Here is a 55,262-nt window from a genome sequence, read left to right as displayed (position 1 = left end):
GGTGTAAACTATATAAAAAGACCAGATATGCGTTGTAATAAAAAAGTGATATAAAGAGAAAGGAATTAGAATATGTCTATAATTGACCTTTTATTGAGAAAAAAAGAAATTTTAAGAACTTTTGACCTCATGCAATTCGCTAAACCCAAACACTTCTTGGTAAAAATAGGATTACTTTCAAATTGAAAAGTACGTATACTGGAAGTGGAAATAGGCGAACAGGAAATTTTATATCATATGGGGAACGAGTTGACAGCGAAACACAATATCAAATATTTGTCTCAAAATCACAATTTGAATTAGCAACGCATGTTCTTGCTAAAATGTATAGCAATAATTGGTCTTTATCAAATATTTTGGTATGCTGCTGCTGAAGAAATTGAGCAATATCTTGCATCGGTTAGGGTAAATAATAGTAATTATAGAGAAGGGGATTATTTAGGTTCATCAGTTTCTATGTACTCTACGGTTTATTTTTCAACTCGCACCATTTCTGGGAAAGATTTTCCAGCCATGAAAATTACTTCTGTAAATGCTGGTTTAACGGTTTCTAATGGCACTCAGTCAAAAGGTTGGACTATGAGAATCGTGCAAAACGGTAGCTCCGTAGATGGCACATTTATAAGCAAACAAATACAAAACTATAACCTTTATGGCGGTTCTAATCCTCGAACAATAACTCCCCCATCCGGTTGGAAAGAGATTATTATGGAACCAACAGGATCATCAAGTGCAGGTGCAAATACATATTGCCAGGTAAGCAGACCTGGTGGAAGTTCTCAATCATACATTCTTGAGAATCCTATATTATAAAGAATTTTGTTGTTGTGAGGTAAAGTTTATCCCATTTTAGGAGGACAAACATGAAAAAGAATACACTTCTCTTCTTTTTGTTTACATTAGCATGCCTGATTATATTGATTGGTGGTATTGAATTAATAAAATATTATACTCAACTTAATCGACAATATTATACTTATCTATACCCAATTATGGTAATGAAACTGCTCTTTCCTTGTAGTTTAGGACTTTTACTTTTTTTCGCCAACATATTAGGCTGGAAGTTTACTCGATTCATAGAGTAGTTGTAGATGGGGTGGCAACCCTAGTAGTTGTAGTATATTTACTGATTATATCCAGAAAGCTTATTACCTATATTTTTGCTCAACCCGAAACACTTATATGTTTCACCTTATTTCTTAGCTCATTTTTGAATAGTTTGTTGGAATGGAAAAGATATAAGAGTTCTAACTGAAACAGTATATGCAGGTATGGTATTAACAGCCGTAAGATTTAAGCGATAAAAAATTAATAATTATTACCTTAAGGTCTCCTATTTTTCTTGTAGGAGACCTTAGACTATAGACAAAGTCCCGGGAGGATGCCCGGGACTTATTTTTCAAAAAAGTCCAATATCTATAAGGATTCCTGGTAAGTGCTTCAAAAAATAGCGTACTATTTAGTTTACATTATTTATGCTAAGCTGAAGGCATCATTTTTGAAGCATTTTTTATGTTTTAATGTAAGCCGGCATCTGTCAGGCAGTTCCTTTGACCATGGAAGATATTGATTCAGAAGTTCTGGGTGTTAGAGATGATTGTTGTTTGGCATCTCTTCAAGAAGATATTTCAAATATTCATACACATCCAGATGATTGGCTCTGGCACTTTCCACCAGCGTTTACAAGACAGCGTTAGCCCTGACCCCCTTTGGAGTATCTGCAAACAGCCAGGCACGTCTTGCAGTTGCAAATGGCTTAATATTTGCTTCACAAAGATTGATAGAAAGTGGAATTCTCCCATCTTCAAGGTAGATTTATCTACAAATTCCGATTTAGCTTTCAGCTACAAGACCTAAATACTTATTTGACAGAATCAAAACCTTTTGTCAAAACGTTCATTTTCCATCCCCCACCACGGTAACCGGAAACATATTTCAATCACCAAAACATAAAAACACAGCTACATAACACCCTCGAAATGCCGGAATCCTTTGATTTACTGGGCTTTCTTCTCCAGCAGACAAACTGTCTCAACGTTTGCAGTTGAAGGAAACATATCCACACAACAAGCCTTAACCACCTCATACCCCCTCAACTGCAGCACTTCCAAATCTCTCACCAGACTCGTCGGCTTACAAGACACATAAACCAGTCTGTCCACCCCAAAGTCAATAATCTTACCCAGCGCCTTCGGATGAATCCCATCTCTCGGCGGATCCAGAATAATAAGATCCGGCTTATCTTCCAGTTCATCAATCACCTTCAAAACATCCCCCGCGATAAATTCGCAGTTATCCAGACCGTTTCTCGCAGCATTCTCTCTGGCCGCTTCCACCGCCTCCTCTACAATCTCCACACCCACCACTTTTTTTGCAACAGGCGCAATAATCTGGGCGATGGTGCCAGTGCCGCTGTATAAGTCAAAAACCACCTTATCCTTTGTCTCACCTACATAGCCTCTTGTGGTTTCATACAACACTTCCGCACCAAGCGAATTGGTCTGAAAGAAAGAAAACGGTGAAATCTTAAACTTCAGTCCCAGCAATTCCTCATAAAAATAATCCTGTCCGTATAAAATATCTGTCCGGTCACTTTTTACCACATCAGCCAGGCTGTCATTTAATGTATGAAGAATTCCAACAATTCTTCCATTCAGCTTCAGCCTGAGCAGTGTATCAGCAAATGGCTTTAAATCCAGCTCCTCCTGAGTCGTAGTAACAAGATCAACCAGAATCTCCCCTGTTTTCACAGCTCTGCGCACCAGAAGATGACGCAGATAGCCGGTATGCTGCATCTTTTTATAAAATCCGGTTCCCAATACTTCAAAGTATTCCTTAGCCGCCTTTAATATATCGCAGAAATCAGAGTCCACAATCTTGCATTCCGTTGTCGTCACTACATCGTAAAAGCTTCCCCTTTTATGCATTCCCAGAGAAAGAGGACCATCCTTATATTCATCTCCAAAGGAGAACTCCATCTTATTGCGATATCCATCCGCAATCGGGCTGGGTTTAATTCCTTCAAATACAAAATCTCCTGTCACCACACCGTCTAACAGGGATTTCACCTGCTGTTCCTTAATCTTTAACTGTTCTTCGTAAGGGATGGTCTGATAGGTACAGCCTCCGCAGATTCCAAAATGTGGGCATGGATCTTGTGCATATTCCAGAGGAGAGTTCTCTAATACTTCAAGAATCCTTCCCTCACATTTCCCCCCTCTTTTTTTGTTTATCATAACTCTCACTTTTTGTCCGGGCAGTGCGTGCTTTACAGCAATCCTTCCTTCTAAAAGCTCTATCAATCCTTTGTCAGGAAAATCAAACCGTCCGATTGTTCCTTCGTATATCTCACCCTTTTTCACGTTTGCTGACTCCTTTTATCTTCTTAATTTTTCTATTCCGTTACGTAAAAGAGCGTGTCTCACTTTCTGAGGCACGCTCTCCTTTTAATGCCAGATTTTAGTCTTCGGAACTAGCTTCCGACTTTTCATCCTCAAAGAAATCGTCGTCGAAATCATCATCAAAATCGTCTTCAAAATCTTCCAGATAATCTGGAGTAAAGAAACGATATACGGTATAAGCAATTCCAGCTACTGCAGCCACTGCGCCTATGATCGCGAGTATCCAGAGGATACAGTTTTTCTTTTTCTCTTCCTGTTCTCTTTTATGAAGCATATCATTCACTCTGCTTGAGTTCATAAGATCTTCCAGTTTGCTCATAGCTTCTTTGCTCATTGCATCAAATCTGTTCATGTCTCCACGTCCTTTCTGAGAGCCCTGCTTTCATTCATATCCTGTACGGCACAGATTTTTCTCTTTGCCTGTAGCAGTTATTATACCATTATATTGGCTTTTTTACTATCATTTTTAGATTTTTTTAAAATTTTATGCATATTCAATTATTCTCTCACAAGCTTCAATTTAGCAAAGGAGGCAAACATTTTTTTCACACCTGCCTGGTCAAAGTGAACGGTTACCTCGAAATCTCTTCCGCCATCCTTGATTTCCTTAACCTCACCAATTCCGAATTTGATGTGGCTGACTCTGTCTCCTTCTTTATAGCCAAGAGAAAGCGGCTTTTCCACGGTAAACGCTTTTCCAAAGCCAGGAGTTGATACCGGTTTTGATGTCTTTGACGCATATGCGTTGCTGCCTGGTCCAAAGCTGCTGACACCTGATGTCCCCCCTGCTGCCCCGCTCTTTCCCCATGGCAGACCGCTGTCATCAAAATCAGATTGCGCTCTGGATGAAAGCCTCTGCTCCAGCCTGCTGGAGTCTAACAGTTCACCTGGTATTTCTTCCACAAAACGGCTGACCTTTGAATATCTGGTTTCACCGTTTACCATACGCTGTCTGGCCGCAGTCATCATAAGGAACTTCTGGGCCCTTGTAATACCAACGTAGCAAAGTCTCCGTTCTTCTTCCACATCCTCTTTATTATCCGAAGAAATAGACATCATGCTGGGAAATAAGCCATCCTCCATACCGCTTAAATAAACTCGCGGAAACTCAAGCCCCTTGGCACTGTGAAGTGTCATCAGCGTTACACGGTTTTCTGATTCATCCATTCGGTCTACATCGGCAACAAGGGCAACTTCCTCCAGGAACTCACTTAATTCCGGATGTTCATGCTCCCCCTCAAAACTGATTGCTTTATTAATCAACTCTTCTATATTTTCCAGACGTGTCTGATATTCGATCTCTCCCTCTGCTTCCAGTTCCTTCTGGTAGCCGGTTTCGTCAAGAATATCTTCGATCAGTTCATGAATGCTGTAAGTCTCTTCTGTCAGCCGGCTTCTGAAATCTTCAATTTTTCCCGTAAATCCCATAACTTTATCCGCTGTTTTACCCAGTCCCGGAACGGCTTTCGCCCTGCAGAATGCATCGTATATGCCCATCTCACGTTCCGAAGCAAATGCCTGGACCTTTCCGATACTGGTCGCCCCGATACCCCTTTTGGGAACATTGATGACTCTTAAGACAGATAAATCATCTCTTCCGTTTGCGATTGTTTTTAAATAGGCCAAAATGTCCTTGATTTCTTTTCTCTGGTAGAAGTTTACGCCGCCGACCATGCGGTAGGGGACATTATGCTGAAGACATTTTTCCTCGATCAGACGGGACTGGGCATTGGTCCGGTAAAGAACTGCACAGTCCTGATAGTCAGATGCGCTGTTTAATATGTCACGGACAATGGCATCTGCCTCTTCTGCTGCATTTTCAAACTGCTTAAACTGAACCAGCGGTCCTTCTTCATTGGACGTCCATAAGGTTTTGTCCTTTCGTCCTCTGTTATGGCGGATTACCTCATTGGCAGCGTGCAGAATATTTTGGCTGGAGCGGTAATTCTCTTCCAGCTTAATGACCCTCGCACCCGGATAAGATTTTTCAAAATTTAATATGTTCTCTATATTTGCACCGCGAAACTTATAGATGGACTGATCGTCATCGCCTACAACACAAAGATTCTTATATTTCCCTGCAAGCAGACTGATTAAACGAAACTGAGCGGTATTGGTATCCTGATACTCGTCCACCATGATATAGCGGAAACGTTCCTGATAGTAGTTTAAGACCTCAGAATTATTCTGAAATAATTCCACCGTCTTCATAATCAGATCATCGAAATCCAGCGCATTGTTCTTCTTTAACTGACTCTGGTACTCTTTATAAACAGAAGCTGCTTTCTTCTGCCGGAAATCCCCGGAAGCATTGAGTTCAAACTCTGCCGCACTTACCAGTTCATTCTTGGCTGTGGATATAAGACCCAGCATTGCCCGGTCTTTATAAACCTTCGGATCCAAATCCAGTTTTTTTAAGACATGGCGCATCAAAGTCTTCTGGTCATCCGTATCGTATATGGTAAAATTAGTAGTAAATCCAAGGCTTTCAATATGCCTTCTTAATATGCGCACACAGGATGAATGAAATGTGGAAACCCAGATGCTGTCTGCCCCAAATCCAACCAGACGATCCACACGCTCTCTCATTTCTCCAGCCGCTTTATTGGTAAATGTTATGGCCATTATGTTCCAGGGGTTGACACCCTTTTCTTCTATTAAATAGGCAATCCGGTGCGTAAGAACCCTGGTTTTTCCAGACCCCGCTCCTGCCAGCACAAGAAGCGGTCCCTCCGTTTGAAGTACCGCCTCTTTCTGCATAGAATTTAATGTATCATAAATACTCATAAATTGTACGCTTTTTCCTTTCCTTGTTTCTGCCCGTTTTTCAGGGCATAGAGGGATGCCGCAGGCTCCTGTCCATTTTTAAATAGGCTTTCAGAGAATCCATATGTACCAGTGCCAGCCGTCTTCCCTCCTGATACAGCGCCTCCAGCTTTCTTTTATCCTGTTCCGTTCTTTGAACCGTCACATGGTGATCCGGGCGGATCACATAGATTCTTCCCTCTTTTTCCAGACGGTCAATCTCTTCCTGCATTCGGTTGTATCTCTCCGGAACGTCCTCAAGCGCCTTTAAAAATCTGGGAAGCGGTGCGAAATAACGCTCATACCCCTTTTTCGTCCATCTATCAAGGGGAGGTTTCCGGTATCCCGGCTCTCTGGTAAGAACCAGCACAATCTTTTCATACCCCAGATCAATCGCTCTCTGATAAGCCACCGGCATGGAACAGCCCCCATCTAAATATTTCTTTCCTCCAACTGAAATCATTCTGGAAAGTATGGGAATACTGCTGGAAGCTTTTACTGCATCAATAAAATTATCACATGTACTTTTCTCAAAATATTCCGGCTTTCCCGTCTTACAACGGGTAGCTACTACCTCAAAAATCTGTTCAGACTGATAAAATGTGTCATAATCAAAGGGGACTAATGTATTGCTTAATTCCCCGAACAGGAAGTCAAAGTTAAAGATCGAACGTTTTTCTACCAGATTGCGGAAACTTAAAAAACGTTTGTCATTGACATAATCCAGATCCACTTTTATGGTTCTGCCTATCTGCTTGCTGACATAACTCATACCTGACATGGAGCCGGCTGAAACTCCGTTAACATAGGACATTTCAAGTCCCTGTTCCATGAACACATCCAAAACTCCTGCAGTAAATACTCCCCGCAGGGATCCCCCCTCTAAAACTAACGCTCCTTCTGTCATCTTAAATCACCTCGACTTCTATTCTATTTCATTTATCCGGTCCGGTCAATCCTTTTTGATGCCGTCAGGCGAACTGGCTCTGGTACAATTGATAATAGGCACCTTTCAGTTTCATTAAGTCATCGTGATTTCCCGCTTCCCGGATCGTTCCCTGATCGATGACAAAGATACGGTCTGCCTTACGGATGGTGGAAAGCCTGTGAGCAATAATAAAGGAAGTTCTTTCCTTTAGCAGGGCCTCAATTCCCTTTTGAACAAGCAGTTCCGTATGAGTATCAATGCTTGAGGTTGCCTCATCAAGAATCAGAATACCGGGTTTTGATACCATGGTTCTTGCAAATGCCAGCAGCTGTCTCTGACCGATGGAAAGACCGGCTCCCCGCTCACTGATTTCCGTATCATAACCCTTCTCTAGCTTCATGATAAACTCATGGGCATTCACTGCCTTGGCGGCCTCTTCAATTTCCTCATCCGTTGCATTTAAACGCCCGTAACGAATGTTATCCCGTATGGTTCCGGAAAAAAGGAAATTATCCTGGGTCATAATGCCCATCTGGCTTCTTAAGCTCTTTAACGTCACACTTCTGATCTCCTGATCATCAATATAAATCCTGCCTCCGGTGACTTCATAAAAACGGCTGATCAGGTTTACTATTGTTGTTTTTCCTGCCCCTGTCGGCCCCACTAAAGCGATGGTCTCCCCAGGTTTTACCGAAAAGCTTACGTGATCCAGAATCAGGCGGTCCGGTTCATCCCCATATGCAAAGGAAACTTCCTCAAACGTAACCTCTCCCTTTAATGCCTTTAATTCTTCTGCACCCTCTTCATCTTTAATCTCAACCTCCGTATCTATAATATCAAAGATTCGTTCTGCAGCTGAGATATTGGTGGTCAGTTTATTATAAAAATTGGCAAGATTACGTATAGGGCTCCAGAACATGGCAATGTATGTGGAAAATGCAAGAAACGTACCAATACCGATCTGTTCCACTCCCACCACCTTAATTCCGATAAAATAAAGCAAAAATCCCCCCATTCCCCAGGTTATTTCTACAAGAGGACCGAATGCATCCGCAACCACTACCGCATCAATGAAGGAACGGTAATGCTGGTCTACCAGATCGTGAAAAACCTCTTTCGTCTCATTCTCGGCAGCATAGCTTTGAATAATCCTGATTCCTGATAAGTCTTCATGTACATAGGCATTTAAATTAGAAGTTTTCTTTCTGTATACCCTCCATCTTTTATGTACGTTCGTCTCGATAAAAAACATACCAACTGCCAGAATCGGCAGCGTCAGCAAAGCTGCCATTGCCAATTGATAGTTTTTGATCAGCATGATGCTGAGCACACAGATGACAGTGATAAAATCCGGAATCAGCTGTGTGACGCTATCTGATAATACATCTTTTAATGAATTCACATCACCAATAATTCTTGCAAGTACCTTTCCCGTAGGACGGCTGTCAAAAAAGCCAAAACCCAGGGACTGGATATGCTGATACAGTTCCTCTCTGATGTTTAAAAGCACCCGGTTTGAAACTTCTGCCATGATGCGCATTCGGAACTTTGTTCCTGCTAAAAATAGCAAAAATAATACCATAGCACCAAGTCCCACATAAAGAAGGCCTTTTATATCTTTTTGTGCCACGCAGACATTTACCGCATACTCCATCAAAAGGGGCGCAAGCATGCTGATGGTAATAGTGCCGGCCATGATAAACAATACAAGCACAATTTTCTTTTTAAAAGCAATTAGATAACGAAACAGACGGATTATGGTATCTTTTTTCAATACCTCTTTCTGTTCCTCATCCATTCTGCTGGAATTTACTGACATAATGCAGCCTCCTCTCCATACTGAACCTGATAGGTTTTATAATACTGCCCCCGCTTTTCCATAAGCTCCTCGTGAGTTCCCCGCTCAATGATTTTTCCGTCTTCCAGAATGAGAATCTCATCGGCTCTGCGCACGGCTGAAACCCTGTGGGCAATGACAATTTTCGAACTGTTTTTCAGCTCTGACAAATGGGATTCAATCTCTCTTTCCGTCTCCATGTCAAGAGCGGAAGTGGAGTCGTCAAGAATCAGGAGCGGTGTTTCCTTTGCAATGGCTCTGGCTATGCTGATTCTCTGCTTCTGGCCTCCCGATAAACCAACTCCCCGTTCACCGATTACCGTATCATACTGTTCTGACAGCTTTTGAATGAAACTGTGTGCTTCCGCAGAAATCGCGGCCTGCTGAACACTTTCCCACTCGGTGGCATCCTTGTTTCCGGTTTTAATATTTTCGGAAATGCTGTCGGAGAAGAGAAATACATCCTGCATAACGACTGAGATCTGGCCTCTCAGCAAAGGCAGCGGCAGATCTTTAATATTAATTCCGTCAAGCAGAATTTCCCCGGCTGTTGCATCATAGAACCGCTCAATTAAATTGACAATGGAGGTCTTTCCCGAACCGGTGACTCCCATAATCCCCAGTGTCTTTCCCTTCTTCAAGGTGAAATTGATATCGTTTAAAATATCCTTTCCATCCAGTTCAAAATCTACATGCTGAAAGGTGAGTTCCCCTTCCACAAATTCCGGAAGGACCGGTTTGTCAGGATCTGCAATAACCGGCTTCTCTTCCATGATCTTTTTTATCTTCTTGTTGGAAGCAAATGCGGCCGCCAGATCATTGCTTAACCAGCCCACCATTTCCATAGGCCAGATAATATTGTTTGCATATTCGGAAAATGCTCCTAAATCTCCTATGGACATCTTTCCCCTGATTACCAGAATTCCTCCGATGACAATGACTGCCATCATAAGGAATTTTGACAGGAATGAGATATTTGGCTGGAACCGGATCAGCAGTTTTGCCTGGCTCATATTTAAGTCATAATACTGCTTGTTGTGCTTCTTAAATTTGCTGATCTCATATTCTTCTCTGGCAAATGCCTTAACAGTCCGGACTCCTGCCAGATTTTCCTGAGCAACTGTATTGAGCTCTGCAGTCTGCTCACTGATCTTGTCATAAACCTCTCCCAGTCCTTTTTCCATCTTTAAGGCATACCAGGCGATAAGCGGCAGAATGACCAGTGGAATCAGTGTCAGAACGGGACTTAACCGCAACATGCAGACAATGACAATTATTGTGTGAATAGAGCATTCCAAAACAAGCATTCCCACAAATCCAAAGGCATTCCAGATCCGCTCTGCGTCATCTTTAATCCGGGCCATCAGCTCTCCCGTATTATGACTGTCAAAATATCCCACGGATAACGTCTGGATATGATCAAACAAATCCTTTCTCAAACCACATGCGATCCGGGCAGCAGCAAAGTCAAAGATAAATTCCTTCGTATACTGAAATACCGCTCTTCCAAATCCAATTCCCAAAAGCCCAAGAAGCAGCCTCATGAGAATCTGTGTCTGACCACCCACAATTACATCATCAATAATGTGTTTTGTAATCTGGGGTGCTGATGCATCAAGCAAAATGCTGATAATCATCGCTGCAAGTGCGAGGACGTAAAGAAATTTATATTTCCTCACGTACTTCCACAAATTTTTCATACCATTTCCTCCTCTTTTCTTAACAAACATCATAATTTTTCTCCATATATGTAAAAAAACCGAAAAAAACTGCACAATGCGGTTTTTTTCGGTAAATAAGCAAAAAAATAACCGCAGTCATTCAGACTGCGGATTAACTCATAAAAAGAAGCTCCGGTCAAGAAGCTGCATATGTCCTGACATCCTTAGATGCAAAGACAGTTTTCCATGAGGCAGACTGAATTCACCAATATAGTTCTGACAATTTGATTGATTCTGTTAATTCCACGATTACGCATCATAGTTCCTGCCTCCTTTTCTTAGATTTTGTTGTATTTAATATACAATTATAAGAATACTGCCTATTCTCTATCCTGTCAAGCAATTTTTGAAATTTTATGAAATTCTGGTAATTGCTTCCAATTATACGAGAAAAAGTTTTGTCCTGGTCCGGATTTTTTCCTTCCATTTACAGCAGTCATTGAGATGGAGCATAACATGCCGGGTTGGCGGCATTAACAGCAGTCCGGCCACATCCTTTGTACCCCAAAACTCCAGCAGCCACTCTGAGTCCTTTTGTAAGGTCACGCCGCCTTCCCTTTGAATTTTCATAAGGTCAGCCTGGTTCACCTCCCGTTTCATATCTTCAAAAGTAAACCTGCTTACGATTTCCCTGGTTCTTTCCCCCACTGCACTTCGGTAATCCAGCAGTTCCTGACAGTTTACCTGTTTGCTGAAAGCCATAATCTCCTCATCAGATAATGCATTACCTGTATCCTTAATGGGAGAATTAATTTTCCTGCACCAGTCTTCATTAAAAAGCTGATCCCCTCTGGCAGCCAGAATCCCCATGGTCAGGTCTTCAATTCTGGCAATGTGCCATACCACCCAGGCAATTGTCTCATCTTCTCTTCCAGGCATCACTGCGTATTCCCAGGGTTTTAGGTCGCCAAATAACCGGTCGGTTTCATTTTCTTCTCTATCTTTTATATTCGACCGGTGCAGCTGTTTATGAATGTCCAGAAAAATTTTTATTGCTTCTTCGGTTCTTTGCTTTTTCCGGATAATCTGATTGAGTGCCTTATGCTCTTCACTTAATCCCTCGCCAAAATATTTCATAATTGCACTCCTCGCCCAGCAATTGCTTCTGTCTCTTTTTAGGCAGCTTTGCAAAAATCAGAGCATAGGACTTTTCCAGCATATCCTTTAACAGTTCATCAGGTACGTCCCCATCTGCCATAACGGAATTCCAATGAATCTTATTCATATAATATCCCGGTATGATGTCCTTGTACTGCTGCCTTAAAAAATCCCCTTCCAAAGGTTCCAGCTTCATGGATATCAGCTTTTCCTTCCCCTGGTCATCTCTGCAGACAGCTGCAAACATCTTACCGTCAATCATATACCTGTCCCAGTTCCATTCCTCTTTAAAGTCACTGGTAACTCCGTTCATTCCCTTTAAAAAGTCATCAATCCACGGATATTTCATAGTACCTCCCAAAATCCTCTATTTTCTGTTAGGGCGCCTTTTCATCATCAGAAGGTTTAAAAACTCATCAATCAGAGAACCATCGTAAACAGGAAACATCATCCATTTTCCATCATGATATACCGTCGAACTGTCATATTCTTCCTGTATCCGGGGTGAAAAGTTCTGCCTGTTCTGCTCAAATTTCTCCTGTTCTGCTTTGCCGAATATGACCATAAACCCGGAACAGCCCTCTCTGGCATAGAGCGCGCAGAGGGTTTTCCCCCCTCTGCGGTATTTGTATTCATACTTCCATGCTTTGCCGCCGCTGTTCCAAAGGCAGTCCATATCATATGCTTCTTCAATTTTTTTGCAGAGAGCTTCCCATGCAGAAAAAGCCTCCTCTCCAATTAAGCTTATCATCTCTTCCCGAGACGGAATCTTTTCAAGCATGAAAAACTCCTTTCTTTCTACTGCTCTGGCACCTGTTTTTAAGGATTATACCACCTATAACAGGACAGCTGTATGTCATATTTTACGAAAAATGATACTCATCGTATTCTTCCATATTCATTCTTTCTATAATAAATTCCGTCACCAGATCACCTTCAGCGCTTACGCAGTATTCCGGATGAACCGGTGCTCCCCAGCTGTCGTCTCCGCCTACGCCTCTCATAGCCCCAAATATACTGATTACCGTATATCTTGGAGCAGGAAGTTCTTCATTATGAGTAGCCATCTCCAGTTCCTCCGCTGTATAAGGAAGAACCGATGCCTCAAACGGCGCACTTACAGCCCGGAAACCGATGGAATTTCCCGTTCTGTCAGAAACCTTCAGCCAGCGTACTCCGGTCCTGTTTCCGCATTCCTGGGGAACCAGATAAGGAGATACATTTCCCTCAGGGGTGTCTTTATAGATCCCAAGTCTGGCTCCTTCCTTCCTGTCACAGTAATTCTCTTCCGGTCCTCTGCCATACCAGGTAAACTGCTTGGCAGCAGACGGAGTGATAATCCTCATTCCAAAAGCAGGAAGCTGGGGCAGCCCCTCTTTTCCATGAAATACGGCTCTCACGTAGATGGTCCCAGTTGAATTCACTTCATAGGTGACCTCTGTTTCAGCCTCCGGTATAACAGACAGCTGATAGGTATAAGTAACTGTAATGCAGCCTTCTTTTTCTTCCACTTTGCAGTTTTCATTTCTGTAAGAGGGGAATCTGCCCGCGCCTAACCATATCGAGCTTTTAACCGGGAATTTATTTCCCTTGTCATTGTCGGTAGCCGCTCTCCAGTACACAGGCATAACAGGTCTTCCAACCCATTCTTTTCCATCATAAACAATGGAAACAATGCTTCCTTCCTGTCTGGAAAAGAGAATCCTAAACCCTTCTCCCGATACGCCAATATTTACGTCTCCGTAAATTACATTCATTGACTTTTTACTTCCAGGTAACGTCTCTCCCCTGATCACACGGACACTCTCTCCAAAGGCAGTTTCAAAACCCGAATCAGCCCATAAATTATCTTCTTTTAAGACTGCAGAAACCTGATGGACATACTCCCCTGCATCGTTCCATTCCGGGATTTTAACCGTAATATATGCGGTCATTAATGGTTCAACAATAGCTTCAAAACGCTCCTGGAATATGGGTTCCCCGTTCTTTAATACGGTATAAACAAATTCGCAGTCAGAGGTATTTTCAAACAGCCTGCGGTTTTCAATGCTTACTCCGTTTTCATCCGGTGTGAGACGAAGATCCTGATAGAGATATTTCACCTCCTGGGCTTTGGGAGAAGCCGTACGGTCTGCGTAAACAATCCCGTCGCCGCAGAAACTGTAATCCGTGGGGCGGTCTTCAAAATCACCCCCGTATGTCATATGCTCTTCTCCGTATGCGTCCTTTTTCATCAGAGACTGATCAATGTAGTCCCAGATAAAACCACCCTGATACAGCTCATAGCGGTCTTCCAGTTCCGTATATTTATGCATACCTCCAAGGGAGTTTCCCATGGCATGCATATATTCGCACAATATAAACGGCTTCCTGGGATCATCGTTAAGATAAGCCTCCACCTCATCGGGTTTTGCATACATGCGGCTTTCCATGTCACTGGTCCGGTCAAATTCCCTGTTCCAGAAAACGCCTTCGTAGTGAACCAGTCTGCCTGGATCTCTTTTACGGAAAAATTCCGACATGGCCAGGATATCTTCTCCTGCATAGGATTCATTGCCGCAGGACCAGATGAGTACACTGGGATGGTTTTTATCCCGTTCCAGCATGGATTTTGCACGGTCCACCACGCATTCTTTCCACTCAGGCAGACTTCCCGGCACATTCCATGAGGGCTCACAGTCTCCCATCTTCTGCCAGGAACCATGGCTTTCTAAATTCGCCTCATCAATTAAATAAATGCCGTATTCATCACACAGTTTATACCACAGGCTCTGATCGGGATAATGACAGGTACGGACTGCATTGATGTTATGCTGTTTTAAAAAACGGATGTCCCACAGCATATCTTCTTTTGTAATGGCCCGTCCCCTTCTGACATTGAACTCATGACGGTTAATTCCCCGAAATACAATCCGTTTTCCATTAAGGTGCATGACACGATTTACCATTTCAAACCGGCGAAAGCCCACTTTTTGAGGAATTATCTCTATTAACTGCCCATTTTCATCAAATAAGGAAATCCATAACTCGTAAAGATAAGGATCCTCCCCGTTCCATAAACGGGCTCCCGGCACACAGCCCGTAAGCACAGTATCAGCCTTAGCCGGCTGGGCCTCAAAGGATAAGACGCCGTTTCCATCTCTGTCCTTTAAAACAGCACTGACACTTCCTTTTACTTCTCCCATAAGATTTAACTCTGCCTTTAATCGTCCATCCTTGTAGTCATCAGAAACGTCTGCATGTACAAACAAGTCTCTTACATGGCAGGAAGGAACTGCATATAAATAAACATCACGGAATATACCAGAGAAGCGGAAAAAATCCTGGTCCTCAATCCAGCTTGCACTGCTTCTTTTATATACCTCTACTGCAAGGCGGTTGATCCCGTCACAGACTGCATGAGTAATCTCAAACTCGGATGGGGTAAAGGAATCCTCTGAATAACCAATAAAAACTCCGTTCAGCCATACATAAAAAGCTGTTTCAACTCCCTGAAACGAGAGAAAAAGACGTTTTCCCTTTAATCCGGTTTCCAATTCAAATTCTCTCAGATAGCTTCCTGTAGGATTGTTATCCGGATCAGTAAAAGGAGGTCTTAAATCAGAAACTCCATCCCAGGGATACATGGTGTTAATATACTGGCATCTGCCAAATCCCTGCAGTTGTATATGTCCGGGAACCATGATTGTATCAAACTTATCTGCGATAAAATCTTTTTTATAAAACTCCTTTACTCTCTCTTCCGGTTTTTCTGCATAGGAAAACTGCCATGTTCCGTTAAGCGGCTGGCAAAGTCTCATATACCCTTCTGATGCATCATTTTCTGTCTCATAATATTGATGATCGGAATGAGCGGCGATCCTGTTTACAGAAAATACTTCAGGGTCATTCAGCCATTCCAGTTTTGCAGTTTTTTCTTCCATAAAAAAACCTCCTTTTAAAAAACATTACTTTTATTATAATCCACGTCAGCAAAAGAATCTATTGTATTTTTTTATTCTTTCACTGCGTCATAATCAGATCCTGAAAATGGTAATAAGAGCGAAGAAGCTGTTCTCGGTCAACATCTTCTTCGCCCTTATCAAAATCTCAATGATAAAACTGATTCTGTTAGCGGACAGAACTTTTCACCTGCGTTTCAAGCCGGATCGTTTCTCCTTTTTTTATCCGATAGGATACTGCAGGAATCGCAGCATTGGGATAAAGCACGTTGGTGTTGGGGTCAGATTCAATAACAAAGCCAGCCGCACCAGGTCCAGCCCCTGTTACCTGGCAGCTCTGCTCCTCATTTGATACGGCAGCCGCTGTCCCTTCTGCCCTCTGTTCATATTCTTTTGTAAACTTTTTAACGGAGAAGCCGCAGTCGTAAGCAGTACAGTCATATTGGCTTTCGATCTCATGTATTCTCAAATGACCGTATTCCTTCGGTATAATAGTTGTGGTAACGGATATTCCCGGAAATGGGTGCCAGCTGCTGATTACCCGGTCTTCCAAAACTTCATACCGGTCACTGTACTTTCTCACAAAAACATAATCATCACCGTCTATCACAAATGCAAGGGAAGAATCAGGTGCATTTTCATGAAGTATAATCTGACTCCTGGCTACAGAGAAACCGAAACGGGTGGAGTAGGCAAACTTGGAATATTTCTCCGGTACATGTCCATGGCCGTATTTTTCACAAACGCCTGCAGGATATGCGATCACCTCCCCGCCGATCCGCTGCATCAGCATGTCAGCCTGCTTTAACGCTTTTTTGCTGTCAAGCGTGGGCAGAGGTTCTGCTTTTGCAGTCCAGAAGGGATGATTATCTGGAAGTCCCAGACACAAAAGAGTCTTCATTCCCCAATATGGTGAACCGGGTGCATTATATCGCTCTGCCATAATGAGATTGGGATAAGAATATCCGATGGTCAGAACTCCATCCCGGTCAAAGATTTTCTGATCCAGCCACCAGTTTAAATGACGGGATAAAATACCTTTTATTACTCCTGCCGGGATATCATCAAGTCCTGCAAATAAATAGGCGGACCAGAATGCAGCTTCTCCGAAACGGTAGGCAAGACTTCTTCCGAAAGGAAGTGCAGCGCCATTTTCATCAAACCAGTAAATAAAATCTCCGGCAAAAATCTTTGCCCGCTCTTTAAATTGAATGCACCGCTTCGGATCTTCCTCTTCCATTGCTGCAGAATACAAAAGCCCATAATAATGCATGGCAAAGGAAATGTAGTAATCCTTCTGGCTGGATCCTCCATCCCGGTACCATCCATCTCCAATATAGTAGCTTTCGATTTTATCCAGACCTGATATCAGCTTTTCTTTGCTGTATGGACAGCCCAGCTTCTGAAGGGCAACGTTTACAAGTATCATGAAAAACTGCCAGTTACAGTCCGGTATGATATGCTCATTGATTCCATACAGCCATTTTGCAAGATTGTCTTTTTCTCTTTTTTCTAATGGCTCCCAAAGTTTTTCCGGAGTGAAGATCAGACCGCTTGCAATAGCAGCCATCTCTACAAACCTCTGGTCGTAGTCATTAAAACCGCCCCAGTATTCGCAGTGTAATGGATCAGTACCATTTCTTAAACCAGTTACATAAATTTCTTCAAAGCCTTTTCCTCCCCCAAGCCACAGCGGAACCAGGGCCCATAATGGCCGGGAAAAGGCCTCCATCTCCATACTGACTTCAGGATAAGTAACACCGCTGTCCCCTAAATGCAGTCTGGCACAGCCCTTGCTGTATAATGGTTTTAGCGGATCTAACAGCTGAAGCATCAGCTGCCGGTAATCCTCTTTTGTTTCAAGCTTCATGAACATTCGCCTCGTTTCATCAATTGATTGCTTACCAGTATGGATTCCAGTCTGTGGACAGACGGATAAGCGCTTCTAAATAGAAATAATCTCCCCAGATGTTGCATTCATCCACGCCCTCCGGAGTGCAGGTATTATATGGAGATTTCTTGGAATATGTGCTGTGAAGTACCAGACCGTTGGATTCTGTCCGGTCTTTTACTGCATAACCAGCTACTACAGATTCCATGATTTTCTTTGCTATGGAACTGTAATAAGCCGCTTCCGGCTCCGGTAAGTAGTTTGCCATTTCAAGCATTCCGCAGGCTGCAATGGAAGCAGAAGAAGAATCTTTTGGTTCTCCTGATCCATCTGTAAATTCCAGATCCCAGTAAGGCACCAGATCATCAGGAAGATGGTCAAGGAAGTATCCTGTCACATGTTTGAAATCTTCCACATATTCTTTTCTTTTCGTATAGCGGTATGCCAAAGCGCAGCCGTATACGCCCCACGCCTGCCCTCTTGCCCAGGCAGACCCATCCCGGTACCCCTGGCACGTTGCACCGTGATCAGGCTCGCCTGTTACCATATTCATAAAGAAGGTATGCCAGGTGGAATAATCTTCTCTGATGACATTGGCAATAGCTGTATGAATATGCTTTTCTGCAATTTCTCTGTACCGTGAATCATTAGTTTCCTCTGATGCCCAGTAAAGAAGAGGCAGGTTTAACAGGCAGTCAATGATAAAACGGTAATTTTCCGGCTGGTTCATGGGACCCCAGGCCTGGATAAACTCTCCCACCGGCTGAAAACGGCTGATGAGCTGATCTGCCGCCTTAATTGCTGCTTTCCTTCCAGTTTCATCTCCCACCAGCTTCCAGGCTGCCACACAGGATGGGGAATAAAGAAATCCCATATCATGATGGTCTACTTCCACCTTATCTTCAATCCTCTTTAAAAAGCTCTCTGCCTGAATGCTTCCGGCTTTGGAAAACGCCTCATCCCTGCTCCACTCATAAGCAAGCCACAGCTGACCGGTCCAGAAACCGGTAGTCCAGTTTACATTGGGGGTAGGCTTATAAAAGCCGTCTTCGCTGTATGCCTTTTTAAAGGAGTGGGTAAATTCATTTAAATTATCCTTCAGCTGTCCAACAGCAAAATCCAGGGCTTTGCGGCACTCGTCTGCTGTCAGCTCCGGTTTACTCTCAAACAGTTTCTTTGTTGTTTCCTTCATTTTTCCTAACCTCCTCATAGAAATTTTTCATAACTGTAAAGGCAGGTTTTTCTCTCTTCCTGTCCGCAGTCACCAGGCCTTTGATGTTATAGCCTTTCTGATATGCACCAAGCCGCTTGGGAGTCCGGTAATCATAAAGAATCCAGGGTGCCGTGCCCTGAATATATTCCGTTTTTCCAAACAGTTCCACCTGTCTTTTATATATTTCTTCCTGCTCTTCTTCAGATCCCCGGACATATTTCCCGGATTTGTTTTCAGTCTGATACCCGTCCGCTCCGAATTCACTGATTATAACCGGTTTTTCCGGCTGGGAGCCGTTAAGAATTTCTGTCAGTTTTCCATAATCGGGATCATACCAGCCGTAATACTCATTAAATCCAATGATATCAAGATGACTCTCCAGCCGGTCAGCGATTCTTAAATTCACGCTGTCCACCAGACAGGCAGCTGAAATCAAACGGGACGGGTCCTTCTTTTTAGCTGTCTTAGCCAGGTTCTTCATAAAATGGTATCTGGCATCTGTATCCGGGTTCTCATTTCCTACAGACCAGATTATAACACTGGCTCTGTTAAAGTCCCGTAAGATTAATTCTGAAAGCTGGTTTCTGGCATCATTAAGAGTCTGTGGGTTTGAAAAATCAATCCACCAGTAAACAGGGATTTCCTCCCAGAGAAGAATTCCTTCCTCATCCGCGATTTCAGAAGCCCACTCCGTATGGGGGTAATGAGCAAGACGAAGAAAATTGCAGTTCATCTTTTTTGCTCTCTGAAACGCTTCCCTGATTTCCTCCTTTGTCACCGCCTTTCCATGATCCTCAGTTTCCTCATGAAGGCAGACTCCTCTTAAAAATATCTGTTTTCCGTTTAACAGTATCTTTCTGCCCCTTGTCTCTATGGTCCGAAAGCCGATGACATCGGTTACCTCATCCTTAACTTCTCCCTTTTCTTTCAATGTCAGAGATACTTGATAGCGTTTTGGATTCTCAGGACTCCAAAGGGATAATCCATCTGTATTTACAATCTTATTACAGGTACCATCCGCATTTACAGGAAACGTTTCTTCTAAGCCAAGCTCTGGTATGGAAAAAGTCACCGTTTTATCAGTAAGATCTTTGTTTCCATCAATAAGAGCCGATACTTCAATCGCCCCGGTCTCTCTGTCGGTGAGAGTTACCCTCATATTTTTAATATGGACATCGGGAACAAAAAGGAGGGAAACTCCCCGGTAAATTCCGCCATATAAGAACCAGTCGGTATTCTCACTTGGAATCTGGTCTTTTCTTCTCGTATTATCTGCTACTGCAATCAATCTGTTTTCAGCCTTTAAATGAGCCGTTATCTCTATAGAAAACGGAGTGGAACCTCCTTTGTGGATTCCCAGAAATGTTCCATTTAAAAATATTCTGGCTTCATAAGAAACTGCACCGAACTGTAAAAACACACGCCCTTTGTTCTCTTCTTCCAACGAAAACCGGCGGCTGTATACCGCCGGTCCCTCGTAATAAAAATATTCCGGTTTTGCAAGATTCCATACTCCCGGCACTTCGATTTTATCCCAGTCATCAAAGGCATAATCAAGAGGAACGCTGCGCCCTTCGTCATTTGTATCCTGTTCCAAAAACCATTTGGCTCTTAAACAGTTATCGTACTGGTCTGCAGAAAAGTTCCACTCTCCGTTTAGGGACCGGCTTTTTCTTCCTCCGGGAAAGACCATGGATTCCCCTTGTATAACGGGGAACTCATAGTTGCTTTTATAATCATCGTTATGGATATTGTCCACGAAATTTTTTATTATTTCCATTGTTTATCCTTTCACACCAGTAGCTGCAATTCCTTCTACAAAATATTTCTGCAGGGAAAGAAATACGATTAATACCGGAATTAAGGAAAGCACCGAAGCTGCCATAATCAGCCCGAATTCGGAACTGTACTGGCTGATAAACATTTTTAATCCCAGCTGGAGTGTCTTCTTGGATTCTGTTTTCAGATAAATAAGAGGCCCTAAAAAGTCGTTCCAGGTATTTACAAATGTAAAGATAGTCAGGGTTGAAAGCGCCGGTTTTGACAGAGGAAGCATGATTTTTGAATAAATCTGATACTCTGACATACCGTCAATTCTCGCTGCTTCACACAATTCATCAGGAATTCCCTGATAGAACTGTCTCATCATGAATACTCCGAAAGCGGAAAACGCCTGAAGGAAAATAATTGCCAGATGGGAATCATTGAGCCCGAAACTTCTCATCATCATAAACTGGGGAACCATGTAAACCTGCCACGGAACAGCGATGGTGGCAATATAGGCCATAAACAGGGTATCCTTGTACTTAAATTTCAGCTTCGCAAAAGCATAGGCAGCAAAGCTGCTGGTTAAAAGCTGTAGAAATGTCACAATCAGTGTAATCTTAACCGTGTTTCCCACAAAAGTCATAAGAGGGATTTTGGTCCAGATATCAATATAATTCATCCACCGGGGATTTTCCGGAATCCACTGGATCGGAAAGATAAATACGTCCTTATCAAGCTTTAATGAAGCCGAGAGCATCCATGCAAATGGTACCAGCATGACCGCTGTAAGAATGAGCAAAACCACATACAGGAGGGATCTGCTGATTTTATAATTTGTGCTTTTTACTTTCATGTTATATCCTCCTTCTTCTAGTTTGCATATTTTTTCTCACCGCGGAACTGAACCAGGGTGATGGCAAGAACCATTAAGAACAGCACGATTGCAACTGCACTGGAATAACCTAAATTCCAGTTACGGAATGCTTCCTCATAAATATGGTAAACTAAAACCATTGCCTGTGAGCTTACCACTCCGTTGGAACCGCCTGCAAGCATATATACAATATCGTAAACCTTAAAGCAGTTAATGGTCAGAATAATGGTAACAAAGAATGTGGTGGGCTGAAGCTGGGGCCATGTGATATAGCGGAATCTCTGCCAGGAATTGCAGCCGTCAAGTCCGGCAGCTTCATAAAGCTCTGCATTTATTCCCTGAAGTCCAGCAAGATAAATTACCATATAGTAACCCATATTCTTCCATACACTAAAGAGCACAATGGTAAACATGACCCAGTGTGGATCTGCCGACCATTTGGGCAGGTTTTTTGCATGTACGCCCAGATAGTATAAAATCATATTGACCGGTCCGCTTTTCTGGGGACTAAAGAGCATATTCCACACGGCTGCCACTGCAACCAGAGAGGCTACATAGGGGAAGAATCCCACAGTCCGGAAAAAATTTCTTCCCTTTATTTTCTGGTTTAAAATCACTGCCAGACCCAGTGCACTGGCCAGAGTCAGAGGTACCGTGGCGATACAGTATACAATGGTATTTACAAAGGATGATTGAAACCTTTTATTTCCAAACATTTCAATAAAATTATTCAGCCCTGCAAACTTCATGGGGCTGTTTCCATCCCAGTTCATAAATGCCAGCACAAATGCAAAGATAATCGGTCCCAGTGTAAAGATGGCAAATCCGATAAAGTTGGGGGCGATAAAAGAATAGGCAACTAAATTTCTTTTTTCCTGTCTGGTAAGGATCTCTCCTGTCCGCACCTTCTTAATTTTCTCATCTATTGTTTCGATTTTCGCAATCAGCCTGTCGCGCTCATGGGTACGTTTTGCGTCTTTTAACAAAAGACTGAGTGCATCCCGTTTCTCATGCAAAGCCGCGATTTTTTCCTGTTTTTGCGCTTCTGTTATTGTCTTAGCCATAGTCTGTCTTAAAAGCCAAATAAAACGGCTTATCCTCCTTTTCCAGTTGTGATCCGTCAATATCAAATCAGAAGTTTTTAAATAAGGCGGGCCGTTATATGCTGCCCGCCTGTTTTTGTTACCACGCTGCTTTACTTGCCAAGAATTGCGCCGATCTTTTCATTCATCTGGGCAATGCCGTCATCTGCAGTTATGCTTCCTGTCATGATTGCATCATGTGCTTCATTTAATACAGTCTCGATTTCAGAACTCTTTGGATTAACAGGCATCTCTAAGTACAGCTTGGAAGTGTTAAGAGCCTCAACGCTGGTTCCGTCAGCCTTGGGGAATCCGTCTGCACTGGATACAAGGTCTGCCACTGTGCTGTTCATTACAGCCGGAATGGTTCCGGTAGAAGCAAGAATCTCTGCTCCGTCTTTCCCGCTTACAAAGTTAATGAATTCCCATGCAAGATCCTTATGAGGTGCATTTGCAGGAATTGCAAGAGAGGTAATGGTAGCAAGTGTGGATCCTGGCTCTACGCCTTCTGCATGAGGATATTTCACAATTCCCCAGTTTTTGCAGTCTGTGTATTCACCGGTACGGATCTTATCCATTAAGGTAGAAATAAACCAGGTACCCATGTTCATCATAGCGATGTTACCCTGTGCAAAAGCGCCGGAGTAGTGAAGTCCGCTGGTCTTTAAAGTGGCATAATCCTGGCATACGCCGTCTTCCTGCTCTTTTAATACCATATCATAGTAAGGCTTTAAGAAATCATATTTTCCGTCAATAATGGTATTTTTTCCGTCAAGTACACCAAACAACTGTACTGCAGATCTCCATGTATGATAATGTGCTCCGTATACTTCCTGTCCTGGTGTGTCTACCGTTAAGCTTCTTGCCAGCTTATCATACTGTTCAAATGTCATATCGTTGGTTGGATAAGCAACGCCTGCCTTATCAAAGATATCCTTATTATAGAACAGCACCCAGAAATCGTTGCGGAATGGAAGCTCATATAATTTATTTTCAACCTTAATCTGATCGGTAAGGCCTTTATACTGTGCTAAATCCACTTTGGAAGACTCGATATAGCTGTCTAAGGGCTCTAATACTCCTTTGTTTACCAAAGTCATGTATCCTGGAACATCCTTTACCGTTACCACGTCAAAGTCAGATCCGCTTCCTGTAAGTTCGGTTGCCAGAACTGTCTGATAATCAGTAGATCCAAGATCCACCATCTCGATCTTAACATCCGGATGTGCCTTTTCAAATGCATCAATCAGCGGCTGATAATAAGTGGTGGAACTGATATCCCATACGGACCATTTCAGTGTTGTCTGTCCGCCTGCTGACGCTGTTGTCTCTGCTGCCTTTGTCTCCGCTTTGGTACCTTCCGTTGCAGCTGTGGTTTCTTTGGAACCGCCGCTGCATCCTGCAAGTGCAGTAACTGCCATGGTGCAGGCAAGCGCAAGGCTAAGTGCTCTTTTTTTCATTGTATTCCCTCCTGATTTGAAATTGTTTTCAGTAAACCCCTTGTGATTTACTATGTGTCTATTATAGCGCTCTGACCATCTTTTTAAGAATGGAAATTATCTAAGAAAATATTCACTATTTATTCACAAATTAATTCTATATTTCTAAAACATGTATTATTTTAAGATAAACAGTAAAATTTATCTTTTGTATACATATTGACCTGTTTTTATAAAAATATCACGGTTCTTTTCATTGACATTTGACAGGAAATACGCTAACTTAAAAAATGGCAACGTTGCGATTGAATGCATCTTATTATAGAAAGGACTGGTTTTTATCATGTTGAAAACGCTGATTCCAAAAACAATACGGGGTAAAATCATGATTCTGACGGCGGCTGTTACGCTGCTTATCACAGTCCTTACAACAACGGTCTGTTTCTCAGTGTTCCAGTCGTTTCTCAGAAAAAACCAGGTCCAGTCCGCAGAATTCAGTCTTCAGGTTGTAAGCAATAACATTGCAGCTGATATGAAGGACATCATTTACTTCAGCAAATGGTGCTGTTCGAATGGAATTATACTGGACTATTTAGAGGCATTTAAAGATCTGCCAAAGCTTCCCACCGCTTCAAAGGATTCCAGCAATATGCGTCCCATGGCTCTTTCCACCCACAACCGCTTTAAAGAAGAATATTACAATACCAGGCCTAATGAATATATGTCAAGGGTTATTGTCTCTTCTACAAACGAAAACAACTTTTTGCTGATGGCTTCCTCAGTCAGTACCTCCTCCCCTTACGCTGCTAAAATTATCAGCCAGGAGGATTTTTTTCGTCCTCTTTTTGATGCAGAGGATTTTCTATGGATCGGCCTGGTACATGATCCGTTTTCCAGTATTAGCAGAGATCAGTTTATCCCCATTGTCCGGCCTGTTTATAATGAATTTAATTCAGAAATTATTGGCTGGACCTATGTTGAAATATCAACCAGGCTATTTACCGATTATCTGTCTTCCTATCCCCTTCCGGAGGACAGCCTGCTTTTCATTAATATAGGAAACAAAACATATCGTTTTCAGTCAAACACTTTGGTGGAAACGGAAAAACCATATGAGATTTTAAGAGAACCTGCAAAAAAAGATTCTCTATCGACAGAAACCCTGATTCAATCCGCTGCCATGAATAACGGGGATACACGGATCCTGGTGGAGCGGCCCATAGAGGGGATCAATGGCTGGAGCATCACACAGGTTTTATCAGAACAGCAGTTTAAGCAGCAGAAATATTTATATACACTGTTAATCATCGGAATCTGTGTTTTTATCGTCTCATTGGGAATTCTGCTTGCAATACTTTTAAACCGTTTCATTATGGACCCCATCCATAAGCTTAGCAATAAGATAAACAGCATTTCAACCGGTGATTTTTCAAAAGACAATACCATTGAATGGAATCATGAGCTGGGTCAGATTGGAAGAGGGATCAACACAATGTCCGGCAATATTCTCATGCTCATGGAAAAGCGGGTTTCGGATGAGAAGCAGAAAAAAGATTTGGAATACCAGATTCTCCAAAGCCAGATCAATCCTCATTTTCTTTATAATACACTGAATTCCATAAAGTGGATGGCAACCATACAAAATGCAGGAGGTATTGCAGATATGACAACTGCTCTCGCCCGGCTTCTAAAGAATGTCTCAAAGGGGACCGCTTCCATGATTTCGTTAAGGGAAGAGCTGGATCTTATCAAGGACTATTTTCTGATACAGCAGTACCGCTATGGCGGCAGTGTAACAATTGAATATCAGATAGAATCCGATGAGCTTTACGACTGTCAGATCCACCGGTTCTCTCTCCAGCCCATCATTGAAAATGCCCTCTTCCACGGAATCGAACCTACCGGAGCGGCAGGCAGGATCATTGTATCGGCTGAAGCAACCGATGTTGCAGGAAAAAAAGCTCTGATGATCCGTGTTACTGACAACGGAATCGGAATGTCTGAGGAAATGATTCATAAAGTTCTCCGGGAAGATGCGGATTCTCATAATAAAACAGAATTTTTCCGGCACGTAGGAATCAGCAATGTAAACAAACGGATTCAATATGATTTCGGGCCAGAATACGGAATCACAATCACAAGCCGGGAGGGTGAGTTTACCACCATGACCATTCGGCTTCCTTACGTGCTGCGCACAGAAAATCAATCGGCAGAAAGGTAACGGATATGACAAAATTATTAATTGTGGATGATGAACCACTGGTTCAGATTGGGATAAAATCCATGTTAAACTGGGCAGATTACGGAATTGAAATCTGCGGGACTGCAGTAAATGGCCAGAATGCTCTGGACTTAATTGAGGAATATTCACCGGAAATCGTCATCACTGATATCCGCATGCCTATCATGAACGGTCTGGATCTTGCAAAGACCTGCCGGGATAAATACGGTAAGATCCCTTTATTTATTTTCCTTACCAGTTATGAGGAATTCCAGCTGATTAAGGAAGCAATGTCCTACGAAGCGGTGGATTATTTAATCAAACTGGAGCTGAATGCCGGGTCCCTGCTGGAGTCCGTTCAAAAGGCGCTTTCACGCCTGGAAAGTCTCCGGGTATCCATAGAATATAAGGAATCGGGCCGTCCCCTGCTTCAAAGCTATTATGAAAAATTTTTCATGCGGCTTCTTCACAATTTATTTGACAGTGAGGAGCAGTTCGAACTGCAGTCAAAGGATTTAAAGCTGAGTTTTACTGAGCATTGCTACTTTGCAGCATTTTGTGAAATACAGGAAAACAACCATGGGGATATGGAATACAGTAAGCTGATGAATCTTTATAACAGTACGCTCCAGATGGCAAGAGAAATAATAACCAAGCATCTGCCTGCCTATGTGGTATCTCTGGATATGAAGCATTTCGCGGTGGTATTTCATCTTGATTCCATGGAAGCTTATCAGTATGAGGCTGTTAAAAATGCCTTTTCCAATGCTTCGGAAATGGTGAACAATTATTTTAATGTCACCCTTTCCACTGGTGTGGGTTCACCTTTTTCCCAGCCATTAAAAATCAGCGAATCCTATCAGGAGGCACGCCAGGCTTTTGGCCGGATGGACCGCCCACAGTCCATTAATTTTTTTAACAGCAGTGATACGGATTCCATACGGAATGCTTTTAATATTTCTGTCTTTAAAGTGGAAATTACAAAAGCATTTAATGAATTTGATACGGATGTTCTCTCCCGCACTTTAACAGAGATCATAGAACTGTTTGAAGCCCATCCCCTGCGTTTTTCCCAGGCTGCCGACGGTGCCTGCAATATTCTCTATCTGGCATTGTCCCTGCTGCCTGACGGAGAGGCAAATATGGCGGAGATTTTCTCTTCCTACAGTGACGGCTACCGCTCCATCTACCGCTTCAGCAATGTGGAACAGATCGTAGAATGGATGACTGTGCTCCGTGACGGCTTATGTGAGATCTTAAGATCCAAACGGAAAACCTATAAGGCCCATGTTATTACAAACGTGCAAAAATATATTCACAATCACGTTGCAGAAAAGCTCAGCTTAAATGAGGTGGCCGGAGTATTTGGACTAAGTCCCAATTATTTAAGCATCCTGTTTAAAAAGAACTGTCAGCTTGGTTTTTCCGAATACATCGCCCAGGCAAAGATCAATAAAGCAAAGTCTCTTCTGCTGGAGCAGGACATGAAGATTTACGAAGTCGCTGACCAGTTAGGCTTTGAAAGTGCTTTTTATTTCAGCAAAGTATTTAAAAAAGTCACAGGATACTCTCCCAGGGACTTTATCCAGCAAAATACCCTGGATCCTGAAGAAAAATAAGGAGAATACATCATGATCACAGAAATCTTTCAACACTTAAACAAACCCATATCCAGTTTTAACCCATACTTTCCTGCCTGCCGCCGGGAGGCCTGGGAATCTCTGCCAGAGAAATTAAGATTTTGCCTGATTAAAAACGGAGAGGAATATCTTCATTTCGATTATCCCTCTCTTACTGCAACCGATTTTATGGAGTTTTCAAGAACAGGAAACCGAAGTCATTTTCAGGATAAGATGTTTTTAAGACGGACAGCCTTAAATTCACTGGTTCTTGCCGAATGTGCAGAATATAAAGGGCGTTTCCTTGACGATATCATCAACGGACTCTATTTAATCTGTGAGGAAAATGCGTGGCAGCTCCCTGCCCACAACTCTTATATCCGGGATACGCCTCAATTCATCCTTCCTGACGTAACCCGTCCTGTCATTGATTTATTTGCTGCTGAAACCGGAGCAGTCCTTTCCATAGCTGAATATCTTCTTCGCGGGGAACTTCGTCAAGTAAGCCCGTTTCTATCTGCAATGATTAATAAAAATCTGGAAGAACGGATCTTTATTCCTTATCTCAATGAACACTTCTGGTGGATGGGTGATGGGAAGAGCCATATGAATAACTGGACGGTATGGTGCACTCAGAATGTTCTTCTCTCTGCTTTTACAAGAGAGACTGATGTGCCTAGGATGAGACAGATTCTTGATAAGGCTTGCCGGAGCATGGACTATTTTCTGGATGAGTACGGTGAAGATGGCTGTTGTGATGAAGGCGCCCAATATTACCGCCATGCAGGATTATGCCTGTTTAATTGTCTGGAGCTGTTAAACGGCATCACTGATAATTCTTTTGATATCATATACTTAAATGAAAAAATAAGGAACATTGCCGCATACATCTTAAACGTTCATATCGACGGTATCTATTATGTAAATTTTGCAGACTGCTCTCCTGTTGCCGGCCGCTGCGGCGCCAGAGAATATTTATTCGGTAAAAGGACGAAAAATCAGGAACTGATGGCTTTTGCCGCTTCCGATTATCAGAATAGCGAAGATCCCTTAGATGTCAGTGAACATAATTTATTCTACCGGCTCCAGACCGTTTTCACACATGCGGAAATGCTGGCTTTTGACAAAAATCTTTCCATCAGACATAAGGATTTCTGGTACGAAAGCGTTGGAATCTTCATCGCCAGGGATGAACAACGGTGCCTGGCAGTTAAAGCAGGTGATAACGATGACAGCCACAATCACAATGATACCGGCAGCTTTACCATTTATAAAAACGGCAGGCCGCTTTTCATTGATGTGGGCGTCGAAACCTATACAAGAAAGACATTTTCACCGGAGAGGTACGAAATATGGACGATGCAGTCCCGCTACCATAATCTTCCCTCTTTCCTGGATGGAGACTCTGAAATCATTCAAAAAGACGGAGCTTCTTATGCAGCCAAAAACGTCTCTTATGAGCTTGGTTCCACTGTCTGCAGCATCACAATGGACATTGCGGATGCCTATCCGGACAACCGGATCCATTCTTATCAGAGAAGTGCCGTTATGAAGAAAGGCAAACAGATTGTAATAAAGGATCATTATGAAGGAGATCTCTTACAACCGGTATTATCCCTTATGTTTTACGAGGAACCAACAATAGAGGGGAACCAGATCATCATCGGAGATCTTGGAAATCTGTCCGTAACCGGCTGCTCCCACATGAAAAAGGAATGTCTTCCCATAACGGATGAACGGTTAAAAACAACCTGGAAGCATGATATCTACCGGATTCTGGTGACAATGGATACGAATGATTTAGAATTGACGATAGAATAATTTCAGACCGCTTCACTGTCTTATGAAGACAGATGAAGCGGTCTCTTATATGAATGTCTTTTTATCACCCAAACAGATTAAAGGTCAGGAAAATAGTTGCTGTCAGAGAAGCTACCAAAGATACTACCGTTATCTGAGTATTAATCGACGGACCTGCTGTATCTTTAAATGGATCTCCCACCGTGTCTCCCACTACACCAGCCTTATGCGCCGGTGAATTTTTACCGCCATGATTGCCTGCTTCAATGTATTTTTTCGTATTATCCCATAAACCGCCTGAATTGGACATGAATAATGCAAATAATAATCCGCTCACAATATTACCCGTAATGAAACCGCCGATTGACTGAACACCTCCCACCACTCCAACTAAAAGAGTGGCGATAATTGTCATAAGTCCGGCCGGAACCAACTCCTTAATCGCTCCGTCGGTAGCAATTTCAATACATTTATCGTATTCCGGAACAGCCCCTTTTTTTCCCTCTTTTAAACCTGGAATTTCTTTAAACTGACGGTGAATTTCGGAAACCATACGCTGTGCATTCCGGTCAACTCCAAGCATCAGCATGGCTGAAAACAATGCGGGAATTGCAGCACCGATCAGCAATCCAAAAAAGACATTGGGATTAATCACATCAAAACCTGCAATCTTATCCATAATTGCTCCTGCCGAAACAGCATTCAGCTCATCGATTGCCGCATTTACCTCGCTCATAAATGCTCCCAGCAGTGCGATTACCGTCAGACCTGCAGCTCCGATGGCAAACCCTTTTGTTACCGCCTTTACCGTGTTTCCTGCACTGTCAAGGGAATCGGTTATCTCAAGCGCCTTATCGCCAAGATCCCCCATCTCAACCAGTCCTCTGGCATTATCCACAATCGGTCCATATGCATCGTTGGAAATGATCATTCCCACGATAGAAAGCATTCCGACTGCAGCCATGGATATTCCAAACATGGCATATTCCACACTTCCCCCGCCCATTGGGTAGCAAAGCTTATAAGCGGCAAGTGCCGACACACCAATCCCGACCATGGAGGGAAGGGTACTCATTAAACCGTAGCTGATTCCAGATAAAATTGTAAAGGCCGGTCCGGACTCGCAGGCCTTTGCCACAGCACGAACCGGAGGTCTTTTATCATCCGTAAAATAGTCACTGGCAAGGCCAATGATTACACCTACCAAAAGGCCGATAACACTGGCTCCCCAGATGCGCCAGGAGAAGCCAAACGCCCATGTTGCGGCTGCTGTCAATACACCATATAGTCCCGTTGTCACGTATGTATTTGTATTTAATGCCAAAGTGGGGTCTCCGCCCTCTTTCATTCTTGCAGTCATTACTCCCACCATGGATGCCAGCAGACCAACTGCAGCATAGCAGAAAACCATGGCTGCATTATTGGCTGTCTGACCGGCAGCCTTGCAGGCGCCGTCAAGGGATACTGCCATAACCAGAGCAGCCGCCATGGAAGCGACATTGGAATCAAATAAATCCGCTCCCATTCCTGCCACATCTCCTACATTATCGCCAACGTTATCAGCAATAACTGCAGGATTTCTGGGATCGTCCTCAGGAATTCCCAGTTCAACCTTACCAACAAGATCAGCACTGATATCTGCTGTCTTTGTAAATATGCCGCCGCCTGCCTTTGCAAAAAGAGCCATGGAGCTTGCGCCAAAACTGAATCCAAGAAGAGCTGTGGTATTATTTGTCAAAAGCAAAACCAGAGTTACGCCAAGAAGGCTGGAACCCACTACTGCCATTCCCATAACGGCTCCGCCCCGGAATCCTGACATGAACGATTGTTTGATTCCCTTTGTTGAAGCCTCAGCCGCCTTTACATTAGCGATTGTTGCAATACTTATGCCGATCTTTCCCGCAATTGCGGAAAATACGGTACCGAATAGATACGAAACTGCCATAATAATGTTAGCAGCAATATTGCCCTTCCATATGGGTGCGGGAAGAAATATTAATATAACAGCTGCTGCTACAAGACAAAAACGTGATAAAGTCCTGTATTCTTTAGTGAGAAATGTGTTTGCGCCATTGCGAATCAATTTACTAATTTCTGCTATCCTCTGATTGGAGGAAGGCTGTACTTCAACCCATCGGTAGAGCCAGAATGCTGTGCAAAAAGCAAGCATTGAAATAATAATAGACAAGACCTGAAAAAATTGTAAATTAAATACCAAAGAGCTCATCTCCCTTTCATTTTTTAAGCAAATTTCGCTTTGCATTAAATACTAGCATTTTCATGCAATTAGAGCAAGCATCAAATAAATGCTATGTAATAATTAGATAATATGCACATATTTCATTCGTTCCGCGGCTATTTTGATCGTATTTCTTGTGTAATATAGATATTTTTATCTATTTATATTATAAAATATTGCTTATATCATTATTCTTTTTGACAATAATTGATATGTACGAATAAATGAAATTATAAGCAAATATGCAATATTAACGAATCATTAACAGAGAAAATTCAAGAACACATTGACATCAATAATAGTAATAGTTTAAGATTAAACTGTTTATTTTTATCTTTATTTTACAAATTTGAGAATATATTTACATATTACATCAGCGATTCAGACAAAGGTACATGCAGAGGCAAATATATTCAGCAAGAAAAACAAACCAAGCTAAGGAGGATTTTTATTATGGAGTTTTTATTGTCAGGTGTTGCAGCAATTACTTGGCAGCAGTTGGTTATGTATGGAATCGGAGGTTTATTAATCTATCTTGCCATAGCCAAAGGTTTTGAACCCGCCCTGCTTCTGCCCATGGGTTTCGGAGCCATTCTTGTTAACCTGCCCTTATCTGGTGTACTTAATCAGACAATGGAAGGAGTTGGTGACGTAAACGGAATTATACAATGGCTGTTTGAAACTACCATTGAATCTTCGGAAGCTTTGCCTATTCTTTTGTTTATCGGAATCGGAGCCATGATCGATTTTGGTCCCCTGCTATCCAATCCCAAAATGTTCCTCTTCGGTGGTGCGGCACAGTTTGGTATTTTTTTTACGATCTTACTGGCAGTGCTTTTTAACTTTGATTTAAATGATGCCGCAGCAATCGGTATAATCGGCGCTGCCGATGGTCCTACCTCCATTCTGGTTTCCCAGATCATGCATTCCCGGTACATGGGCGCAATCGCTGTTGCTGCATATTCTTATATGGCGCTGGTACCAATTGTACAACCTTTCGCTGTCAGACTTGTTACAACGAAAAAGGAACGTTTGATACGGATGGAATACAATCCGGCCTCTGTAACTAAAATAACCAGAATTTTGTTTCCGATCATTGTTACCATGGTCTCAGGTCTCATTGCGCCCCAGTCTGTTGCGCTGGTAGGATTCCTGATGTTTGGAAATTTAATCAGGGAATGCGGCTGTCTGGGAAGCTTATCTGATACAGCACAAAACACGCTTGCAAACCTGATCACTTTGCTGCTTGGTATTACAATCTCTTTCAGCATGCAGGCGGAAGCCTTTGTTAATGCCAAAACCTTACTGATTATGCTGCTTGGACTGGTTGCCTTTGTATTTGACTCTGTCGGCGGTGTCTTATTTGCCAAATTTCTGAATCTGTTCCTGAAAAACAAAATCAATCCAATGATTGGAGCCGCCGGGATTTCTGCTTTCCCCATGTCAGCCCGTGTTATACAAAAGATGGGGCTTAAGGAAGATCCCACAAACCATCTTTTAATGCATGCCATCAGTGCAAATGTAGCAGGGCAGATTGGCTCAGTTGTTGCAGGAGGAGTTGTTATTAATATTGTAAGCCAGATTCTTAAGAATATGGCTTAGCTGAAAGGAGTACGATATGAATACACAAAACGTGATATACGCTTTAGAAATCATGGGAAAAGGCATGGCTTCTATATTTATAGTAATTGGAATTTTAACTCTAATTGTCGTCCTGCTCTCAAAGATTACTAATACGTCTGGATCAGGACAAGATGACACTTCTGAAGAATAAGGACATGTTTTATGAGCAGATAACAATGACTCTTTTTTTTCATTGTTATCTGCTCATTTTTTTATTTTACCCCCAATTTTCTGCTGATCAGACCTGTATCTTAAGACTAGTCACGTATAAAATTTTCAGTAAAAGTGTAGCATAATTTTTTCTCTCTAATATAATGTAGTATACCATGACGGTATAATTAGAAAGCCTTAATTATCAAGTAAAATGGAGGTCACATCATGAATGATCAAGATATCAGAACAAGCGAATATGACGGTGATGAAGTACAGGACTATTCGTGTAATTGCAATTGCGGCTGCCCATGTGAACGGCCCAAAAAATTTCTTAAACCCAACCGGACAATCTTAAAGTGCGGCAGCCAGGGTGGCGTATCTCTTCCTGCCTTAACAGCTGCCGGTTCTACCTTTACTTTAGCTTCTGTTACTGTAGATACCAAATATTTAAAAAGACCTTGTATTAAGTTTGAGTTTGCAAGCAATATCGTAACCACCGCTGCTGTCTTAACGCTCAACTTCCAGTTGTTTAAGCAGTGTAAAAATCAGATTACTGCTCTTCCGGTAGGACCTATCTGGACATTCTCACGGATCGTTGCGATTACTGACAGCAATACTTTTAGCTTCTTTGTCTGCGACTGTGATTTCTGCAGCGATGACTGCTGCACTTACAGCGTAATTGCTACTGTCGCCGGTGTTGCTACAGTTGGCGTAACCGCCATTAACAATGCAACTCTTGCCGCACTCATTGTAGATAACGAATGCTTTTAATAAAAACTGAGAAGCAGCAGGAAGCAGGGCCGTATTATTTACAAATAGTTGCATAAACTGACTTTCTTCATAGATAGAGCATTTGGTTTTACCGGCCGAATACTCTATCTATGAACATTCATATAAGGAGCTATAGCCATGTATAACTGCTTTTTCGGTATGCCTTTCCGACGAAATATGTCATATAACAGAACGTTCAATAATAATTCTCAGCCTGCCCATGCAAAAACATATGACTGCCGGCAATATCCGAAAAAAAATCACGAGCGCCCGGTAAAACATTCTGCTGCTAATGATGTATTTTTCAAAAGCTCTGAATTAGGAGGAATTATTTTACCTGACAGTTCCGAAAGGGGCGCTACATATATCGTAGCATCAATGAACCTGGATACCTCCATTTACAGAAATTATATCATATATTTTAATTTTTCCTGTAATATTGAAACAATCAGTGCCAGGCTGCATCTCCGTTTTCAGCTGGTCAGACAGGAGGCCTGCCAGACAACAAAGATTCCTGTCAGTGCAAATTATGCTTTTGCCAGAAATGTGCCGGCAACAGAAACTAATATACTATCGTTCACAGCCTGTGATTGTAATCCATCGAAATGTAAATGCTGTAATTATATCGTATATATTGAAGTTATGGGGTTTGACACCACTGGCACCATCATAATAACAAACCCGGTTTTATTCGCATCTCTCATTGAGGATGACAATAAAAATCAGAAAGGAGAATTATGATAAATTCTACTATGAAAAGATTTAAAAATTCCATGATTCATATAAATAAAAATACTATTAAATGGGAAGACAATATGATTCAAATTCCCAATATTTCCCGCATATGGGTTGGAAATTGTTTTAAAAATCAATTACCGGTATATTTATATATTATTTTACTTTTTATAGCTTTATCTGGCTTTAATCAGGCAGTCCGAATAGTTTTGCTGGTTATCCTTATCACCTGCCTCCTGGGATGGATCACATGGTACATGAAAAGAAAGGATATTAAAGATATTAATATTGAGATAAACACAGGAATGATTTTTTCTTTTGCTTCCAATAATGAAGATTTTACGCAACAGGTTTACGAACTAATGATTGACTATTTAACAAAAAAAGAGGGTTACTCTGAAATAAATATAGATTTTAATGGTGATGGTAAAATAGATGAAATTACTTTAGCCGTTGAGGAAAAACCCATCATTAAGGAAATAATTAATGTACAGTCAGTTAAAGAGACCAGCCCACTAATCATTGATCTTCAAAAATTACTTGCTAAATATACTGAAAAAAGCAGTGATGATAAGGATGTTTTGGAGCTTATTGAAAATACGATCATGTTAACGCAATTAAGCGATAATGAAGGAATTAAGCAGTCCTTTGGTGAATTTATTAAAAAAGGATTGATTAACGACTGTAATGAGCTTGGACTATATTCTCTGGTCGAAGCAATCAGAAAAGCTGTTTATAGCGCATGACATAAAAGTTGTTTTTTTATACCAGACCTCCACGCAAAAAAATCGATGCTTTTTACTCCTTTTTGGTAATGATTACAGCGTAAAGCACCTACTAAAAAGGAGTTTTTTTCTGTTGGAAATAAACACTCTGCAAATCCATTTTGTTTACCTTTGTTCAAACTCATTTCTCTCAATTGGGACAAACAAAATCCTTCCCCCTAAATCCTGCAAAAATACCAAACAACGGAATTAAAATTCTAACAAACTGAAAGAGAGATACATATGATATGTTATAAAGGTGTGTATAAGCCCTTTATAATATAATTTCTGAATTATAAGAATGCTACACGTTGGCAGGAGGAAATAATTATGAATGATTGTAGAGATTGGGATAATAATCACTGCTGTTGCGGACCGCAGGGATCCAGATGCTGTCCTGGACCTACCGGACCGCAGGGGCCCAGAGGCTGTCCTGGACCGCAGGGACCCAGAGGCTGTCCTGGACCTACCGGACCTCAGGGACCCACAGGCCGTCCTGGACCTACCGGACCTACCGGACCTCAGGGAATTCCAGGACCTGATGGACCTACCGGACCTACCGGGCCTACTGGACCTACCGGTGCCACTGGCGCTACCGGACCTACCGGACCTACCGGACCTACCGGCGCTACTGGCGCTACCGGCGCTACCGGTGCTACCGGACCTACCGGACCTACTGGACCTACCGGCGCTACCGGCGCTACCGGCGCTACTGGACCTACCGGACCTACCGGCGCTACTGGCGCTACTGGCGCTACCGGACCTACCGGACCTACCGGTGCTACCGGCGCTGTAGGACCTGCCGGGCCTGCCGGGCCTACCGGACCTACCGGGCCTACCGGTGCTACCGGCGCTGTAGGACCTGCCGGGCCTGCCGGGCCTACCGGACCTACCGGGCCTACCGGCGCTACCGGCGCTGTAGGACCTGCCGGACCTACCGGACCTACCGGGCCTACCGGCGCTACTGGCGCTGCCGGACCTGTAGGACCTACCGGACCTACCGGACCTACCGGCGCTACCGGCGCTACCGGCGCTACCGGCGCTACCGGACCTACTGGACCTACTGGCGCTACCGGCGCTACTGGTGCTACTGGACCTGCTGGACCTGCCGGACCTGTAGGACCTACCGGACCTACTGGCGCTACCGGCGCTACTGGCGCTACCGGACCTACCGGACCTACCGGACCTACCGGACCTACCGGCGCTACCGGTGCTACTGGCGCTACCGGACCTGCCGGACCTGTAGGACCTACCGGACCTACTGGCGCTACCGGTGCTACCGGCGCTACCGGACCTACCGGACCTACTGGCGCTACCGGTGCTACCGGCGCTACCGGACCTACCGGACCTACTGGCGCTACCGGTGCTACCGGTGCTACCGGACCTACCGGACCTACTGGCGCTACCGGTGCTACCGGCGCTACCGGACCTACCGGACCTACTGGCGCTACCGGCGCTACCGGCGCTACCGGACCTACCGGACCTACTGGCGCTACCGGCGCTACTGGTGCTACCGGGCCTACCGGACCTACCGGACCTTCTGGTGCATCCGCACAGTTAAGAGGTATCGAAGTACAGCTTAGTACAGGAACTTCTGTAGCAAACGGCAGTCCCGTTATTTTTGATACAGTACTAATTGACCAAAGCCTGAATATTATCTATGATACCACTACAGGTGTCGCAACCATTAATGCCGAAGGAGTATATTATGTATCCTGGTGGATTTCTACAGATGGTGCCGGACCTTCCACTTATGTTGAATTTACTACGCGGGTAAATGGCAGCGGAGGTACTGCTGCAAGCTCACCGATTGTAACAGGACAGCTGAATGGATCCGCTCTGGTAACCGTAGGTGCGATCCCCGCTATTGTTGAAATAATTAACACAACCGGTCAGACAGTATTCTTCGGCAACACTCCAGTTATAGCTCATATGATAATTCTTGAAGTTACCATTTAGTCTATCCATTAAAACATGAAAAGCGCCGGTTTTCATTCCGGCGCTTTTCTGTCACATCAGCGGTGCAAACAACCTGAGTGCCCGCCCTGCAAATCTCTCATACCATGGATCATTTGGTATATCTTCTATTGAAATTCTTCTGCACAAAGACAATGTTTCCTGATAATCCCGTTCAACCTCCCGGATTACCTCATTCCGGTACAGATACGTTCCGCATTCAAAGTGAAGATACAAACTTCTGAAATCCAAATTAATTGTGCCCACTGCTGCCTTTGTATCATCACTTGTAAATACTTTTGCATGCATGAATCCCGGTGTATATTCCCATATTTTAACTCCTGACCTGATCAGTTCCCCATAATGTGATTTAGCAAGCAGAAAAGCATATTTTTTATCTGGTATGTGAGGAAGAATAATAGAAACATCCACCCCTCTTTTCGCTGCAAAGGTGAGCGATTTAACCATCTCATAATCAAGGATCAGATAGGGAGTCATAATATGCACATATTGTCTGGCATTATTAATAATGTCAAGGTAAATCTCTTTTCCAACCGCCTCCGTGTCAAATGGACTGTCACCATAAGGAATCACAAATCCCTCCATATTAAGCTCCAGTGGGTAAAAATACTCCGGATCTCTTAAATATTTATCGTATTTTTCCGGTTCTTTCTCAGATATATTCCACATTTGAAGAAACATCATGGTAAAGCTGGTTACGGCATCTCCTTTCAGCATAATACCCGTGTCTTTCCAATGACCAAACCGGACTTTTCTGTTGATGTATTCGTCTGCCAGGTTTATCCCTCCTGTAAATGCAGTATGTCCGTCCACCACAAGAATTTTTCTATGATCCCTGTTATTCTGGTAACTGGACAGAACCGGTCTGATTGGGGAAAAGATCTTTGCCATTAACCCCTTTTCCTGAAGGACTTTAATATAATTATGGGGAAGTAACGTGAAAGATCCCATGCCGTCATACATAATTCTCACTTCTACCCCTTCCCTGCTTTTCGCTTCCAGCAGTTCCAGTATACAATCCCACATCTCCCCTCTCTCAATAATAAAAAACTCCAGAAAAATAAATCTCTTTGCAGCTGTCATTTCCCGTTTCATAGCTTCAAACATTGCCTCTCCGGAAGGAAAGTATTGTGCATTTGTATTTCCATATGCCGGATAATGTCCGTATTTTTTAATGTAATGAGCCAGATTTGCATTCCGCCTGCTGACTCTTGACAGCTGCTCTGATACCTTTAAGTTCTGCTCCAGGTAGCTCTCCGTCTCGTCCATCCTGGATATTAACTTCTTTTCCATAAATCGTTCCATAATCTGCAGCTCAGCCAGCATATAGAAAAACGTACCAAAAACCGGTACCGCTGTTACAGGAATCATCCAGCTCATTTTAAAACTGGGATTATCTTCTTTATTTAATATATAAATAATAACCAGCGCACTGAGCAAAGTAACAGCGCCATAGAAATACGCCAGATAAAAGGTCAGAAAGCGGAATGCTGCGGCCAGAACAAGAATTTGTATCACAAGTGAAACGACTGCAAACATCGTCCTTCCAAAAATAACCCTTAGCATTTTTTTGATATATCCCATCTTTTGTACCTCCACATTTCCTTACATGGTTCATATTATACCGCCTGCCCGGATATCTTGCAAGAGTTTGGAAATGAACTGGCAGACACAGATAAGACTGATTGAAATCCCCTTTTATTTACAGTATAATAGCATAATAATAAAAATTATCAAAAGGAGAGACCATCTATGGAAAAATCTAAGGTTTATTTTACAAATTTTCATACCACTTTCCGTGAAAACCTTCCTCAAAAGCTTGCCCGGCTCATTAAAACAGCCGGAATGACCGAGCACATTCATTTCCAGAATAAATATGCTGCAGTAAAGATTCATTTTGGAGAACTGGGCAACTTATCATTTTTGCGTCCTAATTTTGCGAAGGTAGTGGTTGACTTAATTAAAGAAGGCGGCGGTAAACCATTTTTAACTGATTGCAACACTTTATACGTAGGAAGCAGAAAGAACGCCCTGGATCATCTGGATACTGCCTATGAAAATGGATTTTCACCTTTTTCCACGGGCTGCCATGTTCTGATTGCCGATGGTCTGAAGGGAACAGATGAAATTCTGGTTCCCATAGACGGAGAATACATTAAAGAAGCTAAAATAGGGCGTGCTGTCATGGATGCTGATATTTTTATATCCCTCACTCATTTTAAAGGTCATGAAAGCACAGGCTTTGGCGGAACATTAAAAAACATTGGAATGGGCTGCGGATCAAGAGCCGGAAAGATGGAGATGCATAACGCCGGAAAACCTCATGTAACTGAGGAATCATGCATCGGCTGTCATGCCTGCGAAAAAAACTGTGCTCACGATGCCTTCTCATTTCAAAATAAAAAAGCATTGATTGACAGCAGTAAATGTGTCAGCTGCGGCCGCTGCATCGGTGTTTGTCCAGTGGATGCCATCGAATCAGATTGCGATGAATCCAACGACATTTTAAACTGCAAAATAGCAGAATACACCAAGGCAGTCTTAAAGGACCGCCCCCACTTTCATATCAGCCTTGTGATGGATGTTTCTCCTTATTGTGACTGCCATTCTGAAAATGACATCCCGATCATACCAGATGTGGGTATGTTCGCTTCTTTTGATCCCGTTGCGCTGGATGCTGCCTGCGCCGATGCCGTGAACAGACAGCCGGTTATGGCAGGCAGTATCCTGGAAAAACATGGAAGCCATCATCATGATCATTTTAAAGACACTCACCCCAATACAAACTGGGAGTCTTCCATTGAGCACGCAGTTAAAATAGGTCTTGGAAGTGCCCAATATGAGCTGATTTCCATATAACAAAAGAGAGAGGAACCCCCTCTCTCTCTTTAATCAGACCACCCCAGATGATAAATCCCATCCTCACTTAAGGGAACTTTGTCCCTTCCGATCTGCCACACAGATATTTCGCTGTTATTGATCTTCTTTTCAGGTATATCCTTAGCTATAATCAGCTGAGGCCACACAAAGGTGGTTTCTGCCTCTTTTCCGTCAAAACATATTTTAGAATAAGGAGTAAAATTCTCTCCGTAAATCAGCAGATTGGAATCATTATAGACCACCTTATCGATTTTTATCTTATCTGTTCCCATCTTTAAATTGGTTTTCTGGTATGGACTTTCTCCGCCGTAAACTTCATGTTCTCCATAAAGAATATCATACTCCAGGTTTTTCATGTCCTCCAGATATTTTTCCTTATCTGTATTTTCACCATTTAAATATTTTTGATGAAACCGGATCATGGTCCCTTCGTGGATATTGAGCATATTAAGGACGTGAGAAGAAATCTGATAAGCCTCCACATCCTTTTTAACCACTGGCAGATTCATGTTATTCCAAATGACATATTCTGTCTGGAACAGAGAGTGGTTCTTCATATCGTCCTCACTCCATTCAAAACCCGGAAGATGATCTCCATACATCACCAGTACAATGGGTTCTTTGCGGGTTCTTAATGTATTAACAAGTGACCTTATAAATTGATCCATCTCACTGATCTGCTGGCAGTAATATTCAAAATTCGGATACTTTCCGTGTCCCTGCACCGATATGGTATAGATATAATCCGGACCTGGCGTGGAGTCTAACGTCTTTATAATCTCTCCTGTCAAAATTTTATCCTTACACCAGCCAGTAGGATTGCGCTCTATATTGTTCATATATTCAATAGGAGTAAATGTATCAAATCCCAGCTGGGCAAATACCCTGTTTCTGTCATAAAAGGTAGCTTCATTGTTATGTATGGTGTGAGCCGTATAACCCAGATTTTTTAAATCAAATGCAGTACTTTCACAGGAGGTTTTTTTAAGTACTGTCTTATATGGATACTCACCTGGTCCGAAGAAGTCCAGATTCATGCCTGTTATTGATTCAAATTCGGTATTGGCTGTTCCTGCTCCAACAGAAGGAACACTTATATATCCGCCCGGATAGTTTTTCTGCAGCTGGTGGAAAAAAGGTATGGGATCATACGTCACCGGGTTATTTTTCCACAAAGAGGGATCAAAAAAGGATTCCAGCTGAATCCATATCACATTGGGTTTTGTATTCTCTGTGATCGCATAAGTATTCTCAGGCACCAGTTCCTCTGACTGAATGGTCTCCAGTGTTTCAGATCCATATCCTTCCGGCTTAGAAATACCGGTATTAAAAACAGAATTGGAGAAGCAATAAGGAAATCCATAGGTTTTAAAGCCTTGACCGATATTACCGAAATGAACAGCAACCAGTCCGCATTTCATGGCGCCGCTGGTAATACCCAGTACCAGTGCAGTGCTTAAAAAAATCACCGCCAGACCGGAACCAACCCGTGTCTTCTCCTGACTGACCGGAGCTTTTTTCCAGACTCCCACCAGTATTATGAGTGCCAGTACTCCTGCCGCCCCCATGAGAATAATCTGCATCCACGTAAAGTAAACCGTAGCCAGACTCATGGCATACTTCACCAGACGCAAATCGGCTGCTGTAAATGGAGTTGTACGGAAAACCAAAAGTATTCCGTTTACAATTCCCATAAAGATCCATATAAAAGTAATCATAAAACAGGCAAATGCTTTTCGCCTGGTAACATATACAATTGTAAAAGGCAGAAAAATAATCAAAGTATTAAGTAAAAAAATCAAAAAACTATTACCTATATAAGACCCCAGATTTAACAAAGACTTCCTGCTCGCCAGTTCAATCACAATATTAATACCTGCGGAAAGAGCCAAAAGCCTGAATAGCCATCTGATATAAATTTTCATAGTATACCTCATTTTCCAAACACGTTTGCTGACCGGGTTTAGTCTATCACATTTTACGGCAAATTTACATACCTTTTTCAAAAAAATAAATATTAAAAAAAGGACCGGATTAAATCCGGCCCCTCGTTATTATTCCTGTTCTTCCGTAGGTTCAAACACGTCATCATTCACAGCGTTGATGCCTGCAGTTGCATTTACTTCCTCTGCCGATACCGTCTGCTCTTTCTCATTCTTGTCTTCTGAAACAGGATCAGCTGCAGCTTCCTTCACAGGCGCTCCGCATTTTCCGCAATACAGGGAACTTTTCGGAACCTTGGCTCCGCACTCTGCGCAGATACGGCTGCCTTCGCTTTGGGTCAATTCAATCTCCAGAGCGGCAATTCTTGCCCGGCTGGCTCTGACAGTTTCATAAGCCTTGGTATAAGCTTCCTTTGGCTCGCTGTTGTCTTCATAATACAGTTTTCCGATGACTGCATAAGCTTCTTCCAGCTTAGTCTTTTCTGCACCGATCTGTGTCTTCAGCTGTATCGTCTCAGTCAATGCTTTCGCCTTCGTTGCAACCTCTTTGCCGGTATCACTAAGTGTCTTTCCCAGCTCTTCAAAAAATGCCATCCGTGATTCCTCCTTTGACTTTTGCTCCTACTATTGTAACTTTATTGGAAGAAAAAGTCAATGAAAGACTGATTTCACACTGCTCATTTATGGTTTAACTGCATCTCTTACCGAATCAGGAAGCAATTTTAAAGGCACTGTGTACTGGATCTCACTTCGGCTGCCAAGTGCGCTGCTGACGGCAGAAAAACTGATTCGTTCAGTGTTCGATATACCAAACGGGTTCATGCCCACATACTCTTCAATTGCAGCCTGGCTCATAATTTGAGCAATCATCTGGGGATCTGTGACTGTATAATACCTGGCACTGCTGTTTTCATAACTTTCTTTCTCATACTCAGAATACTGGTTCAATTCAAAATTGATTTCTTTAATTCCCTCACTGGAAGTCCAGCTGTCTACATCAAGCTGGCATTCTCTTAATAATTCAAGAGTGTTTTTAAATGAAGGATATACCGGGTAAAAGCCTCTGGAAGTCACATCACTATACTGCCAGGAATTCTGATTTCCCTCTCTTGTGCTGTCCGCCTCATACTGTTTCTTTGTCATAAACTGTATGGAAGCCACAGGATTTTCCTTGTTCATAGTTTCCACTTTTAACTGGTCAAAATCCTGCTGGTATGCGAAAAGCAGTTTTTCCGTCATGGCCTTATCTGTACCGTTCTTATCACGGCTCACAATACTGGACTGTGATCCTCTGCTGACTCTTACCGCAGATGTATTTTCAGCTGTCTGACTGAAAACAGGGTATACAGCATGAATAAAGTCCGGATCTTCATATAGCTGAGTCAGTTCCTCTTTTATATCTGCATCTCTTAAGGAATAACTGCGATAAATATTTTTACCGTTCTTCAGTGTATATTTCACCGAAAAATCATGCCACTTCCCTTCTTCAGCCCAGTTGGCCGAACTAAGTTCTTTCCAATCCGTCCCTTTGTTTTTTTCAACTGCTTTTTTAACCATGGACAGAACCGGTGTCTGATTCTTAAGATTCATATGCCCGAAAATATAATCATCCGCACTTTGATATTCCCATTGATACTCTCCCTGAAGATTCTGAGTCACATCTCCATAGGAAACCCAATAATTCTCATCTGTAAGGGAAACCGCTACAGAGTTTATGGAACTCTCCGCCGGAACATAGCTGTCATATCCAAACAAATCCATCTGAAAACTTGCAAAAATCATAGCTGCCACAAGAGCTGAGGCAATCATCTGTTTCCAGTGAGAAAATAATTTTCTAAAATCAAAATGATATATGATTTCTATAACGCAGTGGGATAAAAGCATCCCGCAAAGCAGTCCGAACACCGCCCAGCCAGCTTCAGAACGGATCAGTAAAAAAAAGAAACAGCCGGAAAGAGACGATAACACAACAATGGGAATCCGGATAATTGGCATACTGATTTTAAATGCCATTGCCTTTTTCGCGGATTCAGAGCCCCTCTTTTTGTATAAAAACAGGCAAAGAAAAGTAAATATGATAAATAATACGGCTACAAGTATAATCTGGGATCCCAGTTCTCTGTCTATTCCTCCCCCATTCGCAAGTGCAATATTGGAAATAAATATTGCAAATGGAGAAGATTTCATCAGAAATGGGCGGAATAATTCTTCTCCGCTCTTATAACTGGTATGAAAGAAGTATCCATAGTACCCTTGTAAATTCAGCAGTAAAACCGTAAAATAGCCTTCAAATACTGCTGTGCCAAATATTCCTACGATTACGCTGCCTGTCATTATCATCGCCAATACCGTAACGGAATATATCATGGCATAATGCAGTAAAAAAAGCAAATATCCTGTAAATACAGAACCGATAAGCTTTGCAGGCGATATTCCATAAGCCGCTGTTACGCCAAGGGAAAGTATTAAATTAACCCCGTAAACAGCAGCCACAATCAATATACCATTCATGTAATTAGCCCAGAACAAATGTTTTCTGTTCACGGGAATTCCGTGATAAAAGTCAACTTTTTGTCTGGAATGAAGATAAGAAAAACTTGTGACACCCATTATGATGGATAGAACAATCATCATGAAAGTAATCCAGCCATTCTCAAATCCAAGCAGACCCCTTAACTCAGAGATCATAAATGCCTTGCTTTCTTCCTGCTTTATGAACTCACCTATAATCATGGCCATGGTAACCGGAAGGGAAAAGAAAAACATCAGAAATGCAAGAGTCACTGCCCAGAGCCTGCGCTTTCCATCTTCCTGTATCAGATTAAAAAATAAGCTTTTTGATGTCATATCCTGCCACCTCCGTCTCACTTATAAAAATTTCTTCCAGCGATAAAGGAATAATCTCATAGAATACCGGCTGGAGTGACTCCATCATTCCAATAACCGCTTCCTTTGTTCCCCGCACCGTCATGGTATAAAGCTTTCCCCGCGTCTCAGTCTTAATCCGGTCTAATGACGCCAGATCCGCCTCTGTCATACCATCTTTTAAAACGCACTGAACCTTATGAATATTCAGCTTTAAATCGTCTAAATCTCTGGAAAGTAAAATTCCGCCTCTATGCAGCAATCCCACATGGTCACAGATGTCCTCCAGCTCCCTCAAGTTGTGAGATGCAATAATCGGAGTTAAATTTCTTTCCGCCATATCATTGGCAAAAATGCTTTTCACCGCCTGCCGCATCACAGGATCCAGTCCGTCAAATGTCTCATCACAGAATAAATAATCTGTATTGGCACTGATACCGCAGGCCACAGACAGCTGCTTTTTCATTCCTTTTGAGAAGGTATGCACCTTTCTTCTCATCTCCAGTCCGAAATTACCGATCAGACTTTCAAAACGCTTACGGTCAAAATCCGGATAAACTTTGCTGTAGAAGTCCATCATGTCCTTTGGAGTGGCATTATTAAAATAATACTGATCGTCTGAAATATAGAAAAATTTCTTTTTTACATTCTCATTTTCAAAGACAGCCTCTCCATCTATGGTTACGTTGCCTTCATCCGGTTTTAAAATTCCGCTTAGCAGTCTTAAAAAAGTACTTTTTCCAGCACCATTGGTGCCAATCAGGCCAAATACATTCCCATCTTTTATCTCAGCACTCACATGGTCCAATGCCATAATGCTGTCAAATCGTTTTGTCAAATTCTCTGCCTGAATCATTCTTCTGCTCCTCCCCCTGTGTTAGATCCTTCCATCACCCATTCTTCTGCCAGCCATGAATGGGCTTTATCCTCTTTTAAACCTGCCCTTTTTGCCTCTTCAACCCAGCCGCCAAGTTTATTCTTTAATTCACTGGTTTTGAGGGCGCGGATAGAGCTGGTATCTGCAACAAAGCTGCCTCTTCCTTTTACAGAATAAATAAATCCCCTGCGTTCAAGCTCCGTATAAGCTCTTTGTATCGTATTGGGATTAATGGACAAATCAGTTGCCAGACTTCTTACAGAGGGCAGCTGGCTGTCTTGTTCCAGAACTCCGCAAATCATAAGGTCTTTTAATTTTTCCACGATCTGTTCGTAAATAGGTCTGCGGTCTTTATAATCAAGCAGAATCATAGTTCACCTCTTCCTTAACTGTACTAACACTTTTAATACACTTAATATAGCAGATTGCCTCCGGTCTGTCAACCGGAGGCAGGAAAATATTTCATTAATTTTTTCTATCTTCAACAATCAGTATCCGAATCGCATTCATTGTATTGCTCCAGTTAAAGACATATAATGTATAAGAGGCATTTCCTCTGATATAAATATTAGAGGAAAGAAGAACATTTTCGCTTTGGGCATTACTGTTCATTACTGAAACCAGATAAAAACCGGTTTTCTGGTATTTAAAGCCCGTAACCTCCTTATAATCCACTTCCAAGAATGTAAGTACTCCCTCATTTAAGAATACATTCACCTTTCGATTGGTAATGGACAAATTACAAACCCGAAAGCATCCTGAGTTAATCCCCCCATTGCAGTACCTATCCATAATCTCCATAATATCAACACCGGAATCTGAATTGATGACCGCTACTGTAATTGCCTGCCCCACAGGAACCTCTATCTGTTTTTCTATATAAACATATCCATTTTCGTCTTCCACTGTCACTGTCTGCATATTAGCTGAAACTCTTCCGTATTGGCTCATATCCCCATTATCCAGCCCATTCACTGCCAGCTGTTTACTAATAAAGATCTGAAACGGATTGTAACCGATGGCTGCATTCAGAAACCTCACCAGGCCATATTCACTGTTATTGCAGAAGTAACATGGTATTATTGGCTTAGGAAATACAGTTATCACTGAAGTCCAGTGTTCATCCGTATCGGAAATTTCACTGGTATCCTGATTCGGATCAGGACTTTGGTCTGTTTTTGTGTCATTTTGCATATAATAAATGATTCCCATATAATTCCTCTTTATTATCGTTATATAGTAAGTTTATTCCGCGAACAATCCTCAGTGCCTGTCTGAAATCAATCATCCTCCGTTTGTTATAAGGATGCCGGAATCTATGAATAATATGTATTGAATGATAATAATCGATTTGGGATGGAACAGGTATAATTAGTATTGAAAAGCAGATTACAGAAAGAAGGTGCGCCAGGATTAACCGGGCGCACCTTCTTTCAATCAGTAATTCAATTATTCATTTCCGTATAAAGTAACCAGTTTCTGCAGATATTCAAATCTTGCTTTTGCATCTTCCTCATTCTTACCGAATAATTCAGCTGCTCTTTCAGGATTCTTCATAGCTAAGGATGCGTAACGAACCTCACCCTTTAAGAATTCCTGGTATCCTTCCAGTGCAGGAGCCTTGCTGTCTAAGGAGAACTTCTTCTCAGCAGCAGGATTGAAACGGAAGTTATTCCAGTATCCGCACTCTACAGCAAGCTTCTCTTCTGTCTGTGCCTTTGACATACCCTTCTTGATACCATGGCTGATACATGGAGCGTATGCGATAATTAAGGATGGTCCCGGATATGCTTCTGCCTCTGCAATTGCCTTAACAGTCTGATTATAATCAGCACCCATAGCAATCTGTGCTACATATACATAACCATAGCTCATGGCAATGCTTGCAAGATCCTTCTTCTTTGTATCTTTTCCGCCAGCTGCGAACTGTGCTACTGCACCAGTCTTAGTAGCCTTGGAAGACTGACCGCCTGTATTGGAATAGATCTCTGTATCAAATACCATGATGTTGATGTCCTTACCGCTTGCAAGAACGTGGTCAACACCGCCGAAACCGATATCATATGCCCAGCCGTCACCGCCGAAGATCCACTGAGACTTCTTGCCCAGGAAATCTTTTCCTTTTACAACAGCTTTGGCTAATTCGCAGTCAACTCCCTTTAATGCTGCAACCAGTTTATCAGATGCAGAACCGTTGGTAACACCGACATTGAATGTGTCTAAATATTCTTTGCATGCTGCTTTTACTTCATCAGATGCTTTATCAGAATTGCAGATTTCTTCTACTTTATTCTTTAATCCTTCTCTGATCGCATTCTGAGCTAAAAGCATACCATAACCGTATTCAGCATTATCCTCGAATAAGGAGTTAGCCCATGCAGGACCCTGTCCCTTAGCATTCACGGTGTAAGGTGTAGATGGTGAAGAGTTACCCCAGATAGAAGAACATCCAGTTGCATTTGCAATGTACATTCTATCACCGAATAACTGTGTGATTAATTTTGCATAAGGTGTCTCGCCGCAGCCTGCACATGCTCCTGAGTACTCAAGAAGAGGCTGTTTGAACTGGCTGCCCTTAACAGTAGCTTCTTTGAATTTATCAATAACTTCCTGCTTGATTGGCAGAGTCTGACCATATTCAAATGTTTCCTGTGTTACGTCACAGTTTGCTTCCATATTAACCATGGTAAGAGCCTTCTCGCCCTTCTTTCCAGGACAAACATTAGCACAGGAACCGCAGCCGGTACAGTCAAATGCAGATACAGTGATTGCGAACTGATATCCTGGCATACCGGTCATTGGAAGAACTTTCATGTTCTCAGGTTTCTTAGCAGCCTCTTCCTCTGTTAAAGCGATTGGACGGATAACAGCATGAGGACATACATAAGAACAGAAGTTACACTGAATACAGTTCTCCGGTTTCCACTGAGGAATGGTTACTGCAATACCACGTTTCTCGTAAGCAGCAGATCCGGAAGGTGTGGATCCGTCAACATAATCAACAAATGCAGATACTGGTAAGGAATTACCGTCCTGAGCGTTGACTTTTGTCTGAACGTTGTTAACAAAATCAACAACATCCTGTCTTCCATCTGTGATCTTCTTATAATCAAGGCCTTCGTCTTCGCAGTTCTTCCAGCTCTCCGGAACTTCGATTTTAACAACGCCCTTTGCACCGGCATCAATTGCTGCCCAGTTCTTCTGAACGATCTCTTCACCCTTACGGCCGTAAGTTGCCTTTGCAGCAGCTTTCATAAGCTCGTTTGCTTTTGCTGCAGGAATGATTCCTGTCAGTTCAAAGAATGCAGACTGAAGAATGGTGTTGATACGGGTTGCACCCATACCAGTCTCGATACCGATCTTAACACCGTCAATGGTGTAGAACTTGATGTTGTGATCAGCAATATACTTCTTAACCTGTCCAGGTAGGTGCTTTTCAAGACCTTCCTGATCCCATGGGCAGTTTAATAAGAATATACCGCCGTCAACCAGTTCCTGAACCATATTGTACTTACGGATATAGGAAGGATTGTGGCATGCTACGAAATTAGCTCTGCGGATTAAATAGGTTGATTTAATCGGCTTATGTCCGAAACGTAAGTGAGACATCGTAATACCGCCGGACTTCTTGGAATCATAATCGAAGTAAGCCTGTGCGTACATATCAGTATTATCGCCGATAATCTTAATGGAGTTCTTATTAGCACCTACTGTACCGTCAGCTCCAAGACCCCAGAACTTACAGTTGGATGTGCCTTCCGGAGTAGTGATAATCTCATCACCTGTCTCAAGAGAAAGATGAGTCACGTCATCCACAATACCGATGGTAAACGGAGTCTTTGTCTTGTTCTCGTAAACAGCTACGATCTGAGTCGGAGTCGTATCTTTGGAACCAAGACCATAACGTCCGGTAAGGATCTTAACCTGATCAAACTTTGTTCCCTTTAAAGCCGCAACAACATCCAAGTATAATGGTTCGCCTAAAGAGCCTGGTTCTTTTGTTCTGTCTAAAACAGAAATAGTTTTAACTGTATCAGGAATTGCATCGATCAGAGCCTGTGCGCTGAATGGTCTGTAAAGACGTACTTTTACCACACCAACCTTGTGGCCTGCTGCAACTAAATAGTCAAGGGTTTCTTCAATTGTATCATTAACAGAACCCATGGAAATAATTACATGATCTGCATCGGCAGCGCCGTAGTAATTGAAAAGTTTGTAATCAGTACCGATCTTTGCATTCACCTTGTCCATATATTTCTGAACAATTGCAGGCAGTGCATCATAATACGGATTGCATGCTTCTCTTGCCTGGAAGAAGATGTCAGGGTTCTGAGCAGAACCTCGCAGACATGGATGGTTTGGATTTAATGCATGACTGCGGAACTCATCAACTGCATCCATATTTACCATTTCTTTTAAGTCTTCATAATCCCATGTTTCAATCTTCTGAATCTCGTGGGAAGTACGGAAACCATCGAAGAAGTTAATAAATGGTACTTTACCCTCAAGAGCTGCCATATGAGCAACCGGAGTTAAGTCCATAACTTCCTGTACGCTGGATTCGCATAACATTGCACAGCCGGTCTGGCGGCAGGCATATACATCAGAGTGGTCACCAAAGATTGATAAGGCATGGCTTGCAACAGCACGTGCAGATACATTGATTACGCCAGGTAACTGCTCGCCGGCAATTTTATAAAGATTAGGGATCATAAGTAACAGACCCTGGGAAGCTGTATAGGTGGTAGTCAGAGCACCTGCTGCCAAGGATCCGTGAACCGCACCTGCGGCACCTGCCTCAGACTGCATCTCTGTAATGTGCACTGTCTGGCCAAAAATATTGGTTCTTCCGTCTGTAGACCATTCATCTGTAGCTTCTGCCATAGGTGAAGACGGGGTGATAGGATAGATTGCCGCTACATCAGTAAATGCATAAGATGCATGTGCTGCTGCATGGTTTCCATCCATGGTTTTCATTTTTCTTGCCATTCTTGATTTCCTCCTGCAAATGTGAATATTTGTATAATTTGGTTCCCCCTAAGGGAAAGTGACCTGACATTATTATAACAATTATTCAACAAAAAGCAAATATTAAAACTGGAAAATAAAGTATTATTTTCAAAACAATTTAAAAAAAGACAGTATCAGATTGGAAAAACACGTCTGGTACTGTCTTTTTTGCACGCTTATTCTACTGGTTCATGGGATTGGGCTGGATCACAGTCTGAGTATTGTCAGCTGTGGTTCCTTCCGTCTCCGCCTGGGTTGCCGCAGTGTTCTGGGTTTCCTGTGCCGGTGCCTGGGGGGGTGTCTCCCCTGCATTCACTCCCGGACCATTACCGGTTGCCGCCGTAGTCTGGGTATTGCCCTGATTGTTCTCCGGTACGGATGCGGACGGATCTGTGGCAGGTACCACAACACCGGATGTATTGCGCTTGATTGTGGCCGGCTTGCCGCGGTACGTACTGTTATGGAAGAATTCATCGCTTACCACAGTGCCGTTCTTCTTCGTCACCAGATTGGTCACCCAGCGGCTTCCCTTGGTTTCCTGCTTAATGACTTTTTCCTCTCCCGGCTGCATGGTCTGATCCTCTTCATAAATTGGCGCCGGAGCATCTAACTCCGCTGTCTTCTGGGAGGTCATTGACAATGTCACACCATCTTCCAGTATCGGGATACCTACAATGGAAATCTTAAGCTTGCGGTCAGCAAAACTGGTTCTGATCGCAATGGCGCTGGAAGAATTATTGATAAACTTCATATCCGGTCCGCCAAAGCTTACCATGGCATCCTCACCAGGAGTAACATAGGAAGGTTCATAACTGTGCGCATGGCGCTCAGTGGTTGTCAGTCCTGCAAAAACAACTGCATTATACAGTGTAGAAGAAACCTGGCATACACCGCCTCCCGGTTCTTCAATCAGCACTCCGTTTAAATAAGCTCCCGCCGGGCGGTAACCCTTTGCAGAGGAACGCTCACCGGTTGTCTTATTAAAAGAGAATTCTTCTCCCGGCTGCAGAATCAGGCCATTCAGTGCAGTGGAAGCTAACTCGATGTTCTTATTCCTGTCACTGTTTGTGGTGGTGGTAGTCGTATAGGTTCCGATCACTTTATACAGTGCCTTTGCCTGCTCTTCCGTAATTTTAGGAGCAGTTTCATTCACCTGTGCAGTTACAGAAGCCTTATAATTTTTCGCCTTAATCTGCGCAAGAATATCGGCTGTCAGCTTGTCCTGGTCAACGGCAATTCCCTTTTCTTCCCCGGAATAAACAAACTTCCCGGTGCTTTTATCAAATCCGGAAATAGAACCATTCTTAGCGGGTACATCCCACTTTGCTGCAATAGCTTTTACCTCAGCCTTTACGTCATCCTCGAGACCGTCGGTATCAATGGTATACTCTTCTTTCGCATCTTTGCTGTAAATCTCCTCCAGCAGAGCATCAATTCTACTGTCCAGAAAATTCTTCAGTTCATAGGTTTCGTCCTGGTAGATAACTTTCATCCCCCAGCCAAGTGACTGATCTATGGTTTTTTTAGCCTCAGCCCTTGATAAACCTGTAATTGAAATTCCTTCTACATGTACCTCTTTTTTCAGCTGGGTCTCAGAGACTGTCGTGGAATTCACATCTGTCTCCTTCGTCTTATGACCCCCAATATACTTAACAGCAGCCATAACACTGATAACGGAGGCAACAGCGAAAACAGCAGCCAGCAGAATCTTCGTAATTCCATACTGCGGCCCTCTTCTTCTCTTTTTCCCACGCCTTTGCTGATAGGTGCTGCCCCCTCTGTAAGACTGGCTTGTCCTTCTGCCTGAATTCGGCGTATTTCTTTTGCTTCCGTTCTGGGAAGAATAGGTTCTTCCTCCGCTTCTTTGTCTGTTATCATCCTGACTCATTTACTTCACCTTTTTACATGATTATGTAGCATTACACTGAGTAGTATACCATACTTTGTGGGAAATGCTATTACGTTTTTATGAATTTTCTTAATTATTTTTCGCGTAAATTCTACATTTTACAGAACTAAAAAAACATGTTACTATAGTATTAATAAACTATTTCATTTCGGAGGTTACTATGAATTTTGTCGATCTTCACGTTCATTCAAATGCTTCAGACGGCACCTTTTCACCCGCCAAAGTCGTAGAACTGGCAGCACAAAAGGGACTCTCGGCAATTGCGCTTACAGACCACGATACAATAGAAGGCATCCCCGAAGCACAGAAAGCAGCAGAAAATCTGCCTCTGGAAGTCATTCCCGGCATTGAGCTCTCCTGCGTTTATCTGAATGAGGAAATTCACATTTTAGGGCTTTATGTCGATCTGTCTGATAAAAAGTTTCTCGCTGAGACTGACAAGTTAAAAGACATCCGCATAAAAAGGAACCTGGAAATAATAAACCGGTTTCAAAATGCCGGTATTGATATCACGCTCATGGAAGTACAGGCCGGAAATCCTGATACCGTCATTACCCGCGCCCATTTTGCCCGTATCCTCCTGGAAAAAGGTTATGTTACAAGCATGGACCAGGCGTTTAAAAAATATCTAAGCTATCATGGCCCTTACTGCCCCAGGAAAGAAAAAATCACACCGGAACACGCCATGAAACTGCTGGGAGACTGCAACGCTTCACCCGTTCTCGCCCACCCTTACCAGTATCACCTGGGAGACAAAAAAACGGAAGAACTGGTCTCTTATTTAAAACAACTGGGGCTTCACGGTCTGGAGGTATACCACTCCTCCAATAATCAATATGAAAGCGGCAAGCTGAAAAAACTCGCAAAAAAATACCAGCTCTTTCCTACCGGCGGCTCTGACTTTCACGGGACTAACAAGCCCGACATTGATTTGGGTACAGGAAGAGGCGGTCTTCGTGTCTCAGCCCTGCTTCTTGATGATATCAAAAGAATACGGCAGGAGAAGGGGCTGTAACCTCATCCTGCCCATATCATATATTATCCGATTTTTCCTTCATCCATATAACGGGCAAGATCTATGGCAAAGTACGTAATTAGGATGTCTGCCCCTGCACGAAAGATGCTCACTGCTGACTCACACACTGTTTTTTCTTCATCCATATAACCGGCTTTGGCAGCAGCCTTGATCATGGAATACTCTCCGCTTACACTGTAAGCTGCCACAGGCACATCTGTACGGTCTGCTACCTCACGAATGATATCCAGATAGGAAAGTGCCGGTTTCACCATTACGATATCCGCACCTTCGGCCACGTCAAGCTCCACTTCCTTTAACGCTTCCTTCCTGTTATGGTAATCCATCTGATAACTCCTGCGGTCCCCGAAGGCAGGTGCCGACCCGGCGGCCTCCCTGAAAGGTCCGTAAAAAGCAGAAGCATATTTTGCAGAATAAGCCATAATCGGAACATTGACAAACCCGGCTTCATCAAGAGCCCGCCTTATGGAGCTGACCCTTCCATCCATCATATCAGACGGAGCCACCATATGAGCACCCGCTTTTGCATGAGAGACTGCAATGCGGTTTAAGTATTCCAGAGTCTGGTCATTATCCACATACTTTCCATCTAAAATCCCACAATGTCCGTGAGATGTATATTCGCACATACACACGTCAGTTATGATATAAACAGAGGGATAGAATTCCCTGATGTATCGGATGGTGCGCTGCACAATCCCATTATCATCAAATGCCTGGCTGCCGCAGCTGTCCTTTAAAGCCGGTATTCCAAACACAATCACCTTGTTAATTCCAGCAGACATAAGCTGATCGAGAATAACAGAAAGCCGGTCCACACTATACCGGTACTGTCCTTCCATA

The 55,262-nt window shown here is 42.8% G+C and carries 41 protein-coding genes (1 of these 41 only partly in view); 12 read left to right on the top strand and 29 right to left on the bottom strand.

The window, feature by feature from the left end; translation table 11 throughout:
* Positions 1-315 precede the first annotated feature (315 nt).
* Positions 316-813, top strand: coding sequence for a hypothetical protein (locus DS742_RS15025; protein WP_147325802.1), 498 nt, complete (start codon positions 316-318; stop codon positions 811-813).
* Between the two features lie 774 nt (positions 814-1,587).
* On the opposite strand, the gene DS742_RS29495 is transcribed toward DS742_RS15025, so the two are convergent.
* The 18 genes from DS742_RS29495 to DS742_RS14935 all read right to left on the bottom strand — a co-directional run bounded on the left by DS742_RS29495 (position 1,588) and on the right by DS742_RS14935 (position 24,018).
* Positions 1,588-1,674 (bottom strand): transposase domain-containing protein, encoded by an 87-nt coding sequence (locus DS742_RS29495; protein WP_278336061.1) that lies wholly within the window; start codon positions 1,672-1,674, stop codon positions 1,588-1,590.
* 6 nt (positions 1,675-1,680) lie between these two features.
* Positions 1,681-1,815, bottom strand: coding sequence for an IS66 family transposase (locus DS742_RS29790; RefSeq protein WP_278336060.1), 135 nt, complete (start codon positions 1,813-1,815; stop codon positions 1,681-1,683).
* Between the two features lie 182 nt (positions 1,816-1,997).
* Positions 1,998-3,362 (bottom strand): 23S rRNA (uracil(1939)-C(5))-methyltransferase RlmD, encoded by a 1,365-nt coding sequence (gene rlmD, locus DS742_RS15010; RefSeq protein ID WP_117417788.1) that lies wholly within the window; start codon positions 3,360-3,362, stop codon positions 1,998-2,000.
* 97 nt (positions 3,363-3,459) lie between these two features.
* Positions 3,460-3,753, bottom strand: a complete 294-nt coding sequence (locus DS742_RS15005) for a DUF4366 domain-containing protein (RefSeq protein WP_117417787.1) — start codon at positions 3,751-3,753, stop codon at positions 3,460-3,462.
* A 146-nt stretch (positions 3,754-3,899) separates the two neighbouring features.
* The gene (gene pcrA / locus DS742_RS15000) at positions 3,900-6,188 is read right to left on the bottom strand and encodes a DNA helicase PcrA (RefSeq protein ID WP_117417786.1); all 2,289 of its coding nucleotides are present in this window, start codon (positions 6,186-6,188) and stop codon (positions 3,900-3,902) included.
* 40 nt (positions 6,189-6,228) lie between these two features.
* On the bottom strand, positions 6,229-7,113 hold the full coding sequence (locus tag DS742_RS14995) for a patatin-like phospholipase family protein (RefSeq protein WP_117417785.1): 885 nt from the start codon (positions 7,111-7,113) through the stop codon (positions 6,229-6,231).
* A gap of 64 nt (positions 7,114-7,177) precedes the next feature.
* Entirely contained in the window at positions 7,178-8,953 is a 1,776-nt protein-coding gene (locus DS742_RS14990; protein ID WP_117417784.1) for an ABC transporter ATP-binding protein, read from the bottom strand.
* Positions 8,944-10,671, bottom strand: a complete 1,728-nt coding sequence (locus tag DS742_RS14985) for an ABC transporter ATP-binding protein (protein WP_117417796.1) — start codon at positions 10,669-10,671, stop codon at positions 8,944-8,946. The genes DS742_RS14990 and DS742_RS14985 overlap by 10 nt, the downstream gene beginning before the upstream one ends.
* 402 nt (positions 10,672-11,073) lie before the next feature.
* Entirely contained in the window at positions 11,074-11,769 is a 696-nt protein-coding gene (locus DS742_RS14980; protein WP_117417783.1) for a DinB family protein, read from the bottom strand.
* The gene (locus DS742_RS14975; RefSeq protein ID WP_117417782.1) at positions 11,741-12,139 is read right to left on the bottom strand and encodes an MmcQ/YjbR family DNA-binding protein; all 399 of its coding nucleotides are present in this window, start codon (positions 12,137-12,139) and stop codon (positions 11,741-11,743) included. Before DS742_RS14975 ends, DS742_RS14980 begins: the two co-directional genes overlap by 29 nt.
* Positions 12,140-12,157: 18 nt before the next feature.
* Complete coding sequence (locus DS742_RS14970; RefSeq protein WP_117417781.1) at positions 12,158-12,571, bottom strand: DUF3788 domain-containing protein; 414 nt, start codon at positions 12,569-12,571, stop codon at positions 12,158-12,160.
* An 82-nt stretch (positions 12,572-12,653) separates the two neighbouring features.
* A complete protein-coding gene (lacZ, locus tag DS742_RS14965) occupies positions 12,654-15,713 on the bottom strand; it encodes a beta-galactosidase, LacZ type (RefSeq protein WP_117417780.1) in 3,060 nt (1,019 codons plus the stop codon).
* Positions 15,714-15,900: 187 nt separating this feature from the next.
* A complete protein-coding gene (locus tag DS742_RS14960; RefSeq protein WP_117417779.1) occupies positions 15,901-17,601 on the bottom strand; it encodes a DUF2264 domain-containing protein in 1,701 nt (566 codons plus the stop codon).
* Positions 17,602-17,632: 31 nt separating this feature from the next.
* Positions 17,633-18,814 carry a glycoside hydrolase family 88 protein gene (locus DS742_RS14955; RefSeq protein WP_117417778.1) on the bottom strand — a complete coding sequence of 394 codons (1,182 nt, stop codon included), beginning with the start codon at positions 18,812-18,814 and terminating at the stop codon, positions 17,633-17,635.
* A complete protein-coding gene (locus DS742_RS14950; RefSeq protein WP_117417777.1) occupies positions 18,786-20,615 on the bottom strand; it encodes a glycoside hydrolase family 2 protein in 1,830 nt (609 codons plus the stop codon). Before DS742_RS14950 ends, DS742_RS14955 begins: the two co-directional genes overlap by 29 nt.
* A 3-nt stretch (positions 20,616-20,618) precedes the next feature.
* On the bottom strand, positions 20,619-21,455 hold the full coding sequence (locus tag DS742_RS14945) for a carbohydrate ABC transporter permease (RefSeq protein ID WP_117417776.1): 837 nt from the start codon (positions 21,453-21,455) through the stop codon (positions 20,619-20,621).
* 17 nt (positions 21,456-21,472) lie between these two features.
* Positions 21,473-22,540 (bottom strand): carbohydrate ABC transporter permease, encoded by a 1,068-nt coding sequence (locus DS742_RS14940; RefSeq protein ID WP_205692763.1) that lies wholly within the window; start codon positions 22,538-22,540, stop codon positions 21,473-21,475.
* Positions 22,541-22,671: 131 nt separating this feature from the next.
* Positions 22,672-24,018 (bottom strand): ABC transporter substrate-binding protein, encoded by a 1,347-nt coding sequence (locus DS742_RS14935; protein WP_117417775.1) that lies wholly within the window; start codon positions 24,016-24,018, stop codon positions 22,672-22,674.
* A 322-nt stretch (positions 24,019-24,340) separates the two neighbouring features.
* Between DS742_RS14935 and DS742_RS14930 the strand changes: the two genes are divergently transcribed.
* From DS742_RS14930 to DS742_RS14920, 3 genes are read left to right on the top strand one after another with little or no spacing between them, the layout of a single operon-like run.
* Positions 24,341-26,218 carry a sensor histidine kinase gene (locus tag DS742_RS14930; RefSeq protein ID WP_117417774.1) on the top strand — a complete coding sequence of 626 codons (1,878 nt, stop codon included), beginning with the start codon at positions 24,341-24,343 and terminating at the stop codon, positions 26,216-26,218.
* Positions 26,219-26,223: 5 nt separating this feature from the next.
* Complete coding sequence (locus tag DS742_RS14925; RefSeq protein WP_117417773.1) at positions 26,224-27,837, top strand: response regulator; 1,614 nt, start codon at positions 26,224-26,226, stop codon at positions 27,835-27,837.
* Positions 27,838-27,849: 12 nt separating this feature from the next.
* A complete protein-coding gene (locus tag DS742_RS14920) occupies positions 27,850-29,658 on the top strand; it encodes a heparinase II/III domain-containing protein (protein WP_117417772.1) in 1,809 nt (602 codons plus the stop codon).
* Positions 29,659-29,722: 64 nt separating this feature from the next.
* On the opposite strand, the gene DS742_RS14915 is transcribed toward DS742_RS14920, so the two are convergent.
* On the bottom strand, positions 29,723-31,855 hold the full coding sequence (locus DS742_RS14915) for a sodium-translocating pyrophosphatase (protein WP_278336059.1): 2,133 nt from the start codon (positions 31,853-31,855) through the stop codon (positions 29,723-29,725).
* A 474-nt stretch (positions 31,856-32,329) separates the two neighbouring features.
* Here DS742_RS14915 and DS742_RS14910 point away from each other — a divergent pair, with 474 nt between their 5' ends.
* The 6 genes from DS742_RS14910 to DS742_RS14890 all read left to right on the top strand — a co-directional run bounded on the left by DS742_RS14910 (position 32,330) and on the right by DS742_RS14890 (position 37,881).
* Positions 32,330-33,478, top strand: a complete 1,149-nt coding sequence (locus tag DS742_RS14910; RefSeq protein ID WP_117417771.1) for a sodium ion-translocating decarboxylase subunit beta — start codon at positions 32,330-32,332, stop codon at positions 33,476-33,478.
* Positions 33,479-33,494: 16 nt separating this feature from the next.
* A complete protein-coding gene (locus DS742_RS28890; RefSeq protein ID WP_170313472.1) occupies positions 33,495-33,650 on the top strand; it encodes an OadG-related small transporter subunit in 156 nt (51 codons plus the stop codon).
* Between the two features lie 227 nt (positions 33,651-33,877).
* Complete coding sequence (locus tag DS742_RS14905) at positions 33,878-34,423, top strand: DUF4489 domain-containing protein (RefSeq protein WP_117417770.1); 546 nt, start codon at positions 33,878-33,880, stop codon at positions 34,421-34,423.
* Between the two features lie 138 nt (positions 34,424-34,561).
* Entirely contained in the window at positions 34,562-35,164 is a 603-nt protein-coding gene (locus DS742_RS14900) for a DUF4489 domain-containing protein (protein WP_117417769.1), read from the top strand.
* Positions 35,161-35,904, top strand: a complete 744-nt coding sequence (locus DS742_RS14895) for a hypothetical protein (protein ID WP_117417768.1) — start codon at positions 35,161-35,163, stop codon at positions 35,902-35,904. Before DS742_RS14900 ends, DS742_RS14895 begins: the two co-directional genes overlap by 4 nt.
* Before the next feature lie 348 nt (positions 35,905-36,252).
* Positions 36,253-37,881 carry a complement C1q domain-containing protein gene (locus DS742_RS14890; RefSeq protein WP_117417767.1) on the top strand — a complete coding sequence of 543 codons (1,629 nt, stop codon included), beginning with the start codon at positions 36,253-36,255 and terminating at the stop codon, positions 37,879-37,881.
* 51 nt (positions 37,882-37,932) lie between these two features.
* Here DS742_RS14890 and cls read toward each other — a convergent pair whose 3' ends face one another.
* The gene (gene cls / locus DS742_RS14885; RefSeq protein WP_117417766.1) at positions 37,933-39,483 is read right to left on the bottom strand and encodes a cardiolipin synthase; all 1,551 of its coding nucleotides are present in this window, start codon (positions 39,481-39,483) and stop codon (positions 37,933-37,935) included.
* Between the two features lie 168 nt (positions 39,484-39,651).
* Between cls and DS742_RS14880 the strand changes: the two genes are divergently transcribed.
* Positions 39,652-40,758, top strand: a complete 1,107-nt coding sequence (locus tag DS742_RS14880) for a DUF362 domain-containing protein (protein WP_117417765.1) — start codon at positions 39,652-39,654, stop codon at positions 40,756-40,758.
* Between the two features lie 29 nt (positions 40,759-40,787).
* Here DS742_RS14880 and DS742_RS14875 read toward each other — a convergent pair whose 3' ends face one another.
* The 8 genes from DS742_RS14875 to DS742_RS14840 all read right to left on the bottom strand — a co-directional run bounded on the left by DS742_RS14875 (position 40,788) and on the right by DS742_RS14840 (position 53,362).
* Positions 40,788-42,704, bottom strand: coding sequence for a sulfatase-like hydrolase/transferase (locus DS742_RS14875; protein ID WP_117417764.1), 1,917 nt, complete (start codon positions 42,702-42,704; stop codon positions 40,788-40,790).
* 129 nt (positions 42,705-42,833) lie between these two features.
* Positions 42,834-43,316, bottom strand: a complete 483-nt coding sequence (locus DS742_RS14870; protein WP_117417763.1) for a zinc ribbon domain-containing protein — start codon at positions 43,314-43,316, stop codon at positions 42,834-42,836.
* An 87-nt stretch (positions 43,317-43,403) separates the two neighbouring features.
* Positions 43,404-45,569, bottom strand: coding sequence for a DUF6449 domain-containing protein (locus DS742_RS14865; RefSeq protein WP_117417762.1), 2,166 nt, complete (start codon positions 45,567-45,569; stop codon positions 43,404-43,406).
* Positions 45,544-46,443, bottom strand: a complete 900-nt coding sequence (locus tag DS742_RS14860; RefSeq protein WP_117417761.1) for an ABC transporter ATP-binding protein — start codon at positions 46,441-46,443, stop codon at positions 45,544-45,546. Before DS742_RS14860 ends, DS742_RS14865 begins: the two co-directional genes overlap by 26 nt.
* Positions 46,440-46,835, bottom strand: coding sequence for a GntR family transcriptional regulator (locus DS742_RS14855; protein ID WP_170313471.1), 396 nt, complete (start codon positions 46,833-46,835; stop codon positions 46,440-46,442). Before DS742_RS14855 ends, DS742_RS14860 begins: the two co-directional genes overlap by 4 nt.
* A gap of 94 nt (positions 46,836-46,929) precedes the next feature.
* The gene (locus DS742_RS14850) at positions 46,930-47,676 is read right to left on the bottom strand and encodes a DUF4397 domain-containing protein (RefSeq protein ID WP_117417760.1); all 747 of its coding nucleotides are present in this window, start codon (positions 47,674-47,676) and stop codon (positions 46,930-46,932) included.
* Between the two features lie 237 nt (positions 47,677-47,913).
* The gene (nifJ, locus tag DS742_RS14845; RefSeq protein ID WP_117417759.1) at positions 47,914-51,453 is read right to left on the bottom strand and encodes a pyruvate:ferredoxin (flavodoxin) oxidoreductase; all 3,540 of its coding nucleotides are present in this window, start codon (positions 51,451-51,453) and stop codon (positions 47,914-47,916) included.
* A gap of 202 nt (positions 51,454-51,655) precedes the next feature.
* Positions 51,656-53,362 (bottom strand): VanW family protein, encoded by a 1,707-nt coding sequence (locus DS742_RS14840; protein ID WP_117417758.1) that lies wholly within the window; start codon positions 53,360-53,362, stop codon positions 51,656-51,658.
* Between the two features lie 181 nt (positions 53,363-53,543).
* On the opposite strand from DS742_RS14840, the gene DS742_RS14835 reads away from it, so the two are divergent.
* Positions 53,544-54,398, top strand: a complete 855-nt coding sequence (locus DS742_RS14835; RefSeq protein ID WP_117417757.1) for a PHP domain-containing protein — start codon at positions 53,544-53,546, stop codon at positions 54,396-54,398.
* Positions 54,399-54,421: 23 nt separating this feature from the next.
* On the opposite strand, the gene hemB is transcribed toward DS742_RS14835, so the two are convergent.
* A protein-coding gene (gene hemB / locus DS742_RS14830) for a porphobilinogen synthase (RefSeq protein WP_117417756.1) crosses the window boundary here: on the bottom strand, positions 54,422-55,262 show its 3' portion. Its footprint extends 143 nt past the window's final position; the window shows 841 of its 984 coding nt (coding positions 144-984); its start codon lies off the right edge, out of view; the stop codon is at positions 54,422-54,424.

It is taken from the genome of Lacrimispora amygdalina, from assembly GCF_003432035.1.
GTDB classification, from domain to species: Bacteria; Bacillota; Clostridia; order Lachnospirales; family Lachnospiraceae; genus Lacrimispora; species Lacrimispora amygdalina.
This window is presented reverse-complemented; position numbering and strand designations above follow the sequence as displayed.

Bases quoted from the DNA above. Each gene is read 5' to 3' on its own strand.
- DS742_RS15005 (WP_117417787.1), bottom strand. From the start codon at position 3,753: ATGAACAGATTTGATGCAATGAGCAAAGAAGCTATGAGCAAACTGGAA.
- pcrA (WP_117417786.1), bottom strand. From the start codon at position 6,188: ATGAGTATTTATGATACATTAAATTCTATGCAGAAAGAGGCGGTACTT.
- DS742_RS14995 (WP_117417785.1), bottom strand. From the start codon at position 7,113: ATGACAGAAGGAGCGTTAGTTTTAGAGGGGGGATCCCTGCGGGGAGTA.
- DS742_RS14990 (WP_117417784.1), bottom strand. From the start codon at position 8,953: ATGTCAGTAAATTCCAGCAGAATGGATGAGGAACAGAAAGAGGTATTG.
- DS742_RS14985 (WP_117417796.1), bottom strand. From the start codon at position 10,671: ATGAAAAATTTGTGGAAGTACGTGAGGAAATATAAATTTCTTTACGTC.
- DS742_RS14980 (WP_117417783.1), bottom strand. From the start codon at position 11,769: ATGAAATATTTTGGCGAGGGATTAAGTGAAGAGCATAAGGCACTCAAT.
- DS742_RS14975 (WP_117417782.1), bottom strand. From the start codon at position 12,139: ATGAAATATCCGTGGATTGATGACTTTTTAAAGGGAATGAACGGAGTT.
- DS742_RS14970 (WP_117417781.1), bottom strand. From the start codon at position 12,571: ATGCTTGAAAAGATTCCGTCTCGGGAAGAGATGATAAGCTTAATTGGA.
- lacZ (WP_117417780.1), bottom strand. From the start codon at position 15,713: ATGGAAGAAAAAACTGCAAAACTGGAATGGCTGAATGACCCTGAAGTA.
- DS742_RS14960 (WP_117417779.1), bottom strand. From the start codon at position 17,601: ATGAAGCTTGAAACAAAAGAGGATTACCGGCAGCTGATGCTTCAGCTG.
- DS742_RS14955 (WP_117417778.1), bottom strand. From the start codon at position 18,814: ATGAAGGAAACAACAAAGAAACTGTTTGAGAGTAAACCGGAGCTGACA.
- DS742_RS14950 (WP_117417777.1), bottom strand. From the start codon at position 20,615: ATGGAAATAATAAAAAATTTCGTGGACAATATCCATAACGATGATTAT.
- DS742_RS14945 (WP_117417776.1), bottom strand. From the start codon at position 21,455: ATGAAAGTAAAAAGCACAAATTATAAAATCAGCAGATCCCTCCTGTAT.
- DS742_RS14940 (WP_205692763.1), bottom strand. From the start codon at position 22,540: ATGGCTAAGACAATAACAGAAGCGCAAAAACAGGAAAAAATCGCGGCT.
- DS742_RS14935 (WP_117417775.1), bottom strand. From the start codon at position 24,018: ATGAAAAAAAGAGCACTTAGCCTTGCGCTTGCCTGCACCATGGCAGTT.
- DS742_RS14930 (WP_117417774.1), top strand. From the start codon at position 24,341: ATGTTGAAAACGCTGATTCCAAAAACAATACGGGGTAAAATCATGATT.
- DS742_RS14925 (WP_117417773.1), top strand. From the start codon at position 26,224: ATGACAAAATTATTAATTGTGGATGATGAACCACTGGTTCAGATTGGG.
- DS742_RS14920 (WP_117417772.1), top strand. From the start codon at position 27,850: ATGATCACAGAAATCTTTCAACACTTAAACAAACCCATATCCAGTTTT.
- DS742_RS14910 (WP_117417771.1), top strand. From the start codon at position 32,330: ATGGAGTTTTTATTGTCAGGTGTTGCAGCAATTACTTGGCAGCAGTTG.
- DS742_RS28890 (WP_170313472.1), top strand. From the start codon at position 33,495: ATGAATACACAAAACGTGATATACGCTTTAGAAATCATGGGAAAAGGC.
- DS742_RS14905 (WP_117417770.1), top strand. From the start codon at position 33,878: ATGAATGATCAAGATATCAGAACAAGCGAATATGACGGTGATGAAGTA.
- DS742_RS14900 (WP_117417769.1), top strand. From the start codon at position 34,562: ATGTATAACTGCTTTTTCGGTATGCCTTTCCGACGAAATATGTCATAT.
- DS742_RS14895 (WP_117417768.1), top strand. From the start codon at position 35,161: ATGATAAATTCTACTATGAAAAGATTTAAAAATTCCATGATTCATATA.
- DS742_RS14890 (WP_117417767.1), top strand. From the start codon at position 36,253: ATGAATGATTGTAGAGATTGGGATAATAATCACTGCTGTTGCGGACCG.
- cls (WP_117417766.1), bottom strand. From the start codon at position 39,483: ATGGGATATATCAAAAAAATGCTAAGGGTTATTTTTGGAAGGACGATG.
- DS742_RS14880 (WP_117417765.1), top strand. From the start codon at position 39,652: ATGGAAAAATCTAAGGTTTATTTTACAAATTTTCATACCACTTTCCGT.
- DS742_RS14875 (WP_117417764.1), bottom strand. From the start codon at position 42,704: ATGAAAATTTATATCAGATGGCTATTCAGGCTTTTGGCTCTTTCCGCA.
- DS742_RS14870 (WP_117417763.1), bottom strand. From the start codon at position 43,316: ATGGCATTTTTTGAAGAGCTGGGAAAGACACTTAGTGATACCGGCAAA.
- DS742_RS14865 (WP_117417762.1), bottom strand. From the start codon at position 45,569: ATGACATCAAAAAGCTTATTTTTTAATCTGATACAGGAAGATGGAAAG.
- DS742_RS14860 (WP_117417761.1), bottom strand. From the start codon at position 46,443: ATGATTCAGGCAGAGAATTTGACAAAACGATTTGACAGCATTATGGCA.
- DS742_RS14855 (WP_170313471.1), bottom strand. From the start codon at position 46,835: ATGATTCTGCTTGATTATAAAGACCGCAGACCTATTTACGAACAGATC.
- DS742_RS14850 (WP_117417760.1), bottom strand. From the start codon at position 47,676: ATGGGAATCATTTATTATATGCAAAATGACACAAAAACAGACCAAAGT.
- nifJ (WP_117417759.1), bottom strand. From the start codon at position 51,453: ATGGCAAGAAAAATGAAAACCATGGATGGAAACCATGCAGCAGCACAT.
- DS742_RS14840 (WP_117417758.1), bottom strand. From the start codon at position 53,362: ATGAGTCAGGATGATAACAGACAAAGAAGCGGAGGAAGAACCTATTCT.
- DS742_RS14835 (WP_117417757.1), top strand. From the start codon at position 53,544: ATGAATTTTGTCGATCTTCACGTTCATTCAAATGCTTCAGACGGCACC.